This window comes from Hymenobacter cyanobacteriorum (assembly GCF_022631375.1).
GTDB classification, from domain to species: domain Bacteria; phylum Bacteroidota; class Bacteroidia; order Cytophagales; family Hymenobacteraceae; genus Hymenobacter; species Hymenobacter cyanobacteriorum.
Genome location: NZ_JALBGC010000004.1, coordinates 797,905 through 851,974, shown reverse-complemented (window position 1 = coordinate 851,974; position 54,070 = coordinate 797,905). Strand labels below are relative to the sequence as shown.

General features: G+C 62.0%; 46 protein-coding genes, 1 tRNA gene and 1 rRNA gene (1 of these 48 cut by a window edge). 22 read left to right on the top strand and 26 right to left on the bottom strand.

Translation table 11 applies throughout. The features are described 5' to 3' along the window. The 6 genes from MON38_RS17825 to MON38_RS17800 all read right to left on the bottom strand — a co-directional run. Window positions 1-205, bottom strand: a 16S ribosomal RNA gene (locus MON38_RS17825); the annotation flags it as partial. Between the two features lie 1,150 nt (window positions 206-1,355). Continuing rightward, window positions 1,356-2,624: an adenylosuccinate synthase gene (locus tag MON38_RS17820; protein WP_241937501.1), complete on the bottom strand. Its 1,269-nt coding sequence runs from the start codon at window positions 2,622-2,624 to the stop codon at window positions 1,356-1,358. Window positions 2,625-2,834: 210 nt separating this feature from the next. Next, complete coding sequence (locus tag MON38_RS17815) at window positions 2,835-3,185, bottom strand: STAS domain-containing protein (RefSeq protein WP_241937500.1); 351 nt, start codon at window positions 3,183-3,185, stop codon at window positions 2,835-2,837. Then, the gene (locus tag MON38_RS17810; RefSeq protein ID WP_241937516.1) at window positions 3,182-3,661 is read right to left on the bottom strand and encodes a Fur family transcriptional regulator; all 480 of its coding nucleotides are present in this window, start codon (window positions 3,659-3,661) and stop codon (window positions 3,182-3,184) included. Before MON38_RS17810 ends, MON38_RS17815 begins: the two co-directional genes overlap by 4 nt. A gap of 231 nt (window positions 3,662-3,892) precedes the next feature. After that, the gene (locus MON38_RS17805; protein ID WP_241937499.1) at window positions 3,893-4,225 is read right to left on the bottom strand and encodes a CHY zinc finger protein; all 333 of its coding nucleotides are present in this window, start codon (window positions 4,223-4,225) and stop codon (window positions 3,893-3,895) included. Between the two features lie 3 nt (window positions 4,226-4,228). After that, a complete protein-coding gene (locus MON38_RS17800) occupies window positions 4,229-6,427 on the bottom strand; it encodes a RelA/SpoT family protein (protein ID WP_241937498.1) in 2,199 nt (732 codons plus the stop codon). Between the two features lie 138 nt (window positions 6,428-6,565). Between MON38_RS17800 and MON38_RS17795 the strand changes: the two genes are divergently transcribed. The 5 genes from MON38_RS17795 (at window position 6,566) to MON38_RS17775 (ending at window position 11,022) form a co-directional block, all read left to right on the top strand. Continuing rightward, a tRNA-Leu gene (locus tag MON38_RS17795) sits at window positions 6,566-6,647 on the top strand. 88 nt (window positions 6,648-6,735) lie between these two features. Further along, window positions 6,736-8,058 (top strand): trigger factor, encoded by a 1,323-nt coding sequence (gene tig / locus MON38_RS17790; protein ID WP_241937497.1) that lies wholly within the window; start codon window positions 6,736-6,738, stop codon window positions 8,056-8,058. Between the two features lie 159 nt (window positions 8,059-8,217). Beyond that, window positions 8,218-8,934 (top strand): ClpP family protease, encoded by a 717-nt coding sequence (locus tag MON38_RS17785; protein WP_277881541.1) that lies wholly within the window; start codon window positions 8,218-8,220, stop codon window positions 8,932-8,934. A gap of 290 nt (window positions 8,935-9,224) precedes the next feature. Continuing rightward, window positions 9,225-10,448 (top strand): ATP-dependent Clp protease ATP-binding subunit ClpX, encoded by a 1,224-nt coding sequence (gene clpX, locus MON38_RS17780; RefSeq protein WP_241937496.1) that lies wholly within the window; start codon window positions 9,225-9,227, stop codon window positions 10,446-10,448. 100 nt (window positions 10,449-10,548) lie between these two features. Beyond that, window positions 10,549-11,022: a hypothetical protein gene (locus MON38_RS17775; protein WP_241937495.1), complete on the top strand. Its 474-nt coding sequence runs from the start codon at window positions 10,549-10,551 to the stop codon at window positions 11,020-11,022. A gap of 85 nt (window positions 11,023-11,107) precedes the next feature. Here MON38_RS17775 and MON38_RS17770 read toward each other — a convergent pair whose 3' ends face one another. The 5 genes from MON38_RS17770 to MON38_RS17750 form a co-directional block, all read right to left on the bottom strand. Further along, window positions 11,108-15,061, bottom strand: a complete 3,954-nt coding sequence (locus MON38_RS17770) for an IPT/TIG domain-containing protein (protein WP_241937494.1) — start codon at window positions 15,059-15,061, stop codon at window positions 11,108-11,110. A gap of 243 nt (window positions 15,062-15,304) precedes the next feature. After that, window positions 15,305-16,420, bottom strand: a complete 1,116-nt coding sequence (gene lpxB / locus MON38_RS17765; protein WP_241937493.1) for a lipid-A-disaccharide synthase — start codon at window positions 16,418-16,420, stop codon at window positions 15,305-15,307. Between the two features lie 113 nt (window positions 16,421-16,533). Next, window positions 16,534-16,947 (bottom strand): 6-pyruvoyl trahydropterin synthase family protein, encoded by a 414-nt coding sequence (locus tag MON38_RS17760; protein ID WP_241937492.1) that lies wholly within the window; start codon window positions 16,945-16,947, stop codon window positions 16,534-16,536. Between the two features lie 83 nt (window positions 16,948-17,030). Continuing rightward, a complete protein-coding gene (locus MON38_RS17755) occupies window positions 17,031-18,032 on the bottom strand; it encodes a FecCD family ABC transporter permease (protein ID WP_241937491.1) in 1,002 nt (333 codons plus the stop codon). After that, window positions 18,032-18,937, bottom strand: a complete 906-nt coding sequence (locus tag MON38_RS17750; protein WP_241937490.1) for an ABC transporter substrate-binding protein — start codon at window positions 18,935-18,937, stop codon at window positions 18,032-18,034. The genes MON38_RS17755 and MON38_RS17750 overlap by 1 nt, the downstream gene beginning before the upstream one ends. A 70-nt stretch (window positions 18,938-19,007) precedes the next feature. Here MON38_RS17750 and rfaD point away from each other — a divergent pair, with 70 nt between their 5' ends. Both rfaD and MON38_RS17740 read left to right on the top strand, forming a co-directional pair. Continuing rightward, window positions 19,008-19,976 (top strand): ADP-glyceromanno-heptose 6-epimerase, encoded by a 969-nt coding sequence (gene rfaD, locus MON38_RS17745; RefSeq protein ID WP_241937489.1) that lies wholly within the window; start codon window positions 19,008-19,010, stop codon window positions 19,974-19,976. 135 nt (window positions 19,977-20,111) lie between these two features. Further along, the gene (locus tag MON38_RS17740; protein WP_241937488.1) at window positions 20,112-21,491 is read left to right on the top strand and encodes an FAD/NAD(P)-binding protein; all 1,380 of its coding nucleotides are present in this window, start codon (window positions 20,112-20,114) and stop codon (window positions 21,489-21,491) included. A gap of 104 nt (window positions 21,492-21,595) precedes the next feature. On the opposite strand, the gene MON38_RS17735 is transcribed toward MON38_RS17740, so the two are convergent. The 4 genes from MON38_RS17735 to MON38_RS17720 form a co-directional block, all read right to left on the bottom strand. Then, window positions 21,596-21,859: a hypothetical protein gene (locus tag MON38_RS17735; RefSeq protein WP_241937487.1), complete on the bottom strand. Its 264-nt coding sequence runs from the start codon at window positions 21,857-21,859 to the stop codon at window positions 21,596-21,598. A 176-nt stretch (window positions 21,860-22,035) separates the two neighbouring features. Continuing rightward, window positions 22,036-23,046 (bottom strand): zinc-binding dehydrogenase, encoded by a 1,011-nt coding sequence (locus MON38_RS17730; protein WP_241937486.1) that lies wholly within the window; start codon window positions 23,044-23,046, stop codon window positions 22,036-22,038. A gap of 167 nt (window positions 23,047-23,213) precedes the next feature. Next, window positions 23,214-24,107: a rhomboid family intramembrane serine protease gene (locus MON38_RS17725; RefSeq protein ID WP_241937485.1), complete on the bottom strand. Its 894-nt coding sequence runs from the start codon at window positions 24,105-24,107 to the stop codon at window positions 23,214-23,216. A gap of 75 nt (window positions 24,108-24,182) precedes the next feature. Next, complete coding sequence (locus MON38_RS17720; RefSeq protein WP_241937484.1) at window positions 24,183-25,052, bottom strand: hypothetical protein; 870 nt, start codon at window positions 25,050-25,052, stop codon at window positions 24,183-24,185. Between the two features lie 261 nt (window positions 25,053-25,313). Between MON38_RS17720 and MON38_RS17715 the strand changes: the two genes are divergently transcribed. Continuing rightward, window positions 25,314-25,637: a hypothetical protein gene (locus MON38_RS17715; RefSeq protein WP_241937483.1), complete on the top strand. Its 324-nt coding sequence runs from the start codon at window positions 25,314-25,316 to the stop codon at window positions 25,635-25,637. Between the two features lie 183 nt (window positions 25,638-25,820). Continuing rightward, complete coding sequence (locus MON38_RS17710) at window positions 25,821-27,620, top strand: glycoside hydrolase family 10-like protein (protein ID WP_241937482.1); 1,800 nt, start codon at window positions 25,821-25,823, stop codon at window positions 27,618-27,620. Between the two features lie 102 nt (window positions 27,621-27,722). On the opposite strand, the gene MON38_RS17705 is transcribed toward MON38_RS17710, so the two are convergent. From MON38_RS17705 to MON38_RS17695, 3 genes are all read right to left on the bottom strand, one after another. Next, window positions 27,723-28,997, bottom strand: a complete 1,275-nt coding sequence (locus MON38_RS17705) for a hypothetical protein (protein WP_241937481.1) — start codon at window positions 28,995-28,997, stop codon at window positions 27,723-27,725. Between the two features lie 159 nt (window positions 28,998-29,156). Beyond that, the gene (locus MON38_RS17700; RefSeq protein ID WP_241937480.1) at window positions 29,157-30,707 is read right to left on the bottom strand and encodes a SusD/RagB family nutrient-binding outer membrane lipoprotein; all 1,551 of its coding nucleotides are present in this window, start codon (window positions 30,705-30,707) and stop codon (window positions 29,157-29,159) included. A gap of 101 nt (window positions 30,708-30,808) precedes the next feature. Continuing rightward, a complete protein-coding gene (locus tag MON38_RS17695; RefSeq protein ID WP_241937479.1) occupies window positions 30,809-33,937 on the bottom strand; it encodes a SusC/RagA family TonB-linked outer membrane protein in 3,129 nt (1,042 codons plus the stop codon). A 481-nt stretch (window positions 33,938-34,418) separates the two neighbouring features. On the opposite strand from MON38_RS17695, the gene nagB reads away from it, so the two are divergent. From nagB to MON38_RS17665, 6 genes are all read left to right on the top strand, one after another. Next, window positions 34,419-36,356 (top strand): glucosamine-6-phosphate deaminase, encoded by a 1,938-nt coding sequence (gene nagB, locus MON38_RS17690; RefSeq protein ID WP_241937478.1) that lies wholly within the window; start codon window positions 34,419-34,421, stop codon window positions 36,354-36,356. 89 nt (window positions 36,357-36,445) lie between these two features. Beyond that, complete coding sequence (locus tag MON38_RS17685) at window positions 36,446-37,657, top strand: anhydro-N-acetylmuramic acid kinase (RefSeq protein ID WP_241937477.1); 1,212 nt, start codon at window positions 36,446-36,448, stop codon at window positions 37,655-37,657. Between the two features lie 99 nt (window positions 37,658-37,756). After that, window positions 37,757-38,938: an acyltransferase family protein gene (locus tag MON38_RS17680; RefSeq protein WP_241937476.1), complete on the top strand. Its 1,182-nt coding sequence runs from the start codon at window positions 37,757-37,759 to the stop codon at window positions 38,936-38,938. A gap of 54 nt (window positions 38,939-38,992) precedes the next feature. Next, window positions 38,993-39,199 (top strand): hypothetical protein, encoded by a 207-nt coding sequence (locus MON38_RS17675; protein WP_241937475.1) that lies wholly within the window; start codon window positions 38,993-38,995, stop codon window positions 39,197-39,199. Window positions 39,200-39,378: 179 nt separating this feature from the next. Beyond that, window positions 39,379-39,837 carry a hypothetical protein gene (locus tag MON38_RS17670; RefSeq protein ID WP_241937474.1) on the top strand — a complete coding sequence of 153 codons (459 nt, stop codon included), beginning with the start codon at window positions 39,379-39,381 and terminating at the stop codon, window positions 39,835-39,837. Window positions 39,838-39,917: 80 nt separating this feature from the next. Further along, window positions 39,918-40,091, top strand: a complete 174-nt coding sequence (locus MON38_RS17665; protein ID WP_241937473.1) for a hypothetical protein — start codon at window positions 39,918-39,920, stop codon at window positions 40,089-40,091. A gap of 75 nt (window positions 40,092-40,166) precedes the next feature. Here MON38_RS17665 and MON38_RS17660 read toward each other — a convergent pair whose 3' ends face one another. Further along, on the bottom strand, window positions 40,167-40,928 hold the full coding sequence (locus MON38_RS17660; RefSeq protein WP_241937472.1) for an SDR family NAD(P)-dependent oxidoreductase: 762 nt from the start codon (window positions 40,926-40,928) through the stop codon (window positions 40,167-40,169). A gap of 76 nt (window positions 40,929-41,004) precedes the next feature. Next, complete coding sequence (locus MON38_RS17655; RefSeq protein ID WP_241937471.1) at window positions 41,005-41,433, bottom strand: helix-turn-helix domain-containing protein; 429 nt, start codon at window positions 41,431-41,433, stop codon at window positions 41,005-41,007. A 91-nt stretch (window positions 41,434-41,524) separates the two neighbouring features. Here MON38_RS17655 and MON38_RS17650 point away from each other — a divergent pair, with 91 nt between their 5' ends. After that, a complete protein-coding gene (locus tag MON38_RS17650) occupies window positions 41,525-42,028 on the top strand; it encodes an SMI1/KNR4 family protein (protein WP_241937470.1) in 504 nt (167 codons plus the stop codon). A gap of 101 nt (window positions 42,029-42,129) precedes the next feature. On the opposite strand, the gene MON38_RS17645 is transcribed toward MON38_RS17650, so the two are convergent. From MON38_RS17645 to MON38_RS17630, 4 genes are all read right to left on the bottom strand, one after another. Next, complete coding sequence (locus MON38_RS17645; RefSeq protein WP_241937469.1) at window positions 42,130-43,101, bottom strand: deoxyhypusine synthase family protein; 972 nt, start codon at window positions 43,099-43,101, stop codon at window positions 42,130-42,132. A gap of 118 nt (window positions 43,102-43,219) precedes the next feature. Next, window positions 43,220-43,759: an ATP-dependent protease subunit HslV gene (hslV, locus tag MON38_RS17640; protein ID WP_241937468.1), complete on the bottom strand. Its 540-nt coding sequence runs from the start codon at window positions 43,757-43,759 to the stop codon at window positions 43,220-43,222. Between the two features lie 112 nt (window positions 43,760-43,871). Beyond that, complete coding sequence (locus MON38_RS17635; RefSeq protein ID WP_241937467.1) at window positions 43,872-45,635, bottom strand: pyruvate dehydrogenase complex dihydrolipoamide acetyltransferase; 1,764 nt, start codon at window positions 45,633-45,635, stop codon at window positions 43,872-43,874. Window positions 45,636-45,791: 156 nt separating this feature from the next. Further along, window positions 45,792-46,412, bottom strand: coding sequence for a histidine phosphatase family protein (locus tag MON38_RS17630; RefSeq protein WP_241937466.1), 621 nt, complete (start codon window positions 46,410-46,412; stop codon window positions 45,792-45,794). Window positions 46,413-46,599: 187 nt separating this feature from the next. On the opposite strand from MON38_RS17630, the gene MON38_RS17625 reads away from it, so the two are divergent. The 4 genes from MON38_RS17625 (at window position 46,600) to menB (ending at window position 51,144) form a co-directional block, all read left to right on the top strand. Then, on the top strand, window positions 46,600-47,040 hold the full coding sequence (locus MON38_RS17625; protein WP_241937465.1) for a hotdog fold thioesterase: 441 nt from the start codon (window positions 46,600-46,602) through the stop codon (window positions 47,038-47,040). Beyond that, window positions 47,041-48,276 (top strand): chorismate-binding protein, encoded by a 1,236-nt coding sequence (locus tag MON38_RS17620; RefSeq protein ID WP_241937464.1) that lies wholly within the window; start codon window positions 47,041-47,043, stop codon window positions 48,274-48,276. A 148-nt stretch (window positions 48,277-48,424) separates the two neighbouring features. Beyond that, window positions 48,425-50,170, top strand: a complete 1,746-nt coding sequence (gene menD, locus MON38_RS17615) for a 2-succinyl-5-enolpyruvyl-6-hydroxy-3-cyclohexene-1-carboxylic-acid synthase (RefSeq protein WP_241937463.1) — start codon at window positions 48,425-48,427, stop codon at window positions 50,168-50,170. A 149-nt stretch (window positions 50,171-50,319) separates the two neighbouring features. Next, window positions 50,320-51,144 carry a 1,4-dihydroxy-2-naphthoyl-CoA synthase gene (gene menB, locus MON38_RS17610; protein WP_241937462.1) on the top strand — a complete coding sequence of 275 codons (825 nt, stop codon included), beginning with the start codon at window positions 50,320-50,322 and terminating at the stop codon, window positions 51,142-51,144. Window positions 51,145-51,289: 145 nt separating this feature from the next. On the opposite strand, the gene MON38_RS17605 is transcribed toward menB, so the two are convergent. After that, entirely contained in the window at window positions 51,290-51,478 is a 189-nt protein-coding gene (locus MON38_RS17605; RefSeq protein WP_241937461.1) for a hypothetical protein, read from the bottom strand. Window positions 51,479-51,611: 133 nt separating this feature from the next. On the opposite strand from MON38_RS17605, the gene MON38_RS17600 reads away from it, so the two are divergent. Together MON38_RS17600 and MON38_RS17595 are read left to right on the top strand one after the other, a co-directional pair. After that, complete coding sequence (locus MON38_RS17600) at window positions 51,612-52,727, top strand: AMP-binding protein (RefSeq protein ID WP_241937460.1); 1,116 nt, start codon at window positions 51,612-51,614, stop codon at window positions 52,725-52,727. A gap of 2 nt (window positions 52,728-52,729) precedes the next feature. Continuing rightward, a complete protein-coding gene (locus tag MON38_RS17595) occupies window positions 52,730-53,617 on the top strand; it encodes a DUF481 domain-containing protein (protein WP_241937459.1) in 888 nt (295 codons plus the stop codon). A gap of 92 nt (window positions 53,618-53,709) precedes the next feature. On the opposite strand, the gene MON38_RS17590 is transcribed toward MON38_RS17595, so the two are convergent. After that, window positions 53,710-54,070, bottom strand: partial view of a hypothetical protein gene (locus MON38_RS17590; protein WP_241937458.1) — the 3' portion only. It continues 335 nt past the right edge of the window; 361 of the gene's 696 nt are visible here — the last part of the coding sequence; its start codon lies off the right edge, out of view; it ends in the stop codon at window positions 53,710-53,712.

Below are 54,070 nucleotides of genomic sequence, written 5' to 3'. Positions count from 1 at the left end.
ATAAATCTTTAACTGTTATGTGATGCCACACTGCAGTTTTATGCGGTATTAATCCGCCTTTCGGCGGGCTATCCCCCAGATTCGGGTAGGTTGGTTACGCGTTACGCACCCGTGCGCCACTATGGCATTGCTGCCACCGTTCGACTTGCATGTATTAGGCCTGCCGCTAGCGTTCATCCTGAGCCAAGATCAAACTCTCCATTGTAAAATGTTCTACACCCATCCGAAGAGGGGCTGATGTCGAGTGCTGACCTTGCTCACATATTGACATTATGGTCAAATTCGTTTCGCTTGGTTTGTTTCACTGTGTCTCTTCCGAAGAAGAAGCAGCAAGTGGAACACTTACTATTTTGTCTATTTCCGTCATTCAAAGAACGTGTGATGCTTCCATTTGAAGCGTCAGTGTGGGTCGGTGGTGTAACCCGGGGTTGGCATTGTCCGCCTTTGTTCGTTTTGGGAGTGCAAAGGTAGAAACTAATTTTGATTTGGCAACTTGTTTTCGAAAATCTTTCTGTTTTTCGATTTAGTTTTCAAATCTACTACTTTCGTTTAAAGCAGCTTTTTTGTTTGTAAGTCAGTGTTTTAAGACTGGGTTACGGTTACCTCTGTTCGTTTTGGGAGTGCAAAGGTAGTTGATTTTTTTGACTTTCAAATTTTTTGGCGAAAAATTTTTAGAATCTTTTCGCGTCGATTTTCAAATTCTGGTCGCTTCCGGTTGAAGCGGGTTGCAAAGGTACGGTGGCTTTTTTCGCCGGTGCAAGCTATTCGAGAAATAAATCTTGACGCTTGCGACTGGCCGCGGTGGGTAAGACAAACTGCTTTTCGCGGGAGTTCCCGACCTTTCAATTTGGTACCGAAGCGGGTGCTTTTGATGTTTCCGTTGGTCCGTTTGACGTTTCGGGACTGCAAAGGTAGGGGGAGTTTTCGGGGCGGCAAGGGGGCTTTTACGAAATAGCTGAATTAGGGTTGTAAGTAACTGATTGATGCGGCTAAAAAATTCAACCGTGCTGGCGAATAGGCTTCAAATGTGGGCTGATTTGGGGTGAAAAGGTACCGTTTGACATATTGGTGCTTGGATGGGATGCTTGCTGGATAGAGTGGGATGGGCGTTATGAGTGGAGGTTTGGGGTCAGCAACCTGGTTGGATTGGGCCTCTTCCCCCCTACCCTCTTATTCAATGATGAGTGGTTTTGGGGGCAGGCATGTTTGTGGTGACAGGGTTTTGAGATGAGTGGAATGACGAGAACAGGCTTTTTCTAGGCAAAAGCCCCGCATCCGGCTCTAGCGTGCGGCTGGGGAGGGATGCGGGGCTGGAAGCAGCAGCGAGAAACGGTAGCGGTGGCCGGGTTTCGTGTTTAGCGGTGCAAGGTGCTGACGCGGTCAGGGCCGACGCTGACGATGCTGATGGGGACTTGCAGCTCCTTTTCGAGGAATTCGAGGTAAGCAACGAGGTTGGGGGGGAGTTGGGCGGCGTCGGTGAGGGTGGTGAGGTCGGAATTCCAGCCAGGGAGGGTGATGTACTCGGGGGTGATGGTGGTGAGCTCGCCGGGGTCGGGGAGTTGGGGGGTGCTGGCGCCGGTGGCGGTGCGGTAGTGGGTGCAGGCCTGGATTTCGGTGAAGCCGTCGAGGACGTCGGCTTTCATGAGGTGGAGCTCGGTGACGCCGTTCAGCATGATGGCGTAGCGGAGGGCGGGCAGGTCTATCCAGCCGGTGCGGCGGGGGCGGCCGGTGGTTGAGCCAAACTCGCGGCCGGCCTGACGGATTTGTTCGCCGACTTCGTCGTGGAGCTCGGTGGGGAAAGGGCCGCTGCCGACGCGGGTGCTGTAGGCTTTGATGATGCCGTAGACTTTGTCGATGTGGCGCGGGGCGATGCCGAGGCCGGTGCAGGCGCCGGCGGCGATGGTGCTGGACGAGGTAACGTAGGGGTAGGAACCGAAGTCGATGTCGAGGAGGGAGCCTTGGGCGCCTTCGGCGAGGATGCGCTTGCCTTGGGCGAGGAGGTCGTTGAGGAGGTATTCGGTGTCGATGAGTTGGAGGGTGCGCAGGAATTCGACGGCGGAGAAAAAGTCGGCTTCGAGGGCTTCGATTTCGAGCTGCTTATGGTGGTGGGCGGCGATGGCGGCGTGCTGGGCGACGGCTTCCTGGTAACGATGTTGGAAATCGGGCAGGAGGATATGGCTGACGCGGAGGCCGATGCGGCCGATTTTATCGGAGTAGGTGGGGCCGATGCCTTTGAGGGTGCTGCCGATTTTGGTGTTGCCGCGGGCTTCTTCGCTGATGCGGTCGAGGGCGCGGTGCGACGGGAGGATGAGCTGGGCTTTTTTGGAGATGTAGAGGTTTTTAGACCAGTCAATTCCTCTATCGGTGAGTTTTTGGAGCTCTTGGCGAAAGACGATGGGGTCGAGGACGACGCCATTGCCGACGATGTTGAGGATGTGGGGGTGGAAAATGCCGCTGGGAACTTGGTGCAGGACGTGCTTGACGCCGTCGAAGAACAGGGTGTGGCCGGCGTTGGGGCCACCCTGGAAGCGGGCTACAGCATCGTAGGTCGGCGCGAGGACGTCTACGATTTTGCCTTTGCCTTCATCGCCCCATTGGAGGCCTACTAATACGTCTACTGGCATGGTGGTTGAGGGTCGCCCGACCGAAGCGCTTTCCCCCGGCCCCTCTCCGAAAAGGAGAATGGAGACTGACGAGGTGGAAAGCTCTTGGGAGAGCTGTTATTAAGGTGGTTGGTATTAAGAGTCTAGATTATTGCTTGTTCTTACTTGATAGGGTCCTTCGCTCCGCTCAGGATGACAGACAACGTACCAAAAGGACAAAAAAACGGCCGCCTAAATGGCGGCCGGGGTTAGCTGTTGACGGGCGGTGGCTTCGTCGGGCGAAACGGTGAAGATGTTGTTTAGTTTCGTGATAGCCAGCATCTTCTTGGGGTGGTCGGCGGGGTTGATGAGGACCAGCTCGCCGCCGCGGCTGCGGAATTTGGTGAGGAGCGAGACCAGGACGCCGATGCCCGTACTGTTGATGTAGCGGATTTCGGAGAGGTCGATGGCGCAGTGAGTGAGGTCTTCGCCGAGGTGGCTGTTAACCGTTTGCAGGAGCTGGTCGGTGTCGGGGCTGCCGATGAGGTCGCCGGAAAGGCGGATGAGGAGGATGCCGTTTTGGACGGTGCTGGTTGTGGTCATGAGGGGTTGCTCTGGCGGGCGGCGGCTTCAGCCTTAGCGCGGCAGTCGCCGCAGATGCCGTAAAGATTCAAAGAATGGTGCAAGATATGGAAGTTCAGCAGGTCTCCGACCATGGTTTGGATGCCGTGGATGCGGGGGTCGCAGAATTCCACCACTTTATGGCATTCGGTGCAAATGACGTGGTCGTGCTGGCGGTAGCCGTAGCTCTTTTCGTACTGGGCGAGGTTGCGGCCGAACTGGTGCTTGCTGACGAGGCCTTGTTCGACCAAGAGGTCGAGCGTGTTATACACGGTGGCGCGGCTTACTTGCAGGCCTCGTTCCTTCATGCCGGCGTAGAGTTCTTCGACATCGAAGTGCCCGGAGCGAGCGTAGATTTCTTCAAGGATGGCGTAACGCTCACCGGTTTTGCGGAGCCCTTTGTTTTCGAGGTGAGCGGTGAAGAGCTTCTTGACTTCTTCGAGCTTGTCGGTATTCAGGGGGGCTTCGGAGGCGGGGCTGGGGGTGTGCTTGGCGGCGTAGCCGGTTTCGGAAGAGCCGCCTACCCCCTGCCCTGCTTCATCAACGAGGTTGGCGGGGACGGTTTGGGATTTACTCACTGTATATATAAGGTGTAAGTCGGCGGGACAAAGGTACGGCGGCCGGGCAAGTCACCTCACCCTCTGCGCTCTCCTTAAGAAGAGGAGAGCCGAGATGGCGCAGATATGCAGCTATTGCTCGAAATAGAGATGGTAGTGGTTGGCGCAGCCGGGGTTGAAAGCAGCTTGGCAGTGCGGGCAGATACTGTTGCAGCTTAAGTAACTGGAGATGCTTAAAGTTTGGTGGCAATTTCCGCAGTAGATGGCTTGGGTCTGGAATTCGGTTTTGGGCCAGACCTGGGCGGGATGGTCGGCGGCCTCATTGTGGCACTGGATGCAGGCGTAGAACTCGCCGCAGCATTTGTGCTGGATGGCGATGATGTCGCGCTCGGAGTGGTAGTGGGCGCATTGGGTGCGCGCATTTACCTCGGTGCCATGGATGGTGATGGGTTCAGCGCCTTTCACGGATTAGGAATCGAACCGCTCGACCTGGAGCACGCCGTCGACTTTTTTGAGGCGCTGGATGAGCTTGTTGAGGTGGTCGGTGTCATTGACGAAGACCATAATCTGCCCTTCGAAGAAACCGTCGTCGGCGGTGATGGTGATGGAGCGCATGTTCACCTTGAGGCTGGTGCTGATGATGCGCGTGACGTCATTGACGAGGCCCACGCGGTCAGAGCCTTTGAGGCGGACACCGGCGAGGAAAGCGAGTTCGAGCTGGTCGGTCCACTTGGCGCGCACAATGCGGTTGCCGTAGTTCGACATCAAGTCGACGGCGCGGGGGCAGCTAGTGCGGTGGATGATGAGGCCCTGGTCGGTTTCGAAGCCGAACACGTCGTCGCCAGGAATGGGGTTGCAGCAGCGGGCAATGCTGTAGTTGAACTTGTCGGTGTGCTCCCCTACTACCAACATATCCGGTTTCACGCCGCGGATTTTCTGGACTTCGTTGTCAAACGTTTTGGGCTCAAGTACGGCTGGCAATGGCTTTTCAGAAGTGAAAAGCGACTCGCGGATGGCGCGGCCATCAATCTGCCCCACGGCTAGGCGGTAATAAAATTCCTGGGCGCTGGGCGCGTTGAAATAGGCCAGCAGGCGGTTAAAGTTGTCCTGCGTGAAGGGCACGCCGATGAGTTCCAGCCGCTTTTCGAGGATGAAGCGGCCGTCCTCGGCCTTGGCGCGCTTGTCGTCGCGCAGAAAATCCTTGATTTTCGAGCGCGCCTTGGTCGTGATGACGTAGTTGAGCCACTCGGCCGTGGGGCGCTGCTTGTGCGAAGTCAGGATTTCGACCTGGTCGCCGTTGTGCAACTGGTAGCTGAGCGGCTCCAGCTTCTGGTTCACTTTAGCACCAAGGCAGTGGATACCGATTTGGGAGTGAATGTCGAAGGCGAAATCCAGCGCCGTGGCCTTGTCGGGCAGAATCACCAGCTTGCCCTTGGGCGTGAAGGCGTACACTTCCTTCACAAACAGGTTCTGGCGGAATTCGTCCATGAATTCCAAGGCGCTAGAATTGTTGGATTCCAGCATTTCGCGCACCTTGTTCACCCAACCTTCGAGCGAGCTTTCGGGCTGAATGCTGCCGGTGTCCTTGTACTTCCAGTGCGCGGCGTAACCTTTCTCGGCGATGTCGTCCATGCGGCGCGAACGAATCTGCACCTCCACCCACTGGCCAGCGCGCGACATCACAGTGGTATGCAGGCTTTCGTAGCCGTTGGCTTTCGGCGTCGAAACCCAGTCGCGCAAACGGTCCGGGTTGGGCTGGTAGAAGTCCGTAACAATGGAGTAAACCTGCCAGCAGGCCGCTTTTTCCTGCTCCGGCGGCACGTCTAGAATGACGCGAATGGCAAACAGGTCGTACACCTCATCGAAGGTGATGTTCTGCTTCTTAATCTTTTTGAGGATGGAATAGATGCTTTTCGGCCGGCCCTTAATTTCATAATCGAAACCTTGTGCCTTCAACTCCTCATCAATCGGCTGCACGAACTCCTTGATGAAGCGGTTGCGCGCCGCCTGGCTCTGCCGCACCTTGGCCTTGAGCTCATTGTACGTCTCCGTATCCGTGAATTTCAGGTACAAATCCTCCAGCTCGCTCTTTATGGTATAGAGACCCAGGCGGTGGGCCAGTGGCGCGTACAGATACAGCGTTTCCGAGGCAATTTTCAGCTGCTTGTGGCGCGGCATCGAATCCAGCGTCCGCATGTTGTGCAGGCGGTCGGCAATTTTTATGAGAATCACGCGCACGTCCTCGCTCAGCGTGAGCAGCATTTTGCGGAAATTCTCGGCCTGCTCGCTCGTGCCGTACTCGAAGACGCCCGAAATCTTGGTCAGGCCATCAATAATGCGGGCGACTTTGGTACCGAACTCGCGCTCGATATCCGAAATTTCGGTGGGCGTGTCCTCCACCACATCGTGCAGCAGCGCGGCCACGATGCTCGTGGTGCCCAGCCCAATTTCCTCCACCGCAATCTGGGCCACCGCCAGCGGGTGCAGAATATAGGGTTCGCCCGATTTGCGACGCATCTCCTTATGTGCCTCCAGGCTCTGATTAAAAGCCTTTTTGATGAGCTTGGGGTCACCGTCTTTCAGATACGGCTTGGCGGTGCGCAGCAGGCGGCGGTAATGGCGCAGGATTTCCTGGCGCTCGGCTTCGGGAGAGATAACGGGAGGCATAATGGGTAAAGTAACAACGCCGGGGCGGAAAAGGTGGCTCCGAAAGCACTTCTGACAGCAGTTATACCTATCCTTTGCATGCAATGGTTTTCCCGAGTACCTTTGCGGGCCCGTAGCAATCGGCGTGCGGCACCATATGCGGATATGGCGAAATTGGTAGACGTGCCAGACTTAGGATCTGGTGCCGCAAGGCGTGTGGGTTCGAGTCCCTCTATCCGCACTTTTATTTGATGCAGGCCTTCAGTCGTATAGGCTGGAGGCTTTTTTTTCAACCTTTCAATCTGGCCGGCAGCAGCTGGCTCCCTGTTTTGAACATTACTCTCGACAAGAACGACGAGCAGCTGACCGGGCTGCTGACCGTGAACCTGACCGAAGCCGATTACGCGCCTACCGTCGACAAGCAAATCAAAGAGTACAGCAAGCGCGCCCAGGTGAAGGGCTTCCGCCCCGGCATGGTGCCCGTGGGCATGGTCCGCAAGATGTACGGCAAAGGCATTCTGGGCGAGGAAATCAACAAAATGCTGGGCAAAGCCGTGGACTCCTATATTAAGGAGAACAACATTAAGCTGCTGGGCGAGCCCCTGCCCGTGCCGAGCAACGTCGACTTCGACGTAGATAAAGACTTCGCATTCCAGTTTGAGCTGGGCCTGCTGCCCGACTTTACGCTGCCCGCCGACCTCGCCGTGGAGCGTCACCAAGTGAGCCTCGACGACGAGACGCTGGCCCAGACCAACGAGCAAATCGCCCGTCAGTACGGCGAAACGACCAACCCCGACGAGTCGGAAGCTGGCGACTACCTGTTTGGCAAGCTGAAGAAGGAAGGCGAAGAAGGCGAAGGCCGCACCATTCTGCTGCCCATCGCCAAGGTAACCGGCGACCAGGCCCAGTTCATCGGCAAGAAGGCTGGCGATGTGGTGAACTTCGACCTGCAAGCTGCTTTCAGCAACGATGCGGCTTCGATTTCGAACTTCACCGGCCTGAGCAAAGCCGAAGCTGCTGAGGCGACCGGCAACTACGAGCTGAGCGTGGAGAAGGTGAACCGCACGGCCGCCCCGGAAATGAACCAGGAGCTGTTCGACAAAGTATTCGGCCCCGAGGCCGTGGCTTCGCAGGAGGAATTCGATGCCAAAGTGCGCGAAACCATCCAGCAGAACTACGACCGCGAGAGCGAAGGCGCAATGAACAACAGCATTGTGCAGCAGCTGGTGGAAAAAACCGACATCAAGGTGCCCACGGAGTTTTTCAAGAAGTGGCTGGTGCGCGCCAACGAGGGCAAGCTGACGCCCGAGCTGGTGGAAGAGCACTACGATGACTACGTGAAGGAGCTGAAGTGGAGCATGATTCGCAACAAGGTGGTGGAAGACGCCGGCCTGAAAGTGAGCAACGACGAGATTGTGAACCGCACCCTCGACAAAATCATGGGTCAGTTCAACATGCCCAACATGCCCGACGAGATGCGCGAATCGATGCGCAGCTACGCCGACCAGTTCCTGAAGCAGGAGAACGGCAAAAACTACGTGAACGAGTACGAGGCCATTCTGGCAGAGAAAGTGCTGGAAAACCTGCGCGGCAAAGTTGTTGTTACGGACAAGCCCGTAACGGCCGAAGAATTCCGGACCCTGCATAGCTAAGCTCTCGCGCTGAACCACGCAGACCAGTTTTTGGAAAAGCCCTTACGGAGACGTAGGGGCTTTTTCGTTGGGGTTCCAACAACATTCGCTTTCTTCGCTCGTCTTTCTAACCTCATACCTCACTCGCGCAGGCTGCGGCCGGCGCTCCATTTTTCTCTCATGAATCCATTACTGAATAGACAAGAGTTTCGCAAGTTCGCGGTGAAAGGACAGGGCCTGAGCGGCCTGGGCGTGGACCAGTACCTGAACCACATGGAAGGCCAGGTGCGCAACGGCATGATGCTGCCCACCAACATGACCCGCTCGGTCATCGAGGAGCGTCCGCAGAACTTCCGCGAAATCGACGTGTTCTCGCGCCTGATTATGGACCGCATCGTGTTCCTGGGCACGGCCGTGGACGACTATATCGCCAACATCCTGACGGCGCAGATGCTGTTTCTGGAATCGGCCGATGCCAAAAAGGACATCCTGCTCTACATCAACTCGCCCGGCGGCTCGGTGTATGCCGGCCTGGGTATTTATGACACGATGCAGTACGTGAACCCCGACGTGGCCACGATTTGCACCGGCCTCGCGGCTTCTATGGGCGCGGTGCTGCTCGCTGGCGGCGCGGCAAACAAACGCTCGGCCCTCCCCCATGCCCGCGTGATGATTCACCAGCCTTCGGGCGGCGCGCAGGGGCAGTCGTCGGACATTGAAATTACGGCTCGCGAAATCCTGAAGCTGAAGAAGGAGCTGTATGACATTCTGGCGCAGCACACCGGCAAAACCTACCAGGAAATCCACGACAACTCGGACCGTGACTACTGGATGCGCGCCGATGAGGCCAAGGAATACGGCCTGATTGACGAAGTGCTGGAGAAGAAAAAAGCCTAAACCCGGCTTCGTCGGATTGGCGGCGAATTTTTCGGATTTTGTAGCCGATTTCTTTAGAAAAAGCCTCTGCTGAATTAGCAGGGGCTTTTTTATGAAAGCCTATTCGTCGGGAATTAGCAGCCAGCACACCCATTCTTTTCAGCGTTGGATGCCTGGGCTGCCGCCCTGCGCCGGAACGGCCAGGGCCGGGCCGCGGCACTATTTTTCCGGTGATAGGCGTTGCGCTTGTCGTATCTTTGAGCCCGCTTGTCCAAAAGACAGCCCTCCCACCCTCTTCTATTCCCTTTTCCGTGGCCGAAATATCCTGTTCCTTTTGCAATAAGAGCAAGCGCGAAGTCGCCGTCATGATTTCGGGTATCAACGCCCACATCTGCGAGCAGTGCGTGGGCCAGGCCCAGCACATCCTCAACGAGGAAGCCAAAGCCCAGGAGGCCGGCAAGCAGCCCAAGTTCAACCTCATCAAGCCCAAGGCCATCAAGGAGCACCTCGACCAGTACGTGGTGGGCCAGGACGAAGCCAAGCGCGTGATGGCCGTGGCCGTGTACAACCACTACAAGCGCCTGATGCAGAAGCCCCAGGAGGATGAAGTGCAGATTGAGAAGTCCAACATCATCATGGTGGGCGAAACCGGCACCGGCAAAACTTTCCTGGCCCGCATGCTGGCCAAAATCCTGCAGGTGCCTTTCTGCATCGCCGACGCCACGGTGCTGACGGAGGCGGGCTACGTGGGCGAAGATGTGGAAAGCATCCTCACCCGCCTGCTGCAGGCCGCCGACTACAACCTCGAAGCCGCCGAGCGCGGCATCGTGTACATCGACGAAATCGACAAGATTGCCCGCAAGAGCGACAACCCCAGCATCACGCGCGACGTGAGCGGCGAGGGCGTGCAGCAGGCCCTGCTGAAGCTCCTCGAAGGCACCAACATCAACGTGCCGCCCCAGGGCGGCCGCAAGCACCCCGAACAAAAGATGATTTCGGTGAACACCGAGAACATCCTCTTCATCTGCGGCGGCGCGTTCTCGGGCCTCGACCGCATCATTAAGAGCCGCCTGAACACCAAGCCGATGGGTTTCGCCAAGACGAACCTCGACGAGCAGGTGGATACGCAGAACTTCCTGCGCTACGTGTCGGCCCAGGACATCAAGAGCTTCGGCCTGATTCCGGAACTGATTGGCCGTCTGCCGGTGCTCACGCACCTCAACCCGCTCGACCGCAGCACGCTGCGCATGATTCTGACCGAGCCCAAGAACTCGCTCGTGCGCCAGTACAAGCGCCTGTTCGGCATGGAGAACATCGAGCTCAGCTTCACCGAAGACGCGCTCGAATACATCGTGGAAAAAGCCGACGAGTACCGGCTGGGCGCGCGCGGCCTGCGCTCCATCTGCGAGAGCATTATGACCGATGCCATGTTCGAAATGCCTTCGGACAAAGGGGCCGACGCGCTGCAGATTAACCTGAGCTATTGCCGCAGCAAGTTCGAGAAGTCGCCGCTGCGCCACATGCGGGCGGCGTAAGTTTGTAATACGTGGTGCCGAGCAGTTGGTACCCGGTAATGGGAAGTTCGGTTTATGCCGGGCTTCCCATTTTTGTTGCTTCACTCGTTATACCAGCAACGTGGGCCTCTTTTCGTTTCTACTTCCCCAGCCTTTTTACATTGGCGATGCCGTATTCGGCCGGCTCCGACGGGAAGAATATGACAGGCACACTGGCCAGACGTGGTTTATTACCGAAGCGCTATTATTTGCGCCCACCGGCCGGCGCATTGGCTGCTACCTCGATACTCCTGAAACCGGCCCCACCGCAGCCCAGCAGGTATTGTACCGGCATATCGAGCAGCAGTACGACACACTAATTGCGAAGCTCATCCCCCTCATCGAAGACGAGTTTCGGAATTGGCAGCCGGATTTCTGCATTGCCGACTTTGGCGCCGAGTTCTGGCTCACCGGAATTTCAATTCCAGAATTGCAACACCCAAGCACAGAACCGGCCTGGGACTGGACTTTCGAAACCATTCACGATGCCAACCACATGTTCACGTTCTATATGAACGGCGACACGCCGCTGCCCGGCATGCAGATGGACGGATAAGCTTATACTACCCGCAAAAAAAGGCCCGCCGATTGGCGGGCCTTTTTCTTAATCTGGCCGGACAAAGCCCGGCTCAATCTCAACCTTACTCCACTACCACGCGCTGCACGCTGGGGGCGCGGCCAGCGGCCTGCACCGTGAGCAGGTAGGTGCCGGCGGCCAGGCCGCTCATGGGCAATTCGGTGGCCGCGCCGCTGAAGGTGCGGGTCGCCACTACCTGGCCCAGCACCGTGCGCAGCGTTACCTGCGCGGCGGTGGCGCTGGTGGCCAGCTTCAGGTTCAGGGTGCCGCGGCCCGCTACGGGGTTGGGGTACACGCTGAACTCGCTCTGCTGGGCCTGGGCGGTGGCCGTAACCGTGGTAACGGTGTAGGCGGTGCCGTTGCTCGGGATGCCGGTAGCCGTGGTGAGCACCACGTTGCCGGTAGTAGCGCCGGCGGGAACCGTGAAGGTGACGGTGGTGGCGTTCACCACCGTGAAACCGGTGACGGCTACGCCGTTGATGGTGGCGCCCGTGGCCGAGGTGAGGTTGCTACCCGTTACGGTAACGGTGCTGCCCACCGGGCCGCTGGTGGGGCTCAGGCTGGTGATGGCCGGTGCCGCGGGCGGCGTGGCGCAGGTCAGCGTCAGGCCAAAGGTGCCGGTATTGGTGGCCAGGTAGCCATTAACGAGGACGAAGTAGGTAACTCCGTACTGCGAAGCAAACGTTACCGAAGAGCAGGTAAGTCCGGTAGCCGCATCGTCGTTGCCCCCTACGCAGGTATAGGAACCGCACCGACCCGAATACACGAACAACTGGGTGTCGAAATCCGTGGTGGCACTGCAGGTTGATACCGTCATGCTGGCCCCGGTGCCTACCATGGTATAGAACACCCCGCCGTTTCTCACGGCAGTGCCGCAGGTGCCCGTGGGGTCGCCGGTTGCCGTGTAGCCAACGTTGGTGCCGGTTAGGGTTTGCCCGCAGGCCAGCGCTATTGCATTAGCGCACTGGTCGTTGGCCGGAGGAATCAGGAAAGGAGTGGCTGAAGTACCGCTGCCCACTGGCGCGGTCACGACGATGGGGCCCGAAGTGGCACCAACAGGCACAGTTACGGTAATTTGGGTGGCCGAAACCACCGTGAATACGGTAGCAGGGGTGCCGTTGAAGGTTACCTGCGTAGCGCCGGTGAAGTAATTGCCCGTAATTGTAACCTGCGTACCAGCGGGACCACTGGTTGGCGTGAACGAAGTGATGACTGGCACCTGTACTGTGAAACTGCTGGCAGAAACGGCGATGCCGTTGGGCGTAGTCACCGTAATCCGGCCAGTAGTAGCACCAGTTGGTACCGTTGCGGTAATCTGATTAGCCGAAACTACCGTGAATACCGTGGCCACCGCCCCGTTGAAAGTAACCCGCGTCGTGCCCGTGAAGTTGCTGCCGTTAATCGTAACCTGAGTGCCGGGCACCCCAACCGTGGGCGAGAACGAAGTGATGGCCGGAGCCGGCGGAATGGTAAAGCTGGTGGCCGAGGTGCCCGTGCCCAGCGGCGTCGTCACCGCAATGGGTCCGGTAACGGCCCCGATGGGTACCGTCACAGTAATCTGGGTTGCCGAGTTCACGGAGTATACCGGCGCGTTGGTGCCGGCAAATGTTACCTGCGAAGCCGCCGTAAAGTTGGTGCCGGTGATAACCACCGTGCTGCCTACCGCGCCCGTGGCGGGCGTGAAGCTGGTGATGGTGGGCGGTACGCCTACCAGGAACGACGTAGTCGAGACAGCCGTGCCGTTCGGCGTGGTTACGCTGATGAGGCCGCTGGTGGTACCGGCCGCCACCGTAACCGTGAGGCTGGTGGGCGAGTTCACCACGAACGTAGCGGGCGTGCCGTTGATGCTCACAGCCGTTGCGCCCGTGAAGTTGGTGCCAGTGAGCGCAACCGTGGTGCCAACCGGGCCGCTCGTGGGCGTGAAGCCGGTAATGGTAGCACCCGGGCCCGGCGCAATGGCAAAGTTGATATCCGAAATGTCGAAGAAGTAGTTATCAGCCGCTTCCACCATTACGCGGGCTTGGGTAGCCGTCACATTGGGCACGGTTACTGAAGCAGTGCCGGTGTTGGGCACGGCCGAAGCCAGCAGCACCGGGTAGGTCAGGCCGCCGTCAAGGCTCAGGCGCAGGTTCACGGTGGCGCAGCTCACGGGGGCTACGTCGGTACCGGCTACGTTCCAGGTCACGGCCTGCGTGGTGCCGCCCGTCCAGCTAGTGGCCGTGTTGGGGGCCGAAAGCACAAACGGACCGGCGGTGCTCGTCACGTTCAGGTCCACGAAAGGGCTGTAATCGACGCCGCCAATCACGCCGGCCGAGCCGCTGTGCTGGTCGCGGGCCGTGCAGCGAAACTTCAGGGTGCGGGTTACGGTAGGCAGGCGCTCGCCGAGGACGGTGGTATTGTTCACCAGGTCGGTGAGGCGCGGGAAGTAGCGGGTGCTGCTCAGCAGCGGCACAAAGGAGCGGAACAGGGGCACATTTTCGCCGGCCACCTGCGCATCGTTGGGCGCCCTCGTCGGGCCAAGGTCCATTTCTTCCCACATGTAAGTCAGGGGGTCGTTCTCCGCATCGGTGGCCGCAGCCGTCAGCTTAAAGGGCGTGCTGATGGGCAGGGTTTTGCCGCTGGCCGGGGCCGTCACCACGGGAGCCGTGTTGCCGGTGGGCGAGTCGGTGCCGCAAGCGGTGCTCGAAATAAAGGCGCGCATTTCCTGATAGTTACCCGTGTGAAAGGTAGCGTCGGAATGGGGCTGCAAGTCATTGGCCGTGCCGCAGATACCCGCGTAGGCCATGATGGTGGAACCGGAACCCGGCTCCCAGGCGGTGCTGGCTTTGCGGTTGCCGCCGGAGCAGCTGCCCCCGTTGCCGTTAAAGGGGTGGCTGCCGGAAAACTGGTGGCCCATTTCGTGGGCTACGTAGTCGATGTCGAAGGCATCGCCCACCGGGTTCGGCAGGCCGGTTACGCCCTGGGCCTTGCGGGTCGAGGTACAAACGCCGGCGTAGCTGGCCACCCCGCCACCTCCGGTGCTCACCACGTGGCCGATGTCGTAGTTGGCCGTGCCAATGATGCGGTCGATGTTCGATTGGTTCTGGCTCAGCAGCACGTTGTTGGTGTTGCTGTCGTCGAAGGCCGGCGACGGCTGCGTGCCAATGCCCCTCAAGAACACAAGCTGGTCGTTATTGGCAACCAGCACCATGCGCACGGCCAGCTCTTTCTCGTACACGCCCACCACGCGGTTCAGGGTCGTTACCTCGGCAGCCAGCACGCTGGTGACCGTGTTGCCCTTCGTAACGGCATATTCAGGCGTATTAGCCAGCGCCAAACGATAGGTACGCAACTGCGAGCCACTGGCCAGGGCTTTGCCCGAAGCCGTAGCCGCCGCCACCTGCACCCGGGCTTCCTTCAGTTCCTCGGCCGTGGGCGCAAAATTGCAGGCGGGCACCGCACCAGCGGCGGCGCGGTTCATGTCCTGCCGAAAAAAACCGAGGTAGTGGCGCGTGTCGGTGCGGGTAACAGGGTCGATGTAGTAGGTGTTGCCCCCCGCGGCCAGTACCTGGGCATGGAAACCCTTCGGCGTGAGGTCGAGGCGCAGCGAGGCCGTTCGGTCGTCGAGCCCCGCGCCGACGTAGGTTTTGATGCTCGGAAACTTGCGGGCCAATTCCGGGGCCATCACCGATGTTTCGCGTACCGCGAAGCGGGCGATGCTGCCGTCGGGCCGGGGCAGGGCCAGCTCCAGCGGAGCTCCGGCCTGGCCTTCGAAGGGGGCCGTGGCCAGCGCGGCGCGCAGGGCAGCTTCATCCAACGTAAGCGCCTGCGAATGGGTGAGCGCGGCTGCCAGCGGCGAAACGGCCGCCGCACTCCGGGCTTCGGCATCGGCCCGGAAATAGGGCGAGGTTTGTTGGGCACGGGCGCCCACAGCCAGGCCCAGCGTGGCCAGCAACAGGGCGCTGGTCCGGCGCAGGTGGCGGCTGGCAGCCGCTAGCCCGGTCGAGGCCGTTGTTCCGCTATTGTAACGTTCTTGCATAAATAAAAAACAATTGGGGTGGAAGTGTAAATATAGGAGCAAAACCCTTGCAGACGAATTATTAAGCTTAAATAACGCTCAGGCTAAATCAGGCATTATAGCTGCCGGGAGGGCAATTATTGCAAAAAAAACCCCGAGCCATGGCCCGGGGTTTTGTATTCAAGAAAACCGTAAAAATCCATTTGCAGCTATCCCCTGCCGGTTTTTTCTTCAGAATTGCTCCAGAATTGGACGGTCTCACGACTAGTGTCCACCGCGCAGGTAACCCACCATCAGTTCGGCCGTTTTTTTGGCGGCCTGGTGCTGGCCCAGCTTTTCGCGCAGCTCGGCATAGCCTGCTTTCATACGGGCCAGGTAGGCCGGGTCGGTGAGCAGGTTGCGCAGTTCGTCGAGCAGGTTGCGGGCCGTGAACTCACCCTGAATCAGCTCCTTCACTACTTCGCGGCCGGCAATCAGGTTCACCAGCGAGATGTAGGGCACCTTAATGACCATTTTGCCGATGGCGTAGCTCAGGGCGCTGGTGCGGTAGCACACAATCTGGGGCACGTCGAACAGGGCCGTTTCGAGGGTGGCCGTGCCGCTGGTGACGAGGGCCGCTGAGGCGTGGCTCAGCAGGTCAAACGTCTGGTCGAACACGAACCGGATACCGTTGCGGTGGAAATGCTTGTAGTAGTTCGGGTCGAGGTTGTTCACGCCGGCCACCACAAACTGGTATTCCTGAAAACCCGGCAGAATGGCAATCATCTCGTGCAGCATCTCCTCGATTTCCTGCTTGCGCGAGCCCGGCAGCACCGCAATGATGGGCTTGTCGCGCTCCAGCCGGTTGCGCTCGTAGAAGTCGGCGGTGGGCACGAACTCGGCCACGGCGTCGGCGGTGGGGTTGCCGGTGTAGTCGACGGGGTAGCTGAATTTCTGGTAGAACTCCGTTTCGAAAGGCAGAATGACGAACATCTTGTCGACGTACGCCTTCACCTTTTCGACGCGGCCCTGGTTCCAGGCCCAGATTTTGGGCGAAATGTAGTAGAACACCTTGATGCCCTGCTCCTTGGCAAACTTGGCCATGCGCATGTTGAAGCCGGCGTAGTCTACCAGAATCAGCACATCGGGCTTGTAGGCCAGAATATCGGCCTGGCACTGCTTGAGGTAGCCCCGAAACTTGAGGATGCTGGTGGCGGCTTCCAGAAAACCCATGATGGCCAGGTCCTGGTAATGGCGCACCAGCTCGCCGCCCTCGGCCTGCATCATGTCGCCGCCCCAGTAGCGGAACTGGGCGTCGGCATCCTGGCCGCGCAGCTCGCGCATGAGGTTGGCAGCGTGGAAATCGCCCGACCGTTCGCCGGCTATCAAGTAGTATTTCATTTGTTGAGTTAAGAGTTAAAAGTTATGAGTTATGAGTTTTCGTTCTGGAGGGTAGCGAGCGAAAATCAGTCAAGCCCCAACTCATAACTTTTAACTCTTAACTCTTAACTTCTTCAGCCGTAGTATTCCACGAAGTTGCGCGGCGTTTCGTAGAGTTTCACGCAGTGCAGCTTGGCGGGCGTGATGGCGGGCAATTCGCGCTCGATGATTTGCCAGAAGGCAATGGCCAGGTTTTCGGTGCTGGCCATCTGGCCGGCCAGGAAGGGCACGTCGAGGTTGAGATTTTTGTGGTCGACCTGCTCGGTAATGTGCGTGCGCAGCAAGTCCGACAAGGCTTTGAGGTCGACGACGAATCCGGTTTCGGGGTCGGGGTCGCCCTTCACCGTCACGATGAGGTCGTAGTTGTGGCCGTGCCAGTTGGCGTTGGCGCAGGGGCCAAACACCTCGCGGTTGCGCTCCTCGCTCCACTTGGGGTTGTAGAGCTTGTGGGCGGCGTTGAAGTGTTCCTGGCGGGAGATGTATATCATTCTAGTTGTCAGTTGTTAGTTGTCGGTTGTTAGTCTGAAAGGAAATGAAGCATTCCTGACAACTGACAACTAACAACTGACAACTAAGTGGTTTTCCGCAGCAAATATACGAAGAAGGGTACCCCGAACAGGGCCGTGACCAGCCCCACCGGCAGCCCGGCCGGCGGATAGAGCAGCCGGGCCAGCAGGTCGCAGGCCAGCAGGAAGGCCCCGCCCAGCACCGCACACCCCAGCAGATTGTAGCGCCCCGTAGTGCCCAGCAGCCCCCGCGTGAGGTGCGGCACCAGCAGGCCCACGAAGCCCACCGGCCCGCACAGCGCCACCACCCCGCCCGTGAGGGCCGCCGCCAGCCCCACCAGCAGCCAGCGTCGCGCCGCCACCGGCAGGCCCAGCGCGGCGGCCCGCTCCTCGCCCAGCAGCAGCAGGTTCAGGTCTTTCTGCAAAAAAGCCAGTACGACTAAGCTCACGCCCAGCACCGCCGCCGGGTACGGCAGCACGCTCCAGCCGGCCCGCTCGAAACTGCCAAACGCCCAGAATACCACGCTGCGCAGGCTGCCCTCGGGCGCAGCCAGAAACGTGAGCAGGCTGCCCACGGCCGCCGCCAGCGCCCCCACCGCCACGCCCGCCAGCAGCAGCGGCGCCGGCAGAATCTTGCCGCGCCGGCTGCCCAGCGCCACCACCAGCACCGTGGCCCCGAATGCGCCCGCCAGGGCCGCCACCGGCGGCAGGTACACGCCCGCCAGCGTGAGCGAGGGCACCAACACGTAGGAAGCAATGGCGCCCAGCGAGGCGCCCGAAGCCGTGCCCAACAGGTAAGGGTCGGCCAGCGGATTGGTGACGAGGGTTTGGAGCAGGTAGCCGCTCACGGCCAAGCTGGCGCCGGCCAGCAGCGCCAGCAGCAGGCGCGGCAGCCGCAGCTCGACGAGGGCCAATTGGGCGGGGTCGGCGGGGTTGTAGTGCCAGAAGGTATTCAGGATGAAGCCGTAGGAAGTGGCGTAGCTGCCCACGCGCAGGCCCAGCACCAGCAGGGCCAGCGTGAGCAGCAGGCCGAGGGTGAGCCACAACGCGGGACGACGAGCCAGCATCAGCGGGCAGAAACCGTTGGTTTCGATTCTGCTTTCCTCAGCAGCCCCTGCAACTCGCGCACCGACTCGACCACGCGCGGGCCGGGCCGCTCCAGCAGGTTGCCGGTGATGGGGAATATGCGGCGGTTGCGGTAGGCGTTGATGCGCTTTAGTTCGGGGTAGTTTTTGAAAAAGGTGCTGTCGAGCTTGCCGAAGCTGCCGCCGAGCAGCACGTCGGGGTTCAGCTTGAGGATGTACTCGCGGGTGAGGGCCGGATAGGGCTGCGGGAAGGTTTCGGTAACGGCGTTGCGGCCGCCGGCCATGCGAATTTCATCGGTGAACAGCGTGTTCTGGCCGTAGCAGTAAATGGGGTCCTGCCAGGTAATGGCCAGCACTTTGGAAATGGGCCTCCGGATGGGCGCGTTGGTGAGCGTCTTCAGATTCTGGCGCAGCGAATCAGTGAGGTGCCGGGCCTGGGGCTGGCGGCCCAGCAGGCGGCCTACTTCCTCCAATCCTTTAAAAACGTCCTCCACGCGCCGGAAGCGCAGGTAGTACACTGGAATACCGAGTTGCTGGAGTCGCTGCGCGTCATCGACGGAGGTGATGCCTTCGACGGTGAATACTACGTCGGGCTTCAGCAGCACCAGCTTTTCGAGGTCGAGCGGGTAGTTGTTGACGACGGGCTTGCGGTACACGGCGGCGGGGTAGTTGTCCTGCGGGCAGCGGGCCACGATGGTGGCGGTATCGGCCACGGCAAACAGCATTTCGGTCATGCTCGGGGCTAGGGCCAGCACGCGGCGCGGGTGGGCGGGCAGGCTCACGGTGCGGCCCAGGCCGTCGCGCACGGGTACCAGGGCCGTTTTTTCGGATTCGGAATGACAACCCAGCAGCAGGGCCAGCGGTACAAGCAGCAGAAAGAAACGCATGCGGCAAAGGTAGCCCGCGGGCCACGCGGCGCGGCGGTTTACCTTTGCCCTCCGCCCTAATTTTTGCCCCATGATAGTAGTAACCGGCGCGGCCGGCTTCATCGCCAGCTGCCTTGTCTCCCGCCTGAACGCGGCCAATTTCAACGACATCGTTGTGGTCGACAATTTCTCCATCGAGAAAAAACTCGCCAACCTCGAAGGCAAGAAGCTGCGCGAATACGTGGACCGCGAAACGTTTTTCGACTGGCTCGACGCCCACCACGAGCAGGTGGAGTTCATTTTCCACCTCGGCGCCCGCACCGACACCACCGAGATGGACCCCGCCGTGTTCGACCTGCTGAACCTGAACTATTCAAAGCGCATGTGGCAGGCCTGCGTGCAGTATAATCTGCCGCTGGTGTACGCCTCCTCGGCCGCGACCTACGGCGACGGCACGCTCGGCTACTCCGACCAGGACGAGGCGCTGTTCCCGCTCTACCGCCCGCTCAACCCCTACGGCGATTCGAAAAACGACTTCGACAACTGGGCCCTGCAACAGGAAGAGAAACCGTATTTCTGGGCCGGGCTGAAGTTTTTCAATGTGTACGGACCCAACGAGTACCACAAGAGCCGCATGGCCTCGGTTATCATACACGCCTTCCACCAGATTCAGCAGTCGGGCTCGATGACGCTATTCAAATCGCACAACCCCGACTACACCGACGGCGGCCAGATGCGCGACTTCGTGTACGTGAAGGACGTGGTGGAAGTGTGCTTCTTCCTGCTGAACCACCGCACGCACTCCGGCATCTACAACCTGGGCAGCGGCGAGGCCCGCACCTTTCTAGATTTGGCGCTGAACACGTTCCAGGCGCTGGGCCGCACGGCCGATATCCGCTTTAAGGACACGCCGGAGGACATTCGCGATAAGTACCAGTACTTCACCGAGGCCGACATGAGCAAGCTCAAAAGCATTGGCTACGACCGGCCGTTTACGCGCCTGGAGGACGGGATTCAGGACTACGTGCAGAACTACCTGGTGCCCGGTCGGTACCTGTAGCAACCCGGTCATGCAGAGCGCAGCGAAGCATCTTTACCGTAGAAGTAAATCAAATTACTATTGCGGTAAAGATGCTTCGCTGCGCTCTGCATGACGTACCCTTTTCGTTTCTCCACACCAGCCCATCCCCCGCCCGTGAACCCACCCGCTCGTCCCGTTATTACCGTTGTGGGCGGCGGCTTCGCGGGCGCAGCGCTGGTGCTGCAATTGCGGCAGCAGCCCCATTTGGCCGGGGCCGAAATTCACCTGATTGAGCCGCGCGAGGTGCCCGGCCCCGGCTTGGCCTACTCGGCTCGCCGGCCCGAATACCTGCTCAACGTGCGGCCCGGCGGCCTCAGCCTCTACCCTGCCGCGCCCAATCACTTCGCCGAATGGCTCGCCCGCCAGCCCGAAAGCGCTGCCGGCGTGCCCGAGTTTGCTTCGCGCGCCGCTTACGGGCGCTACTTGCGGGAGGAGTTGGGCCCAGTATTGGCTCCGGAAGCAGGGCCACCAAGTATTCACTGGCACCAAACCACCGCCGTAGCGGCCCCGCTCCTGCCCAACGGCCGCCGCAGCGTGCAGCTGGCCGATGGCAGTAGCATCGAAAGCGACACCGTAGTGCAGGCGCTAGGCAACTTCCCGCCCCCGCCGCCCTGCGGCCCCGACCACCGCTACCTGCATCACCCCGGCTACCACGCCGACCCCTGGGCTACGGGCAACATCCGCCGCATCGGCCCCGATGAAGAGGTGTTGCTCATCGGCTCGGGCCTGACGGCGGTGGACGTGCTGCTGGCCCTGCGCCACGATGGCCACCGCGCCCCCATTGCCGTGGTAGCCCGCCACGGCCGCTGGCCCAGCGCCCACGGCCCGGCCGCACCCACCTACCCCAACTTTTACCAAGAGTTGGCCGGCGAAACGACGGTAACGGGTGTGCTGGCCATTTTCAAGCGCCATTTGCGGGCCGCCGCTGCCCAGGGCATCGACTGGCGGCCGGTGCTGGACTCGTTGCGGCCCGACTTGGGCCGTATCTGGGCGGCGTGGCCGCTGGCCGAGCAGCGCCGGTTTCTGCGGCACCTGGCGGGGCTGTGGGCCGTGACGCGCCACCGCAGCCCGCCGCAGAATGCCCAGGCCGTAGCTGAGCTGACGGCAGCCGGACTGGTGCGCCTGCACATTGGCACAGTGCGCGAGATTTTGCCCGACGGCAACCGGCTGCGGGTGCGCGTGAAGCCCCACGGCGTGCCCAATGGCTGGCGCACGGCCGACCACGTCATCAGCTGCGCCGGGCCGCTGCTCGACTACGCCCGCATCGCCGACCCGCTGGTGCAAAGCCTGCGCGAAGCCGGCCACCTCACGCCCGACCCGCTGCACCTCGGCCTGCTTACCGATGCGCACGGTGCCCTGCTGGCGGCTGATGGCCGCGTGGCCCCGGGCCTGTTCACCCTCGGCCCCAGCCGCCGCCCGGCCTACTTCGAGTCGACGGCCGTGCCGGAATTGCGCCAGCAGGCGGCGGCCTTGGCCGAGTATCTGGCACGATAAAAACGATGTAGGGGCGGGGCTTGCTCCCGCCCGTCGTCGAACGATTCAAATGCGAGTCGTTCAACCACGGGCGGAGGCGAGCCCCGCCCCTACGGATAGAAATATTAAGCGGCTTGGCGCGACTGGCCGGGGTAGAGCGGCAATACCGTAGCTTCTTCGGAGAAAAAGGAAGTAGCTGCCGGCGCAGCAATTTCCGGGGTGCTGTGGCGGAGGGCGCGCATCAGCAGGTAACGGTATTTCTCGGCATCGGCTACGGCCTGCTCGATGGCTTGCAGGGCAGCATCGTAGGCAACTACGGGTTGCAATTCGCGGCGCGGGCGGCGGGCTTCGAACACAGAATTTTCGAGGTATTGAGCAGCGGATTTCATAAGCGAAACAAGCGGTTTTTTAGTCGATTACCCGCGTGTTTATCTAACCAAAAAAACCGCGTTTTCATTCCTGAAAACCCAGTTTTTGGCAATAATAAAGCAACAAAAAAGAGCTTGAAAAGCCAGCGTTTCCAAGCCCCTTTCTACCATTGAATTCGCCGTTGATAATCCTGCGCTTATTCGGCGATTTTCAGCACCACTTTGCCGAATTGCGCGCCGGCTTCGAGGCGGCGCAGGGCGGCTTCGGTTTCGGCCAGCGGAAACACTTCGTCAATGACGGGCACAATTTGCTTTTCCGTCACCAATGCCAGCATTTCCTCAAAATCCTGCGGCGTGCCCATGGTGGAGCCCAGAATGTCGAGCTGCTTCCAGAACACTTTGGCGGGTGGCACGTCGGGGATGTTGCCCAGGGTACCGCCAAAAAAAACGATGCGCCCGCCCGGCGCGGCCGCGTCGAGCAGCGGGCCGAAAGCCGCCCCGCCTGCGCTGTCGATAATGATATCGAACAGGCCGCCTGCAAACTGGGTCAGGGTTCTCACCCAGTTCTCGGCATTGTAGCTGATGCCACCTTTGGCGCCGTGCTCCCGGGCGCGGGCAACTTTATCGTCGGAGCTGGAAGTTACCCACACCTCGGCCCCGCGGGCCACGCACAGCTGCACAGCCGTGAGGGCCACGCCGCCGCCCACCCCGGTCACGAGCACGCGCTCGCCGGGCTGCACCTGGGCGCGGGTGAAGGCCGCCCGGTAGGCCGTGAGGCCCGCCAGCGGCAGCGCCGCGCCCTGCTCGAAGCTGAGGTGAGCCGGCAGCGGGCGGATGTATTCGGCAGGTAGCACAATGTATTCGGCGAAGGTACCGGGGTCAGGCATGCCCAGCACGGCAAACTCGCGGGCCTGGGCGCGGGGGTTGTCGCCCCAGCGCAGGCCGGGGTTGATGAGCACACGGGCGCCGACGGCGGGCGCATCGGCGGGCACGTTTTCGCCGTGGGCGGCTACCTCACCGGCGCCATCGGCTCCAAGGGTGCAGGGCAGTTTGATGCCGGCATATTTTCCGTCCTGAATAAATACGTCGCGGTGGTTGAGAGCCGCGGCGTGCAGCTTCACCAGAATTTCGCCGGGGCCAGGTGTGGGAGTGGGAATGTCGCGCAGCGAAACGGGCTGGTGGATGACGTCGAGTTGAATGGCTTTCATATTTTCAATAAGCGGTGAGCGGTGAGCAAAAGAAACGTCATGCTGAGCGAAGCGAAGTCGAAGCATCTCTACTGAGCAAGCAATCAATAATAGCTGCAACGAAGCGGTAGAGATGCTTCGACTATGGCTGCGCCTTCGCTCAGCATGACGTTCTCGTTAACCGCCTTCTACCGCCCCGGTTCGTCGTGCCCGACCAGATGCGCATGGCCCCGCAGCCCCAGCAGCGCCAGTGGGCCGGCGATGAACAGGCCGGTGGCCAGCCCGCCAAGGTGGGCCGCATTATCCACATTACCGCTGAGACCGGACAATAGATTGCTCAGCACCAAATACAGCACCAGGCCCAGCATGGCGCGGCGGTCCGATTTATCGAGCACCAGCTTTTTGCTGATGAGCAGCACCAGCAGCAGGCCGTAGAGGCCGAAAATGGCCCCGCTGGCCCCGACGGAATTGATGCCATCGGTGTGCCACCACAGGCTGGCCAGGCCGCCGCCGATGCCGCTGGCCAGGTACACCAGCAGCAGGCGCAGCGGGCCGGTGCGGTCTTCCACCAGCAGGCCCAGCAGCCAGAGCGAGAACAGATTCAGCAGCAGGTGTGAGAGGCCGGCGTGCACGAATACGTGCGTGAGCAGCCGCCAGGGCTGCCCGTGCAGCGTGAGGCCCGACACGTTGGAGCCCCAGAGCACGAGCTGGTGCCCGGTGGGGTCGGTGGCCGACACGCCACCTACTAGCACCATCAGCCCGAACACCAACAGACAGGCATCAATCAGCAGCGGGGTGGCTAGGAAGCGACGCGAAGGGATGAACAGCCCGCGCAGCAGCTGGCCCAGCAGCTGCGGCCAGGTTTCGGCGGGCGCGGGCGGTAGCAGGGGCTGCGGGCGGGCGGCCTCGGGCAACAGGCCGCGCCGGGCCAACTCGGCCACGGCGGCGGCCCCCACGGCGGGCGGGTAGCGGGCGGCATTCTGGGCCAGGTACAGCAGCTCGGCTTCGGGCTTCTCGGCAAAAAGGCGGGCGGCCAAAGCGGTGGTGGAGCCGGGCGCAGCGGCAGGGTCGGGGGTTTCCATTGGCACGCGGCGCGGCAAGGAGCGCGCCAGCTTGGGCAACCGGCCACTTTGCCAGTTGTTCGGGGGCTGGGCGGGCTACATCTGCATCTTGAGCACCGTGGCTTTGTAGGGCTTGCCCGTAACGGGCGAAGCTACCCGAATGGCCCGCAGCCAGTCCTGCACCTCGGTGTCGCGGGCATTCAGCTCCTTGTCTTTCAGAAACGCTTTTTTCGGCAGCAGGTCCGGCATGCGTTCGAGCACGTGCTGCTGGCTGCTGGCTACTTTCTGCATGCGCTGAAAGTCTTCCTGCATGGCGGGGCCGAACTTGTAGGTGTACACAGCGGCCTTATTCCAGGCGCTCCAGGTGGTGCGAGCCACCAGGGCCTGGTCGGCAAACATGGCGCTGGCTTTGCCTTCGTGGGCCTGGCTGGTGAGGTACTCGGTCTGGCATTCGGCGGCCCAGAAACGCTTGGCCAGCTCGCGGTACTGGCGCAGGGCCATGCCGTCGGCCTTGGCTTTGGCGGCGGCCACTTCGGCGGCGGGCAGGCGCTTCACCTGCTGAGCCACGGCCTGGGCCACAAGGCCGTCGTAAGTTGGAATGGCCGAGGTTTCGACTTCCACTAGTTGCGGCGGGGCTTTGGGTTTGGCCGGCGCGGCGGGCGGCGGGGGCGGCTGGTTCTTCTGTTTCACTACGTAGAAACCACCCAGGCCCACGAGCAGCACGGCCGCCAGGCCCAGCGTGAGCGGGCCGGTGCGCAGGCCCGAAGGCGCAGCCGGCTCGGGCGATACGTAGGTGAGCGGCGGCAGCTCGGCCGGCGCGGCTACGGCTGGCGCCACGCCCCGGCGGCGCAGCTCGCGGCGGGCGGCATCAATCAGGCTGGGCTGATAAAGCTCGGGATGGTCGACGAAAAACTGCAGGTCGGCGTCGGTTTTCTGGTGGTAGAAGTCGTCGATGGAAGCGGACACGGCTGGGCGAAGGGCTGAAGGGGATTGGGGGAAAAGGAAAGCGGGAGGCAATATAATGCACGTACGAGGTAGGCGCGGGGTCGTACCCGGTAGGGCCCTGCTCCCGCCCGCTCGTTGAACTGTATCGGTGTAGCGATGCGAATGGCCGGGCGGGGGCAAGTCCTACCGGTTACGCCCCCGCTCCTGCCTCAACCGCATGCCCGGCCAGCCGTACACCCATTCAGGCGGCCTCGTTTCCTCTATTTCCTTATCCCCATCCTCATGCCCACTCCCGAGCAAAACCCCACCGACCCGCGCCCCGACCAGGCTCCCGCCAGCAACTCCACGCCCGACCAGACGTCGGAAAGCGACGCTACCGTCAGCAGCACGCCCAACTTAGATGCCAACGTTGATACGGCTGCTGCCAGCACCAGCAACGCTGCCAGCAGCACGCAGCAGAACATGGGCGACGGCGCCGGCATCCGCGGCGACTACGGCGACGCCAGCCAGACCAACGGCCTCGAAGGTGGTCCCGCCGACAGCGGCCCCGACCGCACCGACCAGCCCGACCAACCCATGACCGATACCGAGCTGACCGGCTCCTGAATCGCCTGACGCCCACCAGGCGGAGCACCCCGAAATTTTGTTTCGGCCCACGAGAACAGCTTGTTCCGGCGGGCCGAAATAAAATTTCGGGGTGCTCGTTTTTACGGGCCGTGGCGGCGTGCTGCGGATGCGCGGGGCGGGCGGCGTAATTTGCGGGCGTTTCCGTGTTGCCAATTCTGTTTGATGGTCCGTTTTCTTGCCGCTGGCCGGCTTCTGTTGATTGTAGGGCTGCTGAGTAGTGGCCTGTTGGGCACCACGCAGGCCCAGGAGGCCCCCGCCGAAGATACCCCGCCGCCCAAGCGCGAGCTGCGCGGCATGTGGATTGCCACCGTCGAGAACATCGACTGGCCCAACCAGCGCGGCGAAGCGCCCGAACAGTACCGCCGCGACTACCGACGCCTGCTCGACGCCGGCCAGCGCGCCGGCCTGAACGCCGTGTTCGTGCAAATCCGGCCCGCGTCGGATGCCTTTTATAAATCTGACATCGAGCCCTGGAGCAAGTGGCTGACCGGCGTGCAGGGCAAGGCCCCGGCCAACGGCGACGACCCGCTGCCCTTCCTCATTACCGAGGCGCACCGGCGCGGCATGGAGTTCCACGCCTGGTTCAACCCCTACCGCGCCACGATGGATTCGGTGACGCGCCGGCTGGCCGCCAACCACCCCTACCGCCAGCACCCCGAGTGGTTTCTGCGCTACGGCGGGCAGCTGCTCTACAACCCCGGCCTGCCGGCGGTGCGCGCCCACATCACCCGCGTGATTCTGGACGTGGTGCGGCGCTACGACATCGACGCGGTGCATTTCGACGACTACTTCTACCCCTACCCCGCGCCGGGGCAGGTGTTTCACGACGAGGCCGCTTTCCGCGACCAGAACCCCGACGGCATTGCCAAGCTGGCCGACTGGCGGCGGCAAAACGTGAACATCCTCATCCGCGACCTGCACGACAGCATTCGCTCGGCCAAGCGCTGGGTGAAATTCGGCATCTCGCCGTTTGGCGTCTGGATGAACAAGTCGGCCGACCCGCTGGGCTCCGACACCCGCGCCGGGCAGCCATCCTACGCCAACCTCTATGCCGACTCGCGCCTGTGGCTCGAGCAGGGCTGGATTGACTACATCGTGCCGCAGCTGTACTGGAGCACCAATTTTCGGCTCGTGCCCTACCCCATTTTGCTGGAATGGTGGACGCGCAACCACTTCGACCGCCACCTCTACATCGGGCACGGCACCTACCGCATGCTCGAAAGCACCCGCTCGGACACCACCTGGCGCAACCCGCGCGAGCTGCCCCGCCAGATTCGCCTCAACCGCAGCTACGACGGCGAAGCGCCCGGCAGCGTGTTCTTCTCGGCCAAATCGGTGCTCACCAACCCGCTGCACACCACCGACTCGCTGCGCCAAACCCTGTTCCGCTACCCTGCCCTCATCCCGCCCATGCCCTGGATGGACGCCATGCCGCCCCTGCCCGTGGCCAACCTCACCCTGCGCCGCCTCAGCCACTACGTAACCTTAAACTGGCAGAGCGGCGCGCCCGCGGCCGACGGCGACATTGCCACTTACTACGTGCTCTACCGCTTCGACGCCAACGAGCGGGCCACACCCAACGACCCGCGCCACATTCTGGCCCTGCCGCGCCCCGCCCCCGGCTACCCCGCCACGTTTGTGGATACCACCGCCGTGCCCGGCCAGGCCTACGCCTACTACATCACCGCCGTCGACCGCCTGCACAACGAAAGCCGCCCCATGCGCGTGATAACGACCGGCCTGCAAGCCACCGAGCTGGCCCAAGGCCAGGCCCCAGCCGGAGCCCCGCGCCCGGCCGCGCCCACGGTGGCCGCTGCGCCGCCCCGCCCGCAACCAGTACTGCGCCCAACGTTGCCCACGGCCGAGAAGCCGGAAGGCTCGGCCCCGTTCTCAAAGGTCAAAATCAAGGAGAAACCGGCCAAGAAGAAGGGCTTCTTCGCACGGCTGTTTGGGGGGAAATAGGGCAAACAGCTACCGCCGCCTGCGGTTATTGTTTACATAGAAAAGCCCGCCTGAATCAACAGGCGGGCTTTTCTATGGGCAGGTATTGGTTTTATAGCCGGCTTACAGCGCCTTCACGTTGAAGCTCACCGTTACATCGGTAGCCGAGGTGCGGTTGATGCCCGTGACCTGCACCACGGCGTACTGGTCGAGGCCGCGCAGTTTGAGGATGATGACATCGCCCACCACAATGTTGTCGAGCGTCGTCACCTGCGAGGCGGCAGCCGTGGCATTGTACGTCTGGCGGATGTTGGTGAGGGTAGCCGCCGTGTACACGGCCGTGGTCGAGCGCACGAGGCGGGTGCCGGTGCTCAGGGTGCGGAACTGCACGGCGTTGGAGGCGGTGCTGCTGATGACGAGGTCTTTGCTGGTGGCCGCGCCGGCGGCGGGCACAGCCGCGAAGGTGGTCAGGTCATAAGCGGCGAGGTCGCCGCCGGTGGTGCCGGTGTAGGTGAGCGTGCCGGTGCGCGCTGCCGCGAAGGGCGTGGCCGCCGCTGGCGTGTACACGGCGGCAGCCGTGGCGCTGGCGCTGCGGGCGGGCGTGCGCACCTTCACCTCGAAGCGGAAGGTGATGGGCTGGCCCGCGCTGCCGGCCGGCAGCGGAATGTCCACGTTGGTCGTCAGCTCGGCGCCGCTGGCGGTGAGCTTGGTGCGCACCACGCGGCGCTCGGCGGCGCTGCCCACTTTGGCGTAGGTCACGAGGCTGTCGAGGTCCTTATACAGAATGCCGGCCGGGATGCTCGTGATGCTGGCCGGCGGAATAGGCGCCGTGGTGATGCCACCCTTGTTCAGTGTCACGTTGTAGCGGATGATGTCGCCGGGCGCGCCGGTGGCCGTGGCCGTGGGCAGCGTCACGTTGGTCGGGCCCGAATTAATGACAATGGTGGGCGTGGGTTCGGCCAGGCGGAAGTAGAAGCTGCGGGTTTTGGTCTGGCCGTTGTTGCTGTCCACGCGGGCATCTACGCGTACCAGGGCCTTGTTGTCGCCGGCCGGCACGGTGTAGTTCACCACCAGCGTATCGGTGCGCTTGATGCGGGAGTAGGCGGCCTTGTACGGAATGGTTTGCACCACGGTCGAGTCGCGGCCGGGCTCCACCTTCTGCAGAATCACGACCTGCTTAATCGGGTCGGTCTGCTGCGCAAACTGCAGCTCAAACGTCACTACTTCGCCGGTGGCGTACTTGGTGGCGTTGCCCAGCGCGTTGGTCGTGAGCAGCGTGGGAAACTGCGGCCCGGTTTCGGTATAATAGTCGTCGAGCTCTTTCTTACAGCCGGTGGCCAGCAGGGCCAGGGCCAGGAGCCCGCCCCAAAGGGCGCGGGCGGTGGGAATGTATTTCATGGGAGGGAAGTCGGTTGGAGTGGAGATAGGGAGGCAAGAACCGTAGCTGTCATCCTGAGCTTGCGAAGGACCTTGGCACACTTGCGGCAATTAAATCACGGCAAGTTGTTCTTCGGTGGTAAGGTCCTTCGCTCTGCTCAGGATGACAGATGCATTGCCTCACGGCATGTCGAACCACAGGGGTTTGGTCACGTAGTCCTGGTCCGAAGTCGCGCCGGCTTCGGCGTAGAGGCTGGCCACGGCGTTGGGGTTGTACTGCACTTCGGTAGCGCCTGGCAGCAGGCGGCGCGGGTACTTGCCCAGCAGCGGGCCGGTGCTGCCGCTCGAATAAATCGGGTACTGGAAGTTGACGTAGATGCTGGGGTCGAAGTCCAGACGGCGCAGGTCCGACCACGAGTCCGGGTTCAGGAACATGGCAATGTACTTCTGCTCCATGATGCTGCGCAGCGTGAGGGCCGCCTCGGTCTGGGGCACGGCCGCGCTGGCCACGTATGCCTCAATCTGGGCCGAGGTAATGGCCGGGAACGTGACGGTAGGCGGCGTGAACGTGCCGCCCGTGCTCATCTTTCGAATGTGGGCCCGAATGCCTTCTTTGAGCGAAGCCAGCGCCAGCGTTTTGTTGCCAGCGCGGAAATAGGCTTCGGCCTCAATGAATTTCAGCTCGTGGTAGGTAATCACCTCGTAGTAGCCCAGGTCGCGGGCGTACCAGCCGCCGTAGAAGTCGGTGAGCGTGGAGCCGGGCGTGAGGTTGGCCGTGCTGGGCGTGCCCGCGCCGGGGGCCGCGCCGGTGCTGGTGGTGGGCGTCATCACGCCAAAGCGCGGGTCCGTGACGCCGGGAAACGTGGTGCCGTTGATGTAGCGGATGAAGTTGAGCGAGAACGTGGCCCCGCCAAAGTTGGCGCGCGTTGGCCCGAAAATGTTGGTAGTGTTCGTGAGCGGCGCAATGGCCGTCTGGAACTGCAGCTGGGCATCATCGGCCGACGATTGGAAAGCCTTGGCGCACAAGGCCAGCACGGCGTTGGGGTCGTAGCTGGCTTTTTTGGTGAGGTGCTGGGCCTGGCGGGCCTTGAGGGCAAACACCAAGCGCTGCCATTTCAACACGTCGCCCTTGTACAGGATGTCGCCGCTTTCGCTGGGCGAAGTGCTGTAGAGGGGGCGGAAGTTGGCGCTAGCCGGCTTCTGCATCTCCACCAGGCCTTCGTTCAGCAGCTGGTCGATGGTGGCGTAAATCTGCTGCTGCGAATCGTACTTGGGCGTGAAGTTGGCCCCGCCCTGGTAGGCTTCCGAGTACGGAATGTTGCCCAGCATGTCGGTGGCGTGGGCCAGAATCAGGGCCTGCATAATCTTGCCCGCGCCCACGTAGTAGGGCGAGCCCTCGGCCACGGCCGCCTTCTGCATCACCGGAATGTTGCCGCCCGACTGAAAGTACGAGTAGTTGAAGGTGTTGGTGCTTTGGGCGTTGGTGAAGAAATACTGGTCGTTGCCGCCGCTGTTGGCCGTGCGGCTCACCACGTACTGCGTGATGTAGGGCGTGCGCAGGGCCGTGAACATCTGCGTCTGGATACCGTTGGAAATGATGCCCGGCAGGATGAAGTTCGGCGTCGACGACACCGGGTTGTTGGGGTTGTTGTTCACGTCGAGAAACTTCTCGCACGCGGTGAGGGCCGGCAGGCTAAGCAGCAGGCCCAGGCCCAGAATATATGGTTTCATATGGTTGATTGTCAGTTGTTGGTTGTCTGTTGTTAGGGTTTGCGGTTTGTTGCCAGGGTCGAAATCAGGATTTCAGACAACTGACAACAAGCAACCAACAACTAGAAATTCACGCGCAGGGCCATGTCCACGCCGCGGGTGGCGGGCACGTTGCCGTAGTCGAAGCCGCCCGAGCCGCCGCCGCGCACGCCCGCGCCCGAAGCCGCCGTTTCGGGGTCGGCGCCGCTGTAGTTGGTCAGCAGCACCAGGTTGCGGCCAGTCACGCTCAGCTCCACGCCTTTCAGGAACTTGGTGGGGCTCAGCAGGCTGGCCGGCACGGCGTAGCTCAGCGTTACGTAGCGCAGGCGGGCCCACGAGCCGTCCTCGATGAAGGCCGTGCCCGTTGCGCCCAGAATGCTGGTGTAGTAGGTCTGGGTCAGCTCCACCGAGCGGGTGTTGGGGGCGTACGAGCCGTCGGCGTTGCGCACCACGCCGTCGAACACCACTTGCTTGTAGCGGTCGGCGGTGCGCTGCGAGGTACCCACGCGGGTCTGGTACCAGTCGTTGCCGTTAATCACCACGCCGCCCACGCGGAAGTCGAACAGCGACGTGAGCGACAGGCCTTTGTAGGTGAAAGTGTTGGTGAGCTGGGTGGTGAAGCGCGGGGCCCGGTTGCCGGCATACACGAAGTTGGTGTTCACGCTGGGGTAGCCCGTGGCGCCGATAATTACCTGATTGTAGTACGGGCTGTTGGGGTCGGTCACGCGCACAAAATCCGTCGCGCCCACGCCCGAGATGGCGCGCCCGGGGAACGCGCCGCCCTCGTGCACGTCGGTGATGAAGGCATCGGACTGGTACACCACCGTGAGCGGGAAGGGCAGCTCCTCCACGCGGTTGGTGTTGTGGTAGAAGTTGGCAATGATGTCCCAGCTGAAGTTTTTGCCTTTCACCGGCGAGCCGGTCAGCGACACTTCCTGGCCTTCGTTGGTCACGATGCCGCCGTTGATGTACTGCAGAATGAAGCCGGCCGACTGGCTCACGCGGGGCGCGATAATCTGGTCGGTGGTGCGCGAGTAGTAGTAGTTAAAATCCAGCCCGAGGCGGTTTTTCAGGAACTGCAGCGCCACGCCGGCCTCGTAGGTGCGGGTGCGCTCGGGCTTCAGAATGGCGTTCGAGCCGAAGAAGTCGTTGCGGAAGCCGCCGCCGATGTAGGTGTTCTGCGTCAGGGCCGACTCGACGCGGTAGGGGTTGGTGTCCTTGCCCACTTCGGCCACCGAGGCGCGCAACTTGCCGTAGTTCAGAATGTTGCTCTGGTCGAGGCCCAGGGCCTTGGTGAACTCATAGCCCAGGCCGGCCGAACCGTACAAAAAGCCCTTGCCGAAGTTCTTGCCCTGGTCGGGGCGCGGCAGCGTCGACGACTGGTCGTAGCGGGCCTGCAGCTGAATGAACAGCTGATTGAACAGCGTGCCGTTCAGCTGCGCAAAGTTGCCAATCACGTGGCGGGTGTAGTCGCGCTGCAGCGCGCCGCGGTTCACCGTGTTGTTGAGGCCGGTGAAGTTGGGGTTCTGGAAAATCAGGCCGATGTAGTCCACGGCCTGGTCCTTGTTCTCCTCAATGGTATTGCCCAGAATGAGCGAGCCGCCGAAGTTGCTGCCGAAATCGTGCGAGAACGTGGCCAGCGTGGTGGCCGTGATGGAACGGAACTGGTCGACGGTTTCCGAAATGCCGCCGTTCTGGTTGCCCACCTGCGAGGTGCCCACGGCGCGCACCGACGTATTGCGCGAGGTGTAAATATCGGTGCCGATGTTGTGGCTCAGCGTGAGCCAGGGCGCGACCTTGAAGCTGAGCTGGATGTTGCCGATGAAGCGGTTGATGCGCTCGGTCTGGGGGTTGTTGAACACCGTCCAGTACGGGTTGTCGGCGTCGGCATCGGTGCCGTTGCCCAGCGCCAGCAGGCGGCGACGCGAGCCGTCGGGGTTGAGGTAGTTGCGGGCGTCGTCGCCGCGCGGCCAGTTCAGCAAACTCAGCAGGTAGCCGCCCGACGAGCCAAACAGGCCCGGGCCCTGAATGGGCCGCTTGCCGCCCGAGGTGAGGTACTGAGCCGAGCCGCTCACGCCCAGCTTGGGCGAAATGGCGGCCGTGCCCGACAGGCGCACCGTGCTTTTGTCGTAGGTGCTGTTGGGCACCACGCCCGACTGCTGCAGGTTGGAGGCCGACACGAAAAACGACGCTTTGTCCGAACCGCCCGACATGTTCAGGAAGTTCTGGTAGGTGTTGCCCTTCTGGAAGAAGTTGCCGATGTTGTCGTACACCGGCTGGTTGGCCCCGAAGCGCGGCCCGAACGAAATACGCGTGGTGCCGTCGAAAATACCGTTCGAGCCCTGGCCGTACAGGCTCTGCATTTTGGGCAGGCGGCTCACCTCGTCCACCGAATACTGGGTGCGGAAGTTAAGCGTGGTAGCGCCGGCCACGCCTTTTTTGGTGGTAATCACCACCGCGCCGCTGCTGGCACGCAGGCCGTAGAGGGCCGCCGCCGCCGGGCCTTTCAGCACCGTGATGCTGGCAATGTCTTCGGGGTTGAGGTCGCCGGCGCGGTTGCTGGCGCCCACCGAGCGGCCCAGCAGGCCGTTGAAGGCCGAGCCGCCGCCCGGCGCCGTGCTTTCCTGAAATGAGCCGTTGTCCATAATCATCCCGTCGATGACGAACAGCGGCTGGTTGTTGCCGTCGAGCGAGGTACCGCCCCGGATGATAATGGCCGCGCCTTCGCCCGGCGCGCCGCCCGATGAAGTGATGTCGACGCCGGCTACTTTGCCCTGCAGCGCGTTCACCACGTTGGTCTGACGCGAGTCAATGATGTCCTTGCTCTGTACTTCCTGCACGGCCGTAACGAGCGTGCGCTTTTCCTGCTTGATGTTGTAGGCCGTCACCACCACCTCGTCGAGGCCGGTGGTGCTTTCCTTCAATACCACGTCGATGGTGTTATTGGTGCCGACGGTGCGCTCCTGGGCCGCGTAGCCGATGAAGCTGAACACGAGCACTGCGCCCGGCTCGGCCGAGAGCGAATAGCGGCCGTCGCCGCCGGTGGTGCTGCCGTTGGTGGTGCCTTTCACGAGCACCGTCACGCCGGGCAGGGGCGATTGGTCGGTGCCGGAAGTAACGATGCCCGAAATCGGACGGGCCGTCTGGGCCCAGCTGGGCGGGGCCAGCAGCACGGCCAGCACCAGCAGCAATAGCCAGTAAGGTTTTTTCATGGTGGGAAATGAATGGGTGAGAGAAAATGAAAATGGGGTGAGAAAAGCAGAAAGGGGAACAAGCCCCCGAAAATCAGAAAAAACCAGCTGGAAAGTGCTGAGAAGCGGCACCCACCGCCCCCACTAGGCGGGAGGCGGCAAAAGTGGCTCGCAGGGGCCACCCGACGCAGAAAAACCGCCAGGGTTGCACGAGACCGCCGCCGGGGCAGCGGCGGCAATTAGAATGCGGTTGGTAGCCACCGCAGCACTATCAAAAGTGCGAAATTTTCAGGCAATATTCATTGAAAATTTCGCAATTGCCAACGCCGCAGCGCATCAGGCTTAGTATTAAGAAATTCAGGTGTTTAAGCATAAGATGCAGCCTATGCCGGTCGCAGCCGAAGCAAAACCTTCGGCTTGGTTTTGATAATCAGCACGGTTTTGCCACCTTTCGGGCCCAACCGTACGGTTCTGCTTCCGCTCACCTCTCTTATTTCCACCCATGCCCACCCTGCTTGCCACGTTGCCCGCTACGGCGGGTGCCCACCTCCCGGTCCACCTCTACGCCGATTCCGAAGCCGCGTCGGCGGCCGTCGCCGCCCAGATTGCGGCCCTCATTCGCACCCGCGCCGCCGAGGGGCGGCCCTGCGTGCTGGGCCTGGCCACGGGCTCCTCCCCCACCCGCGTGTATGAGGAGCTGGTGCGCCTGCACCGTGAGGACGGCCTGAGCTTCCAGAACGTCATCAGCTTCAATCTCGACGAGTATTACCCTATGGCGCCGGGCTCGCTGCAGAGCTACGTGCGCTTCATGCGCGAGTACCTGTTCGACCACGTCGACATCAAGCCGGAGAACGTGCACATTCCCGACGGCACCGTGCCCGAGGCGCAGGTGGCCGCCTTTTGCCAGCGCTACGAAGCGCAGATTCGGGAAGCCGGCGGCATCGATTTGCAGCTGCTGGGCATCGGGCGCACGGGCCACATCGGCTTCAACGAGCCGGGCTCGGGGCCAGCCTCGCGCACCCGCCTCATCACCCTCGACCACGTAACGCGCACCGACGCGGCGGCAGACTTCTACGGCGAAGAAAACGTGCCCCGCCGGGCCCTCACCATGGGCGTGGGCACCATTCTCGAAGCCCGCCAGATTGTGCTGCTGGCTTGGGGCGAAGGCAAAGCCGCCGTGGTGAAGCGCATGGTGGAAGGCGACGTGACCGACTCGGTGCCGGCCACCTACCTGCAGCGCCACCCCGCCGTGCAGGTGGTGCTCGACGAGGCCGCCGGAGCCGAGCTCACCACCCGCAAAACGCCCTGGCTGCGCGGCCTGCCCTGCGACTGGCACGATGCCGCCCTGGTGCGCAAGGCCGTGACCGGCCTGGCCCGCACCGTAAGCAAGCCCATTCTGAAGCTGACCGACGAAGACTACAACGAAAACGGCCTCTCGGAGCTGCTGGCCCAGTCTGGCCCGGCCTACGATATCAATATTCGCGTTTTCAACGAGCTCCAGCACACCATCACCGGCTGGCCCGGCGGCAAGCCCAACGCCGACGACACGCACCGCCCGGAGCGCGCCGCGCCGTTTCCGAAGCGCGTGCTGATTTTCAGCCCGCACCCCGACGACGACGTGATTTCGATGGGCGGCACCTTGCTGCGGCTCGTCGACCAGGGCCACGAGGTGCATGTGGCCTACCAGACTTCGGGCAACATTGCGGTATTTGATGACGAGGCCATTCGCTTTGCTGAGTTTGTGGCTGATTATGACCACGCCTTCCGCCTGCCCTCGGGCGAGCCGGCCGACAACCTTTACCACCGCGTGGCCGAGTTTCTCAAAACCAAGGAGCCCGGCCAGGTCGACTCCGACGAGGTGCAGCAGATTAAGGGCCTCATCCGGCGCGGCGAGGCCAAAAGCGCCCTGCGCTACGCCGGCCTCGACCCCGATACCCGCGCCCATTTCCAGGATTTGCCCTTCTACGAAACCGGCCGCGTGCGCAAAAAGCCCCTCGGCGACGAGGACCTGCGCCTGACCATGGAGTTGCTCAACCGCATTCAGCCCCACCAGATTTACGCCGCCGGCGACCTCTCCGACCCGCACGGTACGCACCGCGTATGCCTGGCGGCCATTTTTGAGAGCATCAGCCGCCTCAAAGCCTCGGGCACTCCCTGGCTCGACGACTGCTGGGTGTGGCTCTACCGCGGGGCCTGGCAGGAGTGGGATATCGACCAGATTGAAATGGCCGTGCCGCTCTCGCCGCAGGAGCTCACGCGCAAGCGCCGCGCCATCTTTAAACACCAGAGCCAGAAGGACCGGCCGCTGTTCCCCGGGGCCGACCAGCGCGAGTTCTGGCAGCGCAGCGAGGCCCGCAACCGCACCACCGCCAAGCTCTACGACGAGCTGGGCCTGCCCGAATACGAAGGGATTGAAGCTTTCGTGCGCTGGGAGTTTTAGGGCGTTATTTGCCCATTCAGGCCATAAAGCCAGTACAACGCAGCACAAAATGCCTTTGTACCAGTTCGACAGTTAATAGAAGTCCTAGCATGAACCAGTGCCTTGAGCAACTCTATCAGATTGCCAGCCAGCCCAGCCGCAGCATCATCGGCCTCATGTCGGGCACTTCGCTCGATGGGCTCGACGTGGCGTTGTGCCGGCTCGAAGGCCACGGCCCGGGCACGCGCCTCACGCTGGAGCATTTCCAGACCGTACCGTATGACGAGGACACGAAACAGCGTATCCGCGAGGTGTTTGCCCGCGACACGGTGAGCCTGGAGTTTCTCACGCTGCTCAACCCCTGGTTGGGCCGGCTGCACGCCCGCGCCGTACTGGCTTGCCTGGCCGAATGGCAAATTGCCCCGGCTGAAATCGACCTCATCGCCAGCCACGGCCAGACCATTTACCACGCCCCGCGCCACCAGCACCAGCGCCCGGATTTCGACCTCAACGCCACCCTACAAATTGGCGACGGTGACCACATTGCCGTCGAAACCGGCATCATCACGCTCTCCGATTTCCGCCAGAAGCACGTGGCGGCCGGTGGCGAAGGGGCCCCGCTGGCTGCCTACGGCGACTTTCTGCTGCTCAGCTCTCCGGATGAGGAGCGGCTGCTGCTCAACCTCGGCGGCATTGCCAATTTCACCTACCTGCCCCGCGCGGGCAGCGATGCCACCACTGCTTTCAGCACCGACACCGGCCCCGGCAACACGCTGCTCGACGCCACCGTGCGCGCCCACCGCTCCGACCTGGCCTACGACGAAGACGGCCGCCTGGCCCTGGCCGGCCGCGTGCACCCCGGCCTGCTGGCCGAGCTGCTGGCCCACCCCTTCTTCGCCGCGCCCCTGCCCAAAACCACCGGCCCCGAGCTATTCGGCCTCGCATACCTGGCCGCCGCCCAACAGCGCAGCGCCACCGAAAATCTATTTTTAGAAGACCTGCTGGCCACTTTGGCCGAGTTTAGCGCGGTGAGTGTAGCGCGGGCAGTACAGCTCGCTTTCGCCGACCGCCCGGCCCCCACGGCCGTGTACGCCAGCGGCGGCGGCGCCCACAACCCCGCCCTCATGCAGGCGCTGGCCCGCCACCTACCCGGCACCCGCTTCGCCACTACCGACGAGCTGGGCGTGCCCGGCGATGCCAAGGAGGCCATCCTGTTTGCGGTGCTGGCCAATGAAGCCGTGGCGGGCACGCCCGTGGCCATTGGCGCGGGGCGGCAGCGGGTGCCCGCCGTGGGCATGGGCAAGGTGTCGTTTCCGGGGTAATATTTCAGTTAAGAGTTAGGAGTTAAAAGTGAAAGGTTGACCACCGACTCCACTGGCTCAATAACTCTTCACTTTTAACTCCTAACTTTTAACTTACTTATGAACTCCACCACCCAGGCCGCCCTCGATACCACCGGCGCGCTGCCGCTGGCCGAAGCCTCGCAGCCCGGCCGCCTCATCAGCCTCGACGTATTTCGCGGCCTCACCGTGATGGCCATGATTCTGGTGAACAACCCCGGCGACTGGGGCCACATCTACCCGCCGCTGGAGCACGCCGAATGGAACGGCTGCACGCCGACCGACCTCATCTTCCCCTTTTTTCTATTCATCGTGGGCGTGAGCCTGGTGTATGCGCTCGATGGCGTGAAGCGCCGCGGCGGCCCGCAGGCCGCCACGCTGGGCCGCGTAGCCCGCCGGGCCGCCGTGCTGTTCGGGCTGGGGCTGCTGCTGTCGCTCTATCCGAAGTTCGATTTCTCGGTGGTGCGCATCATGGGCGTGTTGCAGCGCATTGCGCTGGTGTTTTTCGGGTGCAGCGTTATTTTTCTGAACACCAGCCGGCGCACGCAAATCGGGCTGGTGGTGGCCTTGCTCATCGGCTACGCGGTGCTGCTGCAGCTGGTGCCGGTGCCCGGCTTCGGCCCGGCCAACCTGGAGCCCGCCACCAACCTCGGGGCCTGGCTCGACCGCCTTGTCTTCACCGAGCCCCACCTCTGGAAGCAAAGCCGCACCTGGGACCCCGAGGGCCTGCTCGGCACGCTGCCCGCGCTGGCCACCGGCCTGCTAGGCGCCCTCACCGCCCAATGGCTGCGGCGGCCCGACCGCGAGCCGGCCGCCAAAGTCGCCTGGCTATTCATCGCCGGCGGCGGGCTGGCACTTCTCGGCCTCATCTGGCACCCTTGGTTTCCCATCAATAAAGCCCTCTGGAGCAGCCCCTACGTGCTGTATACCGGTGGGCTGGCCATGGCTGGGCTGGCCGCCCTTTACTGGATTTGCGACGTGCAGGGCCACCGCGGCTGGACGCGCCCGGCGCTGGTCTACGGCGTCAACGCCATTCTCGTGTTCTGCCTCTCGGCGCTGCTTTCGCGCACATTCGGGCTGTTCAAGCTGGCGCTGCCGGGTGGCAAGACCGGCGGCCTCAAGGAGTGGCTCTACGAATGGGGCATCGCCCCGCACTTCGCCGACCCGCGCAATGCCTCGCTGGTGGGCGCGGTCACGCTCATCGTCATCTGGTATTTCATTTTGAGCTGGATGTACAGGAAAGGCGTGGTGCTGAAGGTGTGAGGCTCGCCCGGGACGGCCGTACCTTTGCGGCAGTATTATCCTGCTGCTATCGCAATGCTCGAAGCCCTTATTGTTATCCTGACCCCGCTGTTTTTCATGCCGCTCATGACGGCGTTTATGGCCTATAACCACGGCCGCTCGTTCTGGCGTTGGTTTGGCATTGGCTGCGGCCTGCCCTACGTGTCGCTGTTCGTCATTATGTTCGTGGTGCACCGCGATAAAAAGCGGCTCAGCGCCACGCCATCGGTGGTTATGGCATGAAATCTTTTCCTGATAGCACGTCATGCAGAGCGCAGCGAAGCATCTTGCGTGCCACCACTAACTAAAAAGATTGAATTACTGCCATGAGCGAGATGCTTCGCTGCGCTCTGCATGACGTTCTGGTTTAACCAACTGTCTACCTACACCCAATTCCAACCCCCTCACCTCTTCCCCTTTTTATGTACCAAACGCTTCTCCTGCTACACTCCTGGTCCCGCTGGTTCGTGGTCATCTTCGGCCTCATCGCCGTGTACCGAGCCTTCGTGGGCTATAATGGCCGCCGCCCGTTCGTGAGCGCCGACAACGGCATGAGCGCCGCTTTCTCGGGCTTCATGTGGCTGCAGGTCCTCATCGGATTCGGCCTGTACTTCGGCCTCAGCCCCTACGGCCTGAACGCCATGAAGCAGGCCGGCGCCATGAAAGACCCCACCACCCGCTTCTTCGGCATGGAACACGTCGTGGTGATGATTCTGGCGGCCATTGTGGCGCAGGTGGGCCGCATTGCCGTCAAAAAAACCGCCGACAGCACCCAGAAGCACCGCAAGGCGCTGCTCTACTTCGGCATCGCCCTGGTGCTCGTGCTGCTGATGATTCCGTGGGGCATCTGGAACCCGGCGCGGCCGCTATTCCATTTCTAGTTTTTCAGTCCTAAGTTTGAGGCAGCTACGTATGTACCGTAGCTGCTGGCGATGTCGCCCGTCCTCTTATTGTTCCGCCCGTGACCACCGCGCCGAAACGTACTTATTCCGTTGAAGACTTCTCGGAGCTCATCAACGCCCGCCTGCAGCGCCTCGAAGGCACCCAGGAAGCACGCCAGCGCTACGGTGGCCTGCTCGCCGTGCTGCGCCAGCAGGTCGATTCGTACCGGCAGAGCCGGCCAGCGGGCAAATAATGGCTGCTCTCTAAACCAGAAATTAAAAAGCCTTCCTGCGACGTCGCGGGAAGGCTTTTTTATTTGCTTTGCTGCTTAAATGAACATGCCGCCCGAGGCTTCCAGGCGCTGGGCATTCACCCAGCGGGCTTCGTCGGTGCAGAGGAAGGCCACCACGCCGCCAATGTCCTCCGGCTGGCCCACGCGGCCCAGGGCCGTTTGGGCGGCCAGGAAGTCGTTCACCTGCTTGTTGTCGCGCACGTGGCCGCCGCCGAAGTCGGTTTCAATTGCGCCCGGGGCCACCGTATTCACCGCAATGCCGCGCGCGCCCAATTCCTTGGCCTGGTAGCGCGTCAGCACCTCAATCGCGCCTTTCATGCTGGCGTAGGCCGACGAGCCGGGGTTGGAGAACCGGGCCAGTCCCGACGAGATGTTGATGATGCGCCCGCCGTCGCGCAGCAGCGGCAGCGCCTGCTGCGTGAGGAAGAAGGGCCCTTTGAGGTGAATGTTCACCATATCGTCGAACTGCGCCTCGGTGGTGTCGGCAAACATGGCGTAGAGGGCCGTGCCGGCATTATTCACCAGGAAATCAAACTTGTCGGTGCCGAAGGTATCCGTGAGGGCAGCCGTTACCTGGGCGTAAAAGTTCGTGAAGCTGGCCACGTTGGCGGCATCGAGCTGCAGGGCCACGGCTTTGCGGCCCAAGGCCATGATTTCGGCTACCACGGTGGCGGCATCGGCCTGCTGGCTATGGTAGGTCAGGATAACGTCGATGCCTTTATGGGCCAGGCTCAGGGCCATATTTTTGCCCAGGCCGCGGCTGCCGCCGGTTACGAGGGCGATTTTAGGGGTGCTCATCAGTGCAAGTAGTTGGGGTGAATGATGAGGCAAAGGTCCGGCCCCCGGCCGCCGGGTTCATGGTGAGTAGTTCCGTTTATATGGTGACAGTTTCCGCATTTGCTTCCATCAACGCGGCGCGCTGGGCGGCCCACACCTGCTCGCGGTACTGCTTGGGCGTGCAGCCCTGGAAGCGCTTGAAAAACTTGGTAAAATTAGAAGGGTCGTAGGTGAGGTTGGCGGCAATGTCGGCCACCGAGCGGCGCGGGTCGTGCAGCAGCTCCCGCGAAATTTCCATCAGCCGCGCCTCGAAAAAATAGCACGGCGGATGCCCCGTGGCCAGCTTAATGGTGTTGCTCAGGTGCGTGGGATGAATGCAGAGCACGCCGGCCAGGTCGCGCACTTCGAACATCTCGGTGGCGCGCCCAGCCACAATATCGGCCAAATGCCGGTCTACTTCGCGCCGGAAATCGGCAGTGATTTCGTGCTGCCGGGCCAGGAGCTTTTTGGGGATGGGCATGGGCATGGAAAATAAGATTGGCGGTTTGCTACCTTTCGATATGGGAAACAGGCTTTTCAATTGCCTAGTTAATTTCTAGCAACACAGTCAACTAAATATGTTCGCAATAACTGAGTTTTGGGCAGCGCCTTTCGGTCACGTTTCCGCGCCGATAGTCGTTACGCCGGAAGTAGTGCAGGAAGCCGAAAAGAGACTGGGTGTCCGGCTGCCGCAACTGCTGATTGAGCTGCTGCAAATACAAAACGGCGGCTACACCGCCGGGTTCGTCTTTCCCACCGACAAACCCAATAGCTGGGCCGAAGGATGCGTACCCCTGGAAGAATTATTCGGCATCACCCTGCAAAAAGGTCCTACCGGCCTCAGTCTGATGGATTCCGCTTACCTGCAAGATGAATGGGGCATTCCCGAAAAGCAGGTTTTACTTTCCGGAGATGGGCACTGGTTTATCAGCCTGGACTACCGGGCCAGCCCTGAACCCACGGTTCTCTGGCTCGACACCGAAATGGGGGAAGAGGTAGAGATAGCCAGCAGCTTCGAGCATTTTCTGCATGGCCTGATACCGACAGACCAGTTTTTCGAAGAAGGCCCTGCGTCAGCCTGATAGCTGGTTAAACCGTTTGCCACAGGGGGCGATATTAACAACAAAAGCCCCGGCCACTTCTTCAGCAGCCGGGGCTTTTCAATGAAACAATTAGCAGGCGATTACTGCCCCAGCACAATCGCAAAAATCAGCGGGGCCACGATGGTGGCGTCCGATTCGATGATGTACTTGGGCGTGTCCTGGCCCAGCTTGCCCCAGGTGATTTTCTCGTTCGGCACGGCGCCCGAGTAGCTGCCGTAGCTGGTCGTCGAGTCCGAAATCTGGCAGAAGTAGCCCCACAGCGGCACGCTGGTGCGGCCCAGGTCCTGGTGCAGCATGGGCACCACGCAGATGGGGAAGTCGCCGGCAATGCCGCCGCCAATCTGGAAGAAACCCACTTTGCTTTCCTCGGTGGCCTGCTGGGTGTACCAGTCGGCCAGGAAAATCATATACTCAATGCCCGTGCGCACGGTGTGCACGTTCTTGATGTCGCCCGAAATTACGTGGCCGGCGAAGATGTTGCCGAGCGTGGAGTCTTCCCAGCCGGGGCAGATGATGGGCAGGTTTTTCTCGGCCGCGGCCAGCATCCAGCTGTGCTTGGGGTCAATCTGGTAGTACTGCTCCAGCTCGCCCGACTTCAGAATCTGGTAGAAAAACTCATGCGGGAAGTACTGCTCGCCGGCCTGGTCGGCCTTCTCCCAGAACTTCAGCACCGAGTGCTCAAGGCGGCGCATGGCTTCCTCCTCTGGAATGCAGGTATCGGTCACGCGGTTCATGTGGCGCTCCAGCAGGGCCTGCTCGTCGGCGGGCGTGAGGTCGCGGTAGTTCGGCACCCGCTCGTAGAAGTCGTGGGCCACCAGGTTGAAGATATCCTCTTCCAGGTTGGCACCGGTGCAGCTGATAATCTGCACTTTGTCCTGGCGAATAAGCTCGGCCAGCTGAATCCCCATTTCGGCGGTGCTCATGGCCCCGGCCAGGGTAATCATCATTTTACCACCCTCGGCGAGGTGCTTGTTGTAGCCGTCGGCGGCGTCGATGAGGGCGGCCGCGTTGAAGTGGCGGTAATGGTGGCGGAGGAAATCGGTGATTTGCATGGGTTTTTAAGCTGTTAGCTACTAGCTGTTGGCTGTTAGCTTTTTGTCAGAATAGATTGATACGGTTTGCTTACGCAACAGAAAAGCTAATAGCCAACAGCTAGTAGCTAACAGCTTTCTAAGAAGGCTGCTCAATCATCAGATTATGATTGGTATAAATGCAGATATCGGCCGCGATGTGCAGGCCTTCTTCCACCATCTGGCGGGCGGTGAGGTGCGGCGCGTGCTTCTTTAGGGCCAGCGCGGCGGCCTGGGCGTACATCGCGCCCGAGCCAATGGCAGCCACGTCAGAATCAGGCTCCAGCACGTCGCCGGTGCCGCTGAGGATAAGCAGCTCATCCTTATCGGCCACCACCATCATGGCTTCGAGCTTGCGCAGGTACTGGTCTTTGCGCCAGTCCTTGGCCAGCTCGATGGCGGCGCGCTTGAGGTTGCCGCCGTAGCTGGTGAGCTTCTCCTCGAAGCGGTCGAGCAGCATGAAGGCATCGGCCGTGGAGCCGGCAAAACCGGTCACGACTTTGCCCTCGAGCAGCTTGCGGATTTTACGCACGTTGTTTTTGGCCACATGTTTGTCCATGGTGGCCTGCCCGTCGGCCCCAACGGCGATTTCGCCGTTGTGCCGGATGCCGAGCACGGTAGTAGAGCGGATTCTGGTCATTGGATTAGTTGTCAGTTGCTCGTTGTCGGTTGTTAGTAAAAGCAGAAGTCAGTTGCCGGGCCAGCTTACGATGACCTGACAACTGACAACTAGCAACTGACAACTAAAAAAATCAAATCATCAAGCGCATAGGGTCTTCCAGCAGGCTTTTCAGCGTTTGCAGGAAGGCCGCGCCGGTAGCGCCGTCCACCACGCGGTGGTCGCAGCTCAGCGTCACCTTCATGATGTTGCCGATGGCCAGCGCGCCATCTTTCACAATGGCGGTTTGCTTGATGCCGCCCACGGCCAAGATGCAGGCATCGGGCGGGTTGATGATGGCAGTGAATTCGTCGATGCCGAACATGCCCAGGTTCGAGATGGTGAAGGTACTGCCCTCCCACTCGGCCGGCTGCAGCTTCTTGGATTTGGCTTTGCCCGCCAGTTCCTTCACCTCGTTGGCGATGGTGGCGAGGCCCTTCTGGTCGGCGTTGCGAATCACGGGCACCAGCAGGCCCTCATCCACGGCCACGGCCACGCCGATGTTGATGACCTTGTTCTGACGGATTTTATCGCCGAGCCACGAGGAATTCACGGCCGGGTGCGAGCGCAGCGCAATGGCGGCCGATTTCAGCACGAGGTCGTTGAAGCTCAGCTTCACCGGCGACAGCTCGTTGAGCTTCACGCGGGCTTCCATGGCCTTGTCCATGTTGATTTCCATCGTGAGATAGAAATGCGGGGCCGTGAACAGGCTTTCCGACAGGCGCTTGGCAATCACCTTGCGCATCTGCGACACGGGCGTGTCGGTATACGTGTCGGTCGAAGCCGGGGCGCTGGCGGCGGGAGCAGCCTGCGGAGCCGGAGCGGCAGCTTGCGGTGCGGCAGCCGGTGCCGGAGCAGCCTGCGAAGCCGGCGCGGCAGCAGGTGTCGCGGCCGGAGCCGCCGCACCGGGCTGGAAGTTCTCCACATCGCGCTGCACGATGCGGCCGTTGTCGCCGCTGCCCACTACCTGGGCCAGGTTAATGCCTTTGTCCTTGGCAATACTCTTGGCGAGCGGCGAGGCCAGAATACGGCCGTTGTTGGCCGGTGCCGGCGCTGCAGCCGACGCTTCGGTTGCGGCCGGGGCCGGAGCAGGAGCAGGAGCTTCAGCGGCGGGAGCAGCGTCGGCCGGAGCCGGAGCAGCGGGAGCCGAACCACCGCCGAGCAGGGCCTGAATATCGGCTCCTTCTTCGCCGATGATGGCCAGAATGCCATCCACGGCCACGGCTTCGCCGGCTTTTGGGCCGGTATAAAGCAGCGTGCCATCTTCGTAGTTTTCGAGCTCCATGGTGGCCTTGTCGGTTTCCACTTCGGCCAGGATATCACCCGATTTCACTTTATCGCCCACGTTTTTCAGCCAGGCGGCAATGGTGCCTTCGGTCATCGTGTCGCTCATTTTGGGCATGCGCACCACGGTGGCTTTTTTGCCGTTGGCAGGCGCGGCCGGGGCGGCGGGAGCCGGGGCCGCAGCGGGCGCGGGAGCCGGAGCAGCTTTCGGAGCTTCGGCTGCTGGCGCGGCGGGGGCCGGGGCGGGCGCTGGTGCAGCGGCCGGAGCCGGTGCTTCGGCCGGGGCCGGGGCTGCGCCGCCGCTCTGGCCGTTCAGCAGGCCCGAAATGTCTTCGCCTTCCTTGCCCACGATGGCCAGAATGCCATCAACCGGCACGGAGTCTTTCTCTTTCGGCCCTATGTAGAGCAGGGTGCCGTCTTCGTAATTCTCCAGCTCCATGGTGGCCTTATCGGTTTCCACTTCGGCTAGAATATCGCCGGATTTAACTTTATCGCCCACTTTCTTGAGCCAGGCCGCGATGGTCCCTTCGGTCATCGTGTCGCTCATTTTGGGCATTTTTATGATTTCGGCCATCGGATTGTCGCGTCTTGGATTGAGGAGGCCAAAATTAGCCCGAAAAGTTTGGGGAGACAATCAGCGCAAGGTCTCGCAAGGTGAAAAGAAGTTTCGCAAGGTTTAAAATCCAGGCAAACCTTGCGAAACCTCTTTTCACCTTGCGAGACCTTGCGCTCAGCCGGCCACCTGCAAATGCGACACGTCCAGGAAATTCTTTACCGTGAACACGCTGCCGGTATACTCCATCTTATACAGGCATAAGTTGCTGTGCTCGAAGCCTTCCATGCAGCTGAGCGGGTAGTTGAGCAGTTGGCAGAGCAGCACGCGCAGGGCCCGGCCGTGCAGGCAGACCAGTATGGTGCGCTCGTCGTCGCGGGCGCGTAGCAGCTCGATGAAGGGGCGCTGGCGGGCGGCCACTTCCTCGGGGCTTTCGCCGCCGAGCAGGCGGGCGTGGGTGTCGCCGGCGTTCCAGCTGGCCAGCACGCGGCGGTATTCCTCGTCCTCTTCCATCGTGATGCGCGTGCCCTCGCGCATGCCCCAGCTGATTTCGTTGAGGCCGGCGTGGGCTTCGTGGGGCAGGCCCAGGTCGAGGAACTGCTGCACCGACTCGTGGGTGCGGCGCAGCGTGGAGGTGTACACCTTATCGAACGGCACGTGGCCGTAGGCGGCAAAAAACCGGGCCGCCTGCTGCCGGCCGGTGTCGTTCAGGCTCGAATCGACGCCGCTGCCCTGCACGATGCCGCGCACGTTGAAGTCGGTCTGGCCGTGGCGCAGGAGAAAGATGGTCCGGGGCATGACGGGGCGAGTAGTTTTGCGTATCCGTACGTCAACAATATGTCAAAGTACGGGTTTTGATTTTTAGTTGTTCGTTGGTGGTTGCTAGTTGTCGGTTAGTAGTTGTCAGTTGTTAGCTCAACCTTGTCAGCCACCAAGCCGCTTTTTGCGAACCGACAACTGACAACTACCAACTGACAACCACCGCATGACCCCGCTGGAACAAGTGAAACGCTGGACGGCCTCGCGCCCCACCCTGGCCGATGCCCTCGGCATGGAAATCACGGCCGTGAACGACGAGTACATCGAGGGCCGCATGCCCGTCGATGGCCGCACGCACCAGCCCATGGGCCTGCTGCACGGCGGCGCGTCGGTAGCCTTTGCCGAAACGTTGGGCAGCATCGCCGCCAGCCTGCGCCTGCCCGACCGCACCAGGCAAGCCGCCGTGGGCCTCGAAATCAACGCCAACCACCTCAAGGGCGTGCGCGATGGCTGGGTGACGGGCCGGGCCACGCCGGTGCATATCGGTCGCAGCACGCAGGTATGGGAAATCCGCATCACGCACGAGGAAAGCGGCGCGCTGGTCTGCATCAGCCGCATTACCATGGCGGTGGTCGACATTGCGCCCAAGCCCCAGCCCGCGCCTTAAATGCCGCTGTCCGAATACCGCCAACTGCCCTGGCCGGCCGCTGCCAGCCCCGATGGCCCGGCCCGCCTGCGCCATCTGGTGACGGGTGCCCTGCGCACGGGCCGCCCACTGGCGTTGTGGCGCGCGCCCGATGCCGCGCTGCCGCAGCTGCTGGTGGCCCGCTCGCTCGAAGCTACCTACACGGGCCTACCCCCGGCCCTCGACGACCGCGCCCCGGCCGGCTTCGCCTTCTTTCCCTTCCGCGACTCGGACCACAACCCGGCCCTGTTTCTGCCCGCCGACGTGCGCTACGACCTAGCCCGGCCCGAAGCCGTGGCCGTGGCCCCGGCCGCCCGCGAGCTGGTGCCCAACCTCACAGCCTGGCTGGCGCTGCCCACCCCAGCCGAGCTGGCCTGGCACTACGGCACCCAGCCCGTGCCGCACACCGCTTCGGAGGCCGAATACACCGACTTGGTGCGGCGCGGCGTGGCCGCCATTGAGGCGCGGGAGGTGGTGAAGGTGGTGAGTTCGCGGGCCATGCGCCGCCCACTGCCGCCGGGGTTCGACCCACTGGCGGCGTTTGCGGAGCTGAGCGCGAAGTATCCGCGGGCATTTGTGTCGCTGGTGAGTGTGCCGGGCGTGGGCACTTGGCTGGGCGCCTCGCCCGAGGTGCTGGCCGAGGTTACGGCCGACGGGCAGTTCCATACCATGGCGCTGGCCGGCACGCAGCCGCTGGTGCCGGGCTCGCGGCCGCAGGAGGCCATCTGGCGGCAGAAGGAGATTGAGGAGCAAGCCCTGGTGGCCCGCTACATCGTGAGCTGCTTCAAGCAGCTGCGGCTGCGCGAGTACCACGAAACCGGCCCCCGCACCGTGGCGGCCGGCCAGCTCCTGCACCTGCGCACCGACTTTGAGGTGGACCTGCATAACGTGCCCAACGCTGCCTCGCTGGGCACCGACATGCTGCGGCTGCTGCACCCCACGTCGGCCGTAGGCGGTATGCCCAAAACGGCCGCGCTGGCCTTTTTGCAGCGCCACGAGGGCTACGACCGCGCCTACTACAGCGGCTTCCTCGGCCCGGTGAATGTGGAAGCGCCCGGCCTCGCGAGCCTTTTCGTGAATCTGCGCTGCCTGCAACTACGCGCCACCGAAGCCATTCTCTACGCCGGCACCGGCCTCACCATCGACTCCGACCCCGCCCGCGAGTGGCAGGAAACCCAGATGAAGATGCAAACCGTAGGCGCAGTTTTAGGGCAATGAGTCGTAGAACGTCATGCAGAGCGCAGCGAAGCATCTTGCCTGCCACCACTAATTCAATCGTTGCAGCGAAGCGGTAAAGATGCTTCGCTGCGCTCTGCATGACGTTCGCACTCTCTTATTCAGTTCTCCTTCAAAAGCCCTTTTGCCCATGCAGGCCGTTTATAACATCGCCGAAATCTGCGCCCGCCACGGCATTACCGATGTCGTTTTGTCGCCCGGCTCGCGCTCGGCCCCGCTCACGCTGGCCTTCGCCCGCCACCCCGATTTGAACGTGCGCGTGGTGCCCGATGAGCGGGCCGCCGCCTTCATTGGCCTGGGCATTGCGCAGGCGCAACGGCGGGCGGTGGCGCTGGTGTGCACCTCGGGCACGGCCGGCCTGAACTATGCGCCCGCCGTAGCCGAAGCCTTTTTCCAGCAGATTCCGCTGGTGATTTTCACCGCCGACCGCCCGCCCGAATGGATTGACCAGCTCGACGGGCAGACCATTCGGCAGCGCAATTTGTACGGTGCGCACGCCAAGGGCGAGTTTGAGTTTCCGGTCGATACCGCGCACGCCGATGCCAAGTGGCATTCAGCGCGCATTGTGAATGAGGCCATTAACCTGGCCCAAGCCGCGCCCGCCGGCCCGGTGCAGGTGAACGTGCCGCTGCGCGAGCCGTTTTACCCGAAGGCCGGTGAAGGAATCGAGTATGAAGCCGTGCGGATTACCCACGACCAGGCTGCCAACGCCACGCTAGCGCCGGCCGAGATTCTGGAGCTACGGCAACTGCTGCGGGACGCGAAGCGCGTGGTAGTGGTGGCGGGCCAGCAGCCCGGCAACCCTGGCTTGCTGGCGGCGCTCTACGAATTTGCGCAAGCCCGACAGGTCACGGTAGTGGGCGACGTTATTGCCAACGTGGGCGACGTTCCCAGTGTGCAGCGGCAGGACATTCTTCTGGCGGGCCTGAATCAGGATGAAAAAGCAGCTTTAAAACCGGATTTGCTCATCACCTTCGGCCAGTCGCTGATTTCGAAAAGCCTGAAGTTGTTTTTGCGTGATGCGGCTCCGGCCCAGCACTGGCACCTGCAAGCCACCGGCGAAGTAGCCGATACCTTCCGCTCGCTGACGCGGGTAGTACGGGTGCAGCCGGCGGTGTTTTTTCAGCAGTTGTCGGTCTTGAAAACCAATGAGGACACTACCTCCGGGGGTTCGAATTCCTTGCTCTCTACGAACCAGCTGCCCGGAACAACTGCCGCGTGGCAACAGGCCGATGCTGCCGCAGCAAAGTTTCTGGAGCAGTTTTTCACGGACGACGCCCAACCGTTCAACGAATTTTCTGCCTTCCGCCACGCCCTGGCGGCGCTGCCGGAAACCACGGCCCTGCACCTGGCCAACAGCATGGCCGTGCGCTACGCCAACATCTTGGGCCTGCCGCAAGGCCGACAAATTGAAGTTTTCGCCAACCGTGGCACCAGCGGCATCGATGGCTGCAACTCGACGGCCGTGGGCGCGGCGCTGGCTCAGCCCAGCCGGCCGGTGGTTTTGATTACCGGCGACGTGGCGTTTTTTTACGACCGCAACGCCTTCTGGCACAACTACCCGCTGCCCAACCTGCGGGTGGTGCTGTTCAACAACCACGGCGGCGGCATCTTCCGCATCATCGATGGGCCGCGCCAGCAGCCGGAGCTGGAGGAGTTTTTTGAGACGCGCCAGCTGCTCACGGCCGAGAACACGGCCAAGGATTTCAACCTGCGCTATTTCCCGGTTTCGAGCTTTGCTGAACTGGAAGCCGCGTTGCCGGTTTTCTTTGCAGCCGAAACCGGCGCGGCCATTCTGGAAGTCTTCACCGACTCGAAGACCAACGCGGCGTTTTTTGAGGAATACCGGGCGGCGGTGAAAACCGCATTTGCTTGAATTTAATTGACCGTCATGCAGAGCGCAGCGAAGCATCTTGCCAGAGGCAGTAATTTCTTCGTTATAATCTGAATTGATTAGTGGTTGCGGGCAAGATGCTTCGCTGCGCTCTGCATGACGTTTTTATATCGTTCAATAATCCCCCATCTATGACCGAACCCATCAGCTGGACCCCGATTAAGGAGTTCAAAGAAATTCTCTTCACGCAGTTTGGCGGCATCGCCAAAATCAGCATCAACCGGCCGCAGGTGCACAACGCCTTCACGCCGCTCACGGTGCAGGAAATGATTGACGCTATGCGCATCTGCCAGGACCGCACCGACATCGGCGTCATCATCCTAACCGGCGAGGGCGGCCGGGCCTTCTGCTCGGGCGGCGACCAGAGCGTGCGCGGCCACGGCGGCTACGTGGGCGAGGACACCGTGCCCCGCCTGAACGTGCTGGAGTTGCAGAAAATCATCCGCTCCATCCCCAAGCCGGTGATTGCCATGGTGGCGGGTTGGGCCATCGGCGGCGGCCACGTACTGCACGTGGTGTGCGACCTGAGCATTGCAGCCGATAACGCCCGTTTCGGCCAGACCGGCCCCAATGTGGGCTCATTCGATGGCGGCTTCGGGGCCTCCTACCTAGCCCGCGTGGTGGGCCAGAAAAAGGCCCGCGAAATCTGGTTCCTCTGCGACCAGTACGACGCCCAGGAGGCCCTCGACATGGGCTTGGTGAACAAGGTAGTACCGCTCGATAAGCTGGAAGAAACCACCGTAGCCTGGTGCCACAAGATTCTGCAGAAAAGCCCACTCTCGCTGCGTATGCTCAAATCGAGCTTCAACGCCGAGCTCGATGGGCAGGCTGGCATTCAGGAGCTGGCCGGCAACGCCACGTTGCTTTACTACCTCAGCGACGAGGCCAAGGAAGGCCGCAACGCCTACATGGAAAAGCGCCAGCCGGACTTCTCGAAGTTTCCGAAGTTCCCGTAAGGCGCGGGCGGTTGCCGGCAATAGAAAGGCTGTCGTTCTGAGCGCAGTGAAGGACCTTATCACGTTTGAGCTAATAATGCTGGCGTGATAAATCCTTCGCTGCGCTCAGAACGACAGCCTATTTAATTTTCCGAATAACAGTTTATCAAAAGCTGCCGCCCATGCAGCGGCAGCCGGCGCACCACGCGAAGAAAGCCCGCAGGCGCTCGTGCTTGCGGGCCTTTTTCTGGGCTTTGGCCTGGGCGTGCTGCTGCGCCTGCTCGGGCGTGCGCACAAGGGTTTCGGCGCTGCCGACGGGCGCGGACTGGGGGGCGAAGGGCTGGGCAGTAGTCATGGCGCGGTGGGAATGATGACTTGCCTAAGATAAACGTTAGCAACTTCAAAGTCAAGGCCGAAGATGTAAATGCCTGAATGCTGCTGCGACCGCACTGCGGCCCATGAGCCACCGAGACGCGTAATTTCGCCGCATGACCACATCCGCCAACCTGCCCACTTCCCTCCTGCTCAACGGCCGCGAATACGCCTACGCATCCATCCGCGAATACCCGGCCCAATTGGATGCACCCGTGAATGGCTACGAGGCCAAAATCCTCGACTTCGTGCGGCAGTGGCTGAATGGCACGCAGGAATTCACGCTGCACACTTCGGGCAGCACTGGCACGCCCTCGGCCATCGCGCTGCGGCGGCGGCAACTCGAAGCTTCGGCGCGGCGCACGGCCGATTTCTTCGACCTCGGGCCCGGCGACCGCGCGCTGGTCTGCCTCAACTGCGAGTACATTGGCGGGATGATGATGCTAGTACGCGGGCTGGAGCGCAACCTGCACCTCACCATCGTGGAGCCGCACGCCGACCCGTTTGCCTACGTGGCCGCCGATGCCGAATTCGACTTTTCGGCCTTCGTGCCCTTGCAGCTGAAAACCGTGCTGGCGGCCGGCCACGCGCCGCGCCTCGATAAGATGAAGGCCTTTCTGATTGGCGGCGCGCCCGCCGATGCGGCCCTGACGCAGGAGCTGCAGCCGCTGCAAGCCGCCGCGTGGCTGACGTATGGCATGACCGAAACCTGCTCGCACGTAGCGTTGCGCCGCCTCAACGGGCCGCACGCCACCAGCAGCTTCCGGGTGCTGCCGGGCATTGCGGCGGGCCAAGACGAGCGCGGCTGCCTCACGCTGCGCGGCGACGTGACCGACGACCAGCTCATCGTCACCAACGACGTGGTGCAGCTGGATGCGGAAAAGCACACGTTTGAGTGGCTGGGCCGGGCCGATTTCGTGATAAACTCGGGCGGCGTGAAGGTGCCGGCCGAGAAGGTGGAACTAGTACTCGACGTGGCGCTGGCGGAGATTGGGCAGTCGCGGCGCTGCTTCGTGGCGGGCCAGCCCGACGAGCGGCTGGGCCAGGCGGTAACGGCCTTTATCGAAGGCGAAGTGCTGACGGAAGAACAGGAAAACCAGCTTAAAAAACTGCTGGGCGAGCGGCTGGGCCGCTACGAGCAGCCCCGTCAGCTGCGCTACGTGCCCGAGTTCGCGGCCACGCCCAACGGCAAGCTCAACCGCGCCGCCACGCTGCGCCAAGCCAACGCGTAGCCATGCCCGGTTTCAACTTTTTGGCCCGCACCAAATGGCCGGGCACCCTGCTTCACCCGCTGCTGCTGTGGCTTTTGCTGCTGGGCGTGGCCGGTGCGGCGCACGCCCAAGCGCCGGATTCGACCAACGTATCGCCCAACGATTCAACGGTGATTGACAAGGCGGGCAGCTTCACGCCGCCGCCGGCGGGGCTGCCTTCGGCCGAGTTTGAAACCTATAATGTGAACGGCAACGGCGTGCGCTACACGGCCGCCCTCACCGGCCTGCTTACCACGGGCACGGTGGAGCGGGTGTATTTCAGCACCAGCCACACGGGCAATTACACCGCCAGGCACTGGCAGTTTCCGGCGGCGTTCAGCTACAGCTACGGGCGGCAGGCCGGGGCCGTGCGCGAGCGCGAGTTGCTGCTGCTCACCACGCCCGACTACCGCCTGGGCCGCTGGAAATTCTACGCGCTGGCCGAGTTCGAAACCAGCAACCTGCGCGCCATCGACCAGCGCGTGGTGGCGGGCGGCGGCGTGGGCTACCAGCTCTATGCCGACACGCTCAGCAACGAGGTAGCGCTGAGCACCTTTTTGCTGGATGAGCGCACCGACTACAACACCGAATTCGACCTGCAGCGCCACGTGGTGCGCAGCAGCACCCGCCTGAAGGCGCGCCTGAACCAGAAGGTTTTCAGCTTCTCTGAACTGCTGTTTTACCAACCCTCGCTGACCAATCCCGGCGGCGACTACCGGCTGAACAGCGCCACCGTGCTGGCCTTCAAGCTTTACCAGCACCTGGCCCTGAACCTGGCCTACACGTTTTCCTACGAAAGCGTGGTGGTGCAGAGCCGCGCCCGGGCCAACGGCACGCTCTCGGTGGGCTTCGCCTACAGCACGGGCAAGTAAAGTTGTCATTCCGACGCAGGAGGAATCTGAGTAAGCCGTTCATCGGACTTACCCCGATTCTCCCTGCGTCGGAATGACAGCTACTGCCCGACCTAACGCATGTTGGTTTGGGTGAAGAGCGGCTCCTTGTCCTTCAGCACCTTAATCAGGTCGCCCAGAAACAGGTTGGCGCGCAGGTAGAACACGGGGCCGTTCAGCTCTTTCTGGATGGCGATGGGCACGAACACCGGCTGCCGCCAGCCCAGCCCCGTGCCGATGCCGCTCCAGCGAAACACGCGGTACTGGGCAGCCAGCGTAGGCTCCACAATGCCCATGAATTCGCGCGGGGTTTGGTCGGAGCCGCCGCCGTCGGCTGCATACAGCACGAAGGCCGAGCCCAGGCCCACCTGCAGGTTGGCGCTGAGCTCCCAGCGGCGGTTTTCGAGCAGCACGTAGCCGGCGTAGGCCGCCAGG

Excerpts from the sequence above, each read along its gene's own strand:
- MON38_RS17685 (WP_241937477.1), top strand. The coding sequence starts at position 36,446 with ATGAACCAGTGCCTTGAGCAACTCTATCAGATTGCCAGCCAGCCCAGC.
- MON38_RS17700 (WP_241937480.1), bottom strand. The coding sequence starts at position 30,707 with ATGAAACCATATATTCTGGGCCTGGGCCTGCTGCTTAGCCTGCCGGCC.
- MON38_RS17675 (WP_241937475.1), top strand. The coding sequence starts at position 38,993 with ATGCTCGAAGCCCTTATTGTTATCCTGACCCCGCTGTTTTTCATGCCG.
- hslV (WP_241937468.1), bottom strand. The coding sequence starts at position 43,759 with ATGACCAGAATCCGCTCTACTACCGTGCTCGGCATCCGGCACAACGGC.
- MON38_RS17785 (WP_277881541.1), top strand. The coding sequence starts at position 8,218 with ATGAATCCATTACTGAATAGACAAGAGTTTCGCAAGTTCGCGGTGAAA.
- MON38_RS17595 (WP_241937459.1), top strand. The coding sequence starts at position 52,730 with ATGCCCGGTTTCAACTTTTTGGCCCGCACCAAATGGCCGGGCACCCTG.
- MON38_RS17760 (WP_241937492.1), bottom strand. The coding sequence starts at position 16,947 with ATGATATACATCTCCCGCCAGGAACACTTCAACGCCGCCCACAAGCTC.
- nagB (WP_241937478.1), top strand. The coding sequence starts at position 34,419 with ATGCCCACCCTGCTTGCCACGTTGCCCGCTACGGCGGGTGCCCACCTC.
- MON38_RS17755 (WP_241937491.1), bottom strand. The coding sequence starts at position 18,032 with ATGCTGGCTCGTCGTCCCGCGTTGTGGCTCACCCTCGGCCTGCTGCTC.
- MON38_RS17715 (WP_241937483.1), top strand. The coding sequence starts at position 25,314 with ATGCCCACTCCCGAGCAAAACCCCACCGACCCGCGCCCCGACCAGGCT.
- MON38_RS17710 (WP_241937482.1), top strand. The coding sequence starts at position 25,821 with ATGGTCCGTTTTCTTGCCGCTGGCCGGCTTCTGTTGATTGTAGGGCTG.
- MON38_RS17635 (WP_241937467.1), bottom strand. The coding sequence starts at position 45,635 with ATGGCCGAAATCATAAAAATGCCCAAAATGAGCGACACGATGACCGAA.
- MON38_RS17605 (WP_241937461.1), bottom strand. The coding sequence starts at position 51,478 with ATGACTACTGCCCAGCCCTTCGCCCCCCAGTCCGCGCCCGTCGGCAGC.
- MON38_RS17695 (WP_241937479.1), bottom strand. The coding sequence starts at position 33,937 with ATGAAAAAACCTTACTGGCTATTGCTGCTGGTGCTGGCCGTGCTGCTG.
- menD (WP_241937463.1), top strand. The coding sequence starts at position 48,425 with ATGCAGGCCGTTTATAACATCGCCGAAATCTGCGCCCGCCACGGCATT.
- MON38_RS17730 (WP_241937486.1), bottom strand. The coding sequence starts at position 23,046 with ATGAAAGCCATTCAACTCGACGTCATCCACCAGCCCGTTTCGCTGCGC.
- MON38_RS17735 (WP_241937487.1), bottom strand. The coding sequence starts at position 21,859 with ATGAAATCCGCTGCTCAATACCTCGAAAATTCTGTGTTCGAAGCCCGC.
- MON38_RS17725 (WP_241937485.1), bottom strand. The coding sequence starts at position 24,107 with ATGGAAACCCCCGACCCTGCCGCTGCGCCCGGCTCCACCACCGCTTTG.
- MON38_RS17655 (WP_241937471.1), bottom strand. The coding sequence starts at position 41,433 with ATGCCCATGCCCATCCCCAAAAAGCTCCTGGCCCGGCAGCACGAAATC.
- MON38_RS17630 (WP_241937466.1), bottom strand. The coding sequence starts at position 46,412 with ATGCCCCGGACCATCTTTCTCCTGCGCCACGGCCAGACCGACTTCAAC.
- MON38_RS17800 (WP_241937498.1), bottom strand. The coding sequence starts at position 6,427 with ATGCCTCCCGTTATCTCTCCCGAAGCCGAGCGCCAGGAAATCCTGCGC.
- MON38_RS17815 (WP_241937500.1), bottom strand. The coding sequence starts at position 3,185 with ATGACCACAACCAGCACCGTCCAAAACGGCATCCTCCTCATCCGCCTT.
- MON38_RS17705 (WP_241937481.1), bottom strand. The coding sequence starts at position 28,997 with ATGAAATACATTCCCACCGCCCGCGCCCTTTGGGGCGGGCTCCTGGCC.
- MON38_RS17600 (WP_241937460.1), top strand. The coding sequence starts at position 51,612 with ATGACCACATCCGCCAACCTGCCCACTTCCCTCCTGCTCAACGGCCGC.
- MON38_RS17650 (WP_241937470.1), top strand. The coding sequence starts at position 41,525 with ATGTTCGCAATAACTGAGTTTTGGGCAGCGCCTTTCGGTCACGTTTCC.
- MON38_RS17820 (WP_241937501.1), bottom strand. The coding sequence starts at position 2,624 with ATGCCAGTAGACGTATTAGTAGGCCTCCAATGGGGCGATGAAGGCAAA.
- menB (WP_241937462.1), top strand. The coding sequence starts at position 50,320 with ATGACCGAACCCATCAGCTGGACCCCGATTAAGGAGTTCAAAGAAATT.
- lpxB (WP_241937493.1), bottom strand. The coding sequence starts at position 16,420 with ATGAAATACTACTTGATAGCCGGCGAACGGTCGGGCGATTTCCACGCT.
- MON38_RS17660 (WP_241937472.1), bottom strand. The coding sequence starts at position 40,928 with ATGAGCACCCCTAAAATCGCCCTCGTAACCGGCGGCAGCCGCGGCCTG.
- MON38_RS17625 (WP_241937465.1), top strand. The coding sequence starts at position 46,600 with ATGACCCCGCTGGAACAAGTGAAACGCTGGACGGCCTCGCGCCCCACC.
- MON38_RS17670 (WP_241937474.1), top strand. The coding sequence starts at position 39,379 with ATGTACCAAACGCTTCTCCTGCTACACTCCTGGTCCCGCTGGTTCGTG.
- MON38_RS17750 (WP_241937490.1), bottom strand. The coding sequence starts at position 18,937 with ATGCGTTTCTTTCTGCTGCTTGTACCGCTGGCCCTGCTGCTGGGTTGT.
- MON38_RS17620 (WP_241937464.1), top strand. The coding sequence starts at position 47,041 with ATGCCGCTGTCCGAATACCGCCAACTGCCCTGGCCGGCCGCTGCCAGC.
- rfaD (WP_241937489.1), top strand. The coding sequence starts at position 19,008 with ATGATAGTAGTAACCGGCGCGGCCGGCTTCATCGCCAGCTGCCTTGTC.
- MON38_RS17680 (WP_241937476.1), top strand. The coding sequence starts at position 37,757 with ATGAACTCCACCACCCAGGCCGCCCTCGATACCACCGGCGCGCTGCCG.
- MON38_RS17645 (WP_241937469.1), bottom strand. The coding sequence starts at position 43,101 with ATGCAAATCACCGATTTCCTCCGCCACCATTACCGCCACTTCAACGCG.
- MON38_RS17770 (WP_241937494.1), bottom strand. The coding sequence starts at position 15,061 with ATGCAAGAACGTTACAATAGCGGAACAACGGCCTCGACCGGGCTAGCG.